Here is a 57671-nt window from a genome sequence, read left to right on the forward strand (position 1 = left end):
CCGTTTGTTGCTGACGTTTAACGCTACATCATTGCTGGTGATTATATTCTGTGTTCAGAAGACTTATACGTTGAGTCACTTTTTTCCCAAGACTGTATATCTAGACGCCATACCAAATATTCTGTCGTATGTAGGCTACTTTCTGGTACCACTAGTATTGACAGGGCTTAGCATAGTCTTAAGTTCATACCTTGGCAGGGATGAGTTTAAACCGGGTGAGGTTAGCAGTATTGAGCATGCAAACAATAGCTTTCTACCTAGCTACCTCGGCTATTTTTTTGTGGCTTTGAGTGTTGGTAATTGGGAAACACTTGGCTTTGTATATGGAGTGTTGTTCATATTTACATTTATGTCTCAGGCCTTGTACTTTAACCCGTTGTTCTTGCTATTTGGGTTTGAATTTTACAATATTACCACAAGGTCTGGGGCATCTATCTTCCTAATAAGTAAGCACAAGTATAAGACCCCTGGTGAAGTTGACGTACCTGTAGCAAATAGAATCAACAACTACACATTTATGGAGCGAGATTGAAATGGATCACGTATTGGCTAAAGTTAAAAGATTGCGTAAGAAGCCACATCGTAAAATCATATCTGACAGTAGGCTTTTTGATAGAATACAGGTAAATGTTGATGCCTGCGTGGCCTATGATCCAGATCACAATCTTGACGAAGATGCATGGTTTAAAGTTGAGCGTTTTAGTCAGCAGGATTTTTGCCCAGACATTTTTAGGCTCCCTTTTGACTCTAAGGACTATGATGACTTAGAGAAAGCACAGTTTGAAGATATAATTTGTGTTATCTCAGTGCAATACGGAGATTTCTACCTTCAGAAAGTCAGTCCATCGCTTTTTATTCACCGTAAGACTATTACATTTGGTGAAGCAGCAGAGATAGAGGAAAGCGGTCATAGGTTGGTCATTAAAGATAAACCAGATGCTGTCTACCTTCGTCAAGAAGATACGTTAATTTTTACCAGCCTTGCCACAATCTCAAGTATATTCAAAGGAATAGACATTTTATACAAAGAAGCGACAGATCAAGAGGTCGAGGACTTCTTGGATAAGGATTTTATTGATTTGTCAGATGACTATAATGTAGATGATGTTTCTAAGCCAAACAGAAAACGTATTGCATTGGCGATGGATACTCTTAATAGAATGGAAGCAGATGAACGCACTCAAATTATTGATTATATTAATAGTTATTGCGATCAAAAGTTACGCTTTGATGAAGATAACGAAAAATTTGAAATAAGAAATGATGAGGAGCTAAAGTACCTGCTTTACGGAATTGAACAACGCTTCTATACCACACCCTTGAGTCGAGAGAGGCGTTTGGCCAACTCAGTGCAATCTATGGACTAGATCACTTTAAGTTGTTTTGTGCCTGTCCTGAGAGTCTACCTGCATCTCGTTCCCACTCTCCGGCGTGGTAATGCATATGGAGTGTGAGTCATGGGGAGAAGCCGCTATAAAATCACCGAGCCTCACTTACCGCACTTCGTCACCTTGACCGTGCTGCACTGGATCCCGATATTCACGCGCCCGGACACCGTCAATATCTTGCTCGACTCGTTGCGTTTTTTAAACAAGGATGGCTTAAAGGTTTACGCTTGGGTGGTACTAGAAAACCACTGTCATTTAGTGTTGCAAAGTAAGGCATTGGATCATGATATTGCTAGACTTAAATCATGGACGGCGAGAAATCGGATTCAATACCTTGCTGAGCGCAACGTTAAACAAATTCTGGATCAATTGGCGTTTTATAAAAAAGCCCACAAAGGTGACCGCGCTTATCAGTTTTGGCAGGAGGGTGTGCATCCTGAACTGATACAAAGCGACGCCATGATGTGGCAGAAAATCGACTACATTCATCAAAACCCGGTGAAGCGGGGCTATGTCGATGAAGCAGCTCACTGGCGTTATTCGAGTGCCAGAGGTGACATGGGCACGTCGGGGTTGCTTGAGGTTTGTCGTGAGTGGTAGCAAGGTATGCATTCCCACGCGGGAGCGTGGGAACGAGAGAAAGAGGCTATGTCGATGACGCGGCTCACTGGCGTTATTCGAGTGCCAGAGATTACGAGGGCGCGTCGGGGCTGCTGGCGGTTTGTCGTGAGTGGTAGCTCGATATGCATTCCCACGCAGGAGCGTGGGAACGAGTTAAATTCTCTGAAAAAATTAATGCAGAGATTACGAGTGAGAACGCGAAATATGATGTTGTTACGAGTTACTCGAAATGGCAGGAAGTTGTAAGCTAATCGAGAGCGCATTCTGAATAAAGCGCCCTATGTTTGGGTTTGAGCGCTGTTCGCTCGTTCCCACGCTCCGGTGTGGGAGTGTATACGGAGTGTGAATAATGGGTAGAAGTCGTACCTCGTTCCCACGCTCCGGCGTGGTAATGCATATGGAGTGTGAATCATGGGGAGAAGCCGCTACAAAATCACCGAGCCTCACTTACCGCACTTCGTCACCTTGACCGTGCTGCACTGGATCCCGGTATTCACGCGCCCGGACACCGTCAATATCTTGCTCGACTTAAATCATGGACGGCGAGAAATCTGATTCAATACCTTGCTGAGCGCAACGTTAAACAAATTCTGGATCAATTGGCGTTTTATAAAAAAGCCCACAAAGGTGACCGCGCTTATCAGTTTTGGCAGGAGGGTGTGCATCCTGAATTGATACAAAGCGACGCCATGATGTGGCAGAAAATCGACTACATTCATCAAAACCCGGTGAAGCGGGGCTATGTCGATGAAGTAGCTCACTGGCGTTATTCGAGTGCCAGAGATTACGAGGGCGCGTCGGGGCTGCTGGCGGTTTGTCGCGAATGGTAGCAAGGTAGGCATTCCCACGCAGGAGCGTGGGAACGAGAGAAAACACCTCGGAAAAAACAGCGTATTGATCACTCGTTCCTACTCTCTGGCGTGACAATGCATAAGGAGTTTGAATCATGGCAGCGAGTCATCACCTCAGTCTATGGACAATGATTTTTCGATATCACAGATGCGTGCCATGAGTACTAAAGGGTCAAACGTTGACTCTTTGAAGCCAAATTTTTTGTAGAACGTTTGCGCACTGGTATCAATGGCATGAACTAAAATGCCCGCGCCACCAACAGCGTTCATTGCTTGTATTGAGCGAATGATACAATCTTTTAAAAGACCGGCTGCAATGCCTTGACCTTGATAGGCGTTATCCACCCCAAGCCTTGCTAAAATCACCATAGGAATCGGGTCAGGGCTATTTCTCCGTAGTGAGCTAAATGCGTGCTCTCTCGATACTGAACCCATGGCAATGGCATAGTACCCAATCACTTGGTGGGCTGCTGTGTCATTGGCAACATACACTCTCGCGGTTCCGCGCTTTTGGCTCTTTAACGCCTGTTTTCTTAACCATGTATCGAGTGCTTCAATACCACATTGAAAGGCATTAATCTGGTGCTCATCAGTCAGTAGTGTGGGGGCACTTATTCCCAAGGCGCTTTCCTATTGAACAGATCCTTCACGCCTTCAAGCGCTCGCGGCTCTGCACGAAGTTCGTTGTCGAAAGCTTCAAACGCCTTTGCTTCAAGGACAAAATCCCGTTGTTCGGCCAGTATGCTATGCGCTTCATTAAGCGCTGCTTGCTGAATGAATACGGTTCTATCGACTTTTTTCAAACTTGCCGCAGCATCGATAATGTCTCTTACCGATGGCTGTACCCGCATGTTGATTGGCGCTGTTTTTGTAGCCATAACACCATCCTGTGTATCTATTTAATATACACTCTAAATGGTTTTTGTATATAGTCAATAGATATACGTTGTCATTTACGGATAAGCCGCAATATTCTCCGAGCTCCTTTACTGCTAGGCTAGATCTTTTCCGCCAAACTCGGTACATTACACGCAAATAGAAACTATTCTCACTTTTGTTTGGGGCGAAAGCCCTGTCATTAAGCATGTTTGCAGATATCACCATGATAAAATCGTCTTCTTTTCGCCTTGCTTGGGGAGTGGCCGCTTGTTTGGCCCTGACGCCCGTTGCCAGTGCGGATCAGCTCGAACAGGCGCAAGCCATCGAGGGTAACACCACCCAAGAAGCGGCTCAGTCGCAATCTCGTATTAACCGCCGCGCGGACAGCAGTTTAGCCATGCGCCAAGAAATTGAACAAATCCAGGCGCAAATCAGTAACCTCGAAATCTACCGCGATCACTTACAAAACTTAGTCAGCAACCAACAGGCAGAAGCACAAAGCCTGCGCGATCAAATCACCGAGATCAAAGAGACGCGTCAAGGCATTGTGCCGTTGATGTATCGCATGCTCGGCGGGCTTGAGCAGTGGCTTGCTAACGACATTCCGCTCAAAGCCGATCAACGCCAAGCACGTGTTGAAAAACTGAAGGCGATGATGGGCCGCGCCGATGTGGCGGACTCAGAAAAATTCCGTCGTATTCTTGAGGCATATCAGATAGAGCGTGATTACGGCAGCAAACTCGATGCCTACCAAGATACCATTGCGCTTAACGGTCGCGATCATCAAGTGGATGTCTTGCACCTGGGCCGTGTGTCGCTGGTGGCGCGTCGCCTCGATGGTCAGCAGCATTGGGTGTGGAGCACCCGTGATGAAACCTGGGTCGAGCTAGATGCTAGCGCCGGTGAAGCGGTGGATAAGGCCTTTGCGGTGGCACAAAAACAAGTGGCCCCGTCGTTGTTATCTTTGCCATTAAGTGCCAACCAAGGGGTGAAATCATGAGCTGGAAAACCCTGATTGCCGCCGCCTGTTTGATCGCGGTTGCCCCTTTGACTCACGCCGATGATTTGGTCGGACAAACCGAGCAAGCTCAGCAGCAGGCACGTGAGCACAACCAAGCGCGTGAAGCACAATTTGCGATGACGGAACGTGAGCTGCGCCAAAAGCGTGATCAGCTCAAGGCAACCCGGAATGCGCTGGAGACGGAAACCGAAAAACTCAGTGATACTTTTAGTGACAACGAGCAGCAATTGGCGTCGTTGGAAGACAAACTTCGCTTAGAGTCGGGCAGTTTAGGTGAGCTATTTGGCGTGGTGCGCCAAGCGAGTAAAACTATTCAAACCGATGGCGTGTCCAGCTATGTGGCGATCACTCAGCCGACATTTAATCAAACCGTCTCGGATATTGTCGCGGCCGATACATTGCCATCACTCAAGCAGCTCAATGCCCTATGGCAAGGGATGCTGACCCAAATGCAAACCAGCGGTGAGCTGCAAACCGTGTCGTTACCGGTGGTAAATGCGCAAGGTGTGGCATCGGAGCAAGCGGTGGTGCGTGTGGGCAACGTCGGCTTAGTGAATGATCAAGGTTACCTAAATTGGCAAACCGATCGCCAAGTCGCCGTGCCGTATCGCGCCCAACCGGACAATACGTTAACCACGTCAACCCTTGAGCAAGCGGTGTCTTCAGTGGGTGAGACGGTACTGATTGATCCGGCCCGTGGCACGTTGCTCGGCCAGCTAGAAAACGCGCCGAGCCTGGGCGATCGCTTCGCACAAGGCGGCTTTGTTGCCAAAGTGATTGCCACCTTGTTGGCCGTCGGCTTGCTCATTGCGCTATACCGCGGGGCAGTGTTGCTGTCGATTCATGCCAAAATGCATCGCCAATTGAAGCACCCAGACACCCCCGAAGATAACCCGCTTGGCCGTGTGCTTAAGGTCTATCACGATGCGCCCCAGCGTGATGTCGAATCGCTCGAGTTACGCTTACTTGAAGCGGTGGTCGATGAGCAGCACGGCTGTGAAAAAGGCCTGTCGATGCTCAAACTCTTGGCGGCGCTTGCCCCTATGCTAGGCCTGTTGGGGACGGTGACAGGGATGATCGAAACCTTCCAGGTGATCACCCAGTTTGGTAATGGTGATCCGAAAGTCATGGCCGATGGGATCTCAATGGCCCTGGTGACCACGGTATTGGGTCTGATTGCGGCGATTCCCTTGCTGTTGGCGCATAATATTCTCAGCGGGCAGGCGGACCATATTCGCGGCATGCTCGAAAAACAAAGCATTAGTTTAGTCGCCGAGCAAGCGGAAACCACAGACAATCAGGCGGCAATCGGACCAACGGCATGATAGACGTCGAGTTATTCTCACAGCTGAATCAGCAAGACTTGGGGAGCACCTTGCGCCACTTTATGGCGGAAGGTGGCCCGGTGTTGTGGTGGCTCGGGGCGGTCGTGTTTGTGTGTTGGTTGCTGGTGATTGAACGGCTGTTGTATTTGTTCTCTCGCTTTCCCGCACAGCGTGATGCATGGGTGCGTGCTTGGCAGGCGCGTGCCGATCAGCGCTCTTGGTATGCCCGAGCCATTCGTCAAGGGGTCTTGTTTCAAGCCCAGCAAGAGTTGGGGCGCTATTTAGGATTTATTAAAGCCTTGGTGGCGATTTGCCCGATGCTCGGATTGCTTGGCACGGTGACCGGTATGATCTCTGTGTTTGATGTGATGGCAAGTCAAGGCACTAGCGACCCACGTTTGATGGCATCAGGGATCTCCATGGCAACCTTACCCACCATGGCGGGAATGGTTGCGGCCTTAGCTGGGATGTTTGCCCATGCTCGTTTAGTTAAAGCCTGTCAGCGCCGCGAAATTGCGCTCGAGCAGGCGCTTCGGAGTCAGTAATGCGATTGATTCGAGCCCAAAAACAGCGCGAAGAAGCGCAAGTTGATTTAACCTCCATGTTGGACATTGTGTTCATCATGTTGATCTTTTTTATTGTCACCAGCTCATTTGTGCGCGAGTCAGGCGTTGAAGTGAACCGTCCAGAAGCGAGTCACGCCACCAGCCAGAAAGAGGCCGGTATATTTATTGCGGTGACGGCCTCTAACGAGATCTATATCGATAAACGTCTCGTGGATGTTGAGCGTGTTGAAGCCACGCTAGAGCACTTATTGCTGGATAAACCGGATGCGTCTTTGGTGATTCAGGCTGATGAACTGGCGTATAATGGCACGGTCGTCAAGGTGATGGATGCGGCAAAAGGGGCGGGTATTGGCAGTATTGCGTTGGCAACGGAGTCACCGCAATGAAGCGATGGTTGATTTCAATGCCGGTGGCGTTGGTGTTTACCTTAGGGCTTTTTATGTTGATGGCATTGATGGTAGGTCATAGCAGTCAACGTCCGCAGGAAACATCGTCGTCAACGCGCATCGATATTTTTATGCAAGAGCCGGATACCGAGGTGCAGCGTCGCCAGCGGACTGTGCCAGAGCGGCCTAAACCGCCCGAAATGCCTGACACGCCCACGCCGGTGACGCAGACGCAATCGCAGTCTACCTCATCACCACAGCCTGATATGCCTAATTTGGATCTGCAAAGTGGGATCCAAGGGGTGATGGTACAAGCGCCTTCATTGGGTGAGCTAAATCTGAATACCGGCCCCAATAACCAACAAGCGATGCCATTGTTCCGGGTGGAGCCTAATTACCCGCCGCGTGCGATGCGCCGAAACTTAGAAGGCTATGTGGTGGTGCGTTTTACCATTGGTCCATCGGGTCGCCCGCAAGATTTAACAGTGGTCGATGCCAATCCACCGCGTGTGTTTGAACGTGAGGCATTACGTGCCCTACGGAAGTGGAAATACGAGCCGAAAGTGGTCGACGGTAATGCGGTGGCGCAACCCGGGCAACAGGTCAAATTGGAGTTTAATTTACGCTGATGTGGAAAAGACTATTTATTGGCGCGTTGCTATTGATGTCGGTGCCTGCTGCCGCGCAGCTTTCGCCATCGGTGGCACGCGCGATTGAAAAAGCACAAACCCTTGAGCAAGATGCAAAACTGGGTGAAGCCATTGCGCTGCTCGATAATTTGAGTGTCAGTCGGGCGTATGACAAAGCGTTTGTGGATCGCTCATTAGGGGTGTTTTATTGGCAATATGGCAATAATGACCAAGCCATTGTGCATATTCAGCGTGCGGTGGACAGTGAGCAGCTGCAAGATGCACAAGCGTGGCAAACCAAGCGCATGTTAGCCGATTTATTGCTGATCGATGGCCAGTATGCGTCGGCGCTGCAATATTACTACCCGTTGGCTCGCGCGATCCCCAAAGAAAAGGCGGATCAAAGTGAAGATGTGTGGCTGCGCATTATGCAGGCACATTATCAGCGTGAACAGTGGAGCCAGGTATTAAAGGCGTATCCCGATTATCAAGATGTGGTCACAAGCACTGCCAGTGTATCGGCCTTATCACTTAAATTAGGGGCTCAGCTTCAGCTTGAGCAATGGCGTGGTGCCACACCGACGCTGAAAGCGTTGATTAAGCGTGAGCCTGACAATAAGCAGTGGTGGCGGCAACTGGCCGGAAACTATGTGCGATTGCAACAGCCAAAAGAGGCAATTAGCACTTACTTACTGGCGCAGCGCCAAGGTATTACCCTTGAGCCAAGCGAGCAGCGTACGGTTGCCCAGCTCTATGCCAATGAGGGCGTACCAGAGCGTGCGGCGCAATGGCTAAAACGTTTACCCGCCTCAGAGCAAGATGCGCAAACGCTGGCGCAACAGGCAAGCCTTTGGCAGCAGGCTCGGGAATGGCCACAAGCGATCGGGGCATGGAAACAGGCGGTGAAAAAAGACAGCCAATACCACTGGCAACTCGCGTTAATGCAGATCCAGCAAGGTGAGTATCAGCAAGCGCTTACTTCGCTTGAGCATGCTGATAAAGGCGCTTCGGACAAAGATATTGCGTTGGCAAAAGTCCAAGCTCACTACAAGCTGAAGCAGTATGAGCAGGCACTGAAACAAGCGCGTCTTGCCAAACAGATTGCGCCGGATGATGCAGTAGAAAGCTGGCTGACCTTTTTGAAAAAGCGTCAACAAATGCAGAAGAGCTAAAAATGCAGCAAAGCTAAGCGGCCAAGCGTTCACGGGTGAAGCGATAATGATGCGAGGCGATTATAATACCAAGTGAAAAAACAACGCTAACTAACAAAAAGCCCCAGCCAGGCAGTATGCCAAATGGCTGGGGCTTTTTGGTTTTGTGTCGATATACGGGCTATTCCCGAATCATAGACACAAAAAAAGGACGCCTAGGCGCCCTTTATCAATCAGACTCGGTTTCTTATGCTACAGAAACGTCAGACGCCTGTGGGCCTTTTTGGCCTTGCTCAACGGTGAAGTTCACACGTTGGCCTTCAGTTAGGGTTTTGAAACCGTCACCAACGATAGCACGGAAGTGTACAAACACGTCCTTTTCACCGTTGTCACGAGTAATGAAACCGAAACCTTTCTCTTCGTTAAACCACTTTACGATACCAGTTGCTTGATTAGACATAATCATTCTCTCTTAAATTACTAAAAATAGGATAGCTTTGAACGGAGTCGATGACATGTCTAGAAGCGAAAGTAGGTAACGTTAGAAACTCTATAATATTGATAATAGCGCAGCTTATGTTGACTTTTACTTGATGAATCATTGACGCTCCGTGTTCCAGAGCTGACACCACAATACAGCAATCCACCCACATGTAAAGCCTTTATGATATTTAATTTTCAGGTGCTCTATGTTTGCGGGGAAAACAAAGCGATTTTTGCTTGTGATTCGGTAGGATAGCCAAATTGAGATGAAAAAAAAGGACGCCTAAGCGCCCCTTATCAATCAGGTCTGATTTCTTATGCGACAGAAACATCAGAAGCCTGTGGGCCTTTTTGGCCTTGTTCAACGGTAAAGTTAACCTGTTGACCTTCAGTCAGGGTCTTAAAGCCTTCACCAACGATAGCGCGGAAGTGAACAAACACGTCCTTTTCGCCATTTTCGCGGGTAATAAAGCCAAAGCCTTTTTCTTCGTTAAACCATTTGACGATACCAGTTGCTTGATTAGACATAATCATTCTCTCTTAAATTACAAAAATTAGGATAGCTTTGAACGGAGTCGATGACATGTCTAGAAGCGAAAGCGGGTAACGTTAGAAACTCTATAATACAGATAATAGTGCAGCTTATGTTGCCTTTTACTTGATGAATCATTGACGCTCCGTGTTCCAGAGCTGTGACCACCGTACAGCAATCTGTTCACTTGTAAAGCGATGATGTTCATTTGGACAAAAAAAGGCCAGTCATCGCTGACTGGCCTTAGTAACGTGTAATGCAGGATTAACGTGTCATCGATGCGCTGTTAAGACAGCAGCTCTTCTGCAGTGTTAACCACGTTTTCAACCGTGAAGCCGAACATTTTGAACAGCTCGTCAGCGGGCGCGGATTCACCGAAGGTGGTCATCCCGACGACGCGACCGTCTAGGCCAACGTACTTGTACCAGTAGTCAGCAATACCCGCTTCAATGGCAATACGGGCGGTGACGTCTGATGGTAATACCGACTCGCGATAAGCGGCGTCTTGCTTATCAAACAAGTCAGTGCTTGGCATAGAGACCACACGGACTTGTTTGCCTGCTTCGCTTAGCTGAGCAGCTGATTCAACAGCCAGCTCTACTTCAGAGCCAGTCGCAATAAAGATCAGGTCAGGTTTGCCTGCACAGTCTTTGAGGATATAACCGCCTTTGGCAACGTTCGCCAATTGGGTCTCGTCGCGCTCTTGCTGAGCCAGGCCTTGACGCGAGAAGATCAGCGCACTTGGGCCATCTTTACGCTCTACCGCGGCTTTCCACGCTACTGCCGATTCGACTTGGTCACAAGGGCGCCAGGTGCTCATGTTCGGTGTTTGGCGCAGGTTAGCCATTTGCTCGACCGGCTGGTGAGTTGGGCCATCTTCACCCAAGCCAATTGAGTCGTGGGTGTAAACCTGAATGTTCTGCGTTTTCATCAGTGCCGCCATGCGCATGGCATTACGTGCATACTCCATGAAAATCAGGAAGGTCGCCCCGTAAGGAACAAACCCGCCGTGCAGGGCAATACCGTTGATGATGGCGGTCATCCCGAACTCGCGCACACCATAGTGCAGGTAGTTGCCGCTCGCGTCGTCTGCGGTGATCGCTTTCGAGCCTGACCACATGGTCAAGTTAGACGGTGCCAAGTCGGCTGAGCCACCGAGCAGTTCTGGTAGCAGTTTGCCGAACGCTTCTAAGACGTTTTGCGACGCTTTACGTGATGCGATCTTAGCTGGATTGGCTTGCAGATCCGCAATCAGTTTTTGAGTTTCGCTGTCCCAGTTGCTTGGCAGTTCACCGTTCATACGACGGGTAAACTCGGCGGCAAGCTCAGGGTATTGTGCTTGATATGCGGCAAACTGCTCGTTCCAAGCTGCTTCTTTAGCTGCGCCGGCTTCTTTGGCGTCCCACTGTGCATAGATGTCTTGTGGGATCTCGAAAGGCGCGTGTTCCCAACCTAGGAATTCACGTGCGGCTTGTACTTCGTCATCACCCAGCGGCGCGCCGTGACAATCGTGGCTGCCTGATTTATTTGGCGAGCCATAACCGATGGTGGTTTTGGTGCAGATCAGCGTCGGTTTGCCGGTTTCGGCTTTCGCAGCGCTCAATGCAGCTTGAATCGCATCCGCATCGTGGCCATCGACAGCGGGGATCACATGCCAACCGTAAGATTCAAAACGCTTAGCGGTGTCGTCAGAGAACCAACCCTCAACGTGACCGTCGATTGAGATGCCGTTGTCATCCCAGAATGCGATCAATTTACCGAGACCTAGCGTGCCCGCCAGTGAGCACGATTCGTGAGAGATGCCTTCCATCAAGCAGCCATCACCCAAGAATGCGTAGGTGTGGTGATCGACGATGTTGTGACCGTCACGGTTAAATTGTGCTGCCAGTGCTTTTTCAGCAACGGCCATACCGACGGCGTTGGTAATCCCTTGGCCGAGTGGGCCAGTGGTGGTTTCAATACCCGGTGCATAGCCATATTCAGGGTGGCCTGGGGTATTCGAGTGCAATTGACGGAACTGCTTCAGATCGTCGATAGCAAGATCGTAGCCAGTCAGGTGCAACAATGAATAGATCAGCATTGAGCCGTGGCCGTTTGAGAGCACAAAGCGATCACGGTTAGCCCAATCTGGGTTTTGCGGGTTGTGATTCATGTGGTCACGCCACAATACTTCGGCGATATCGGCCATGCCCATTGGGGCGCCTGGGTGACCAGATTTGGCTTTTTGAACACCGTCCATCGCAAGGGCGCGGATGGCGTTGGCTAACATTTTGCGTTCCATGTGTTTACCTACAGGTTGAACAGGTGAAATAAGAGAAAACGATATCATAAAAGCGGCCTAAACCGCTTTTATTGTGTTAAATCACGCTTTGGGTTGGATCACAGTTGTTCGCGAATCATGTCTTCAAGTTTACCTTGATCGACCGCGAAGTTTCGGATGCCTTCAGCAAGTTTTTCGATGGCCATCGGATCTTGGTTGTGTTCCCACAAGAATTCCGCATGGGTCATTGCTGCTGGGCGTTGCTCGGTGGCGCCTGTGTCTTTTAGCTTCACAGGAATATCGCCTTCAGCATCGCTTAGCTCTTGCAACAATTGTGGGCTGATCGTGAGGCGGTCACAGCCGGCTAATTCTAGGATCTCACCGGCGTTGCGGAAGCTTGCGCCCATCACAACGGTGTCGTAGCCGTGTGCTTTGTAGTAGTTGTAAATGGTGGTAACGGACTTCACGCCTGGGTCTTCTGCAGGCTCAAAATCACGGCCTTCTTTGGCTTTGTACCAATCCATAATACGGCCAACAAACGGTGAAATCAGGTAAGCGCCGGCTTCTGCGCAGGCACGCGCTTGTGCGAACGAAAATAATAGCGTCAGGTTACAATTGATCCCTTCTTTTTCCAGGATTTCAGCGGCACGAATGCCTTCCCAGGTTGAAGCCAGTTTGATCAGGATACGATCGTTGCTGATCCCTGCTTCGTTGTACATGCTGATCAGCTTACGTGCTTTAGCAACGCTTGCGTCGGTGTCATAGGATAAACGGGCATCGACTTCTGTGGAGATGCGACCAGGAATGACATTAAGAATCTCTTTACCAATGTTCACTGCGAGGCGGTCACAGGTATCGGCGACTTGTTGGTCGGCATCACTGCTGTGTGATTTCGCATACGCAATCGCTTCATCAATCAATGGCGCATACTCTTTGATTTGCGCGGCTTTCAGGATCAGCGAAGGGTTGGTGGTTGCGTCTTGCGGTTGGTACTTTTTAATCGCTTCGATATCGCCTGTGTCTGCGACAACGGTGGTTAGGGCTCGGAGTTGGTCCAGTTTGTTGCTCATCTTCACTCACCTTCTTTACGTGGTAGGCCCAGACGCCGAGTTACGTGCTAACGCTTGATCTGAATATGAACAGATGCAACGCGTCTGAGCAAATGATGTGACGATCTTTGAGTTTTTTACGCCACTTGTCAATTGTATTGCGATATAAAGAGAGTTACGTCTCACTCTTTTGTCACGAATTTACTCATCCTGTTGAAATGTGAACACGCTTTCATCAGGTGCAGGCTCCGACATATTCAGCAGGGCCATTGCGCAGCTTGCACTGGTCGCGAGTACATCGATAACGCCCGTTCTCAGCGCACCGAGTATCGATAAGGCTTTACGACTCTCGCTCGCCATGGCAATAACACTCGGAATACGTGCCAAATCTGGCATCGCCAGTCCAACCACACGACCACGCATCAGGTTATCCGTGGGTTGTCCGTCAAGTCGGAAGAAATCAAAACCGCCGATGTCTCCGACAATACCATGATTCACCCGTGCTTCAACAAACTCGCGTGCGGTAAAGCAACCCAATTTGACCATATGACTATTCTCATCCATATCGCCAATGCCGACCAGTGCAAACTCTGCTTTTCTGGCCTGGTTCAAGGTTTCACTGATATTCGGATGGGACACGAACACCTGTTGAATCGACTCATTATCCACATACGCTGGGGCGTATAGGGTTTCACTGCTCCCCCCAAACTTTTTGGCTAATCGTCGACAGATATGATCGGCATTAAACGCGTCACCGCTGCGGTGTGTGCCGCCTATTGCGCAAACAAACCGGGCTTGACGATGCGAGACAACCCCCGGGTGATCGGCGACCGCTGCGACATTTTGACCTTGGCCCACCGCAACCACCATGCCATCGTTAAGGTTACCGTCAAGATAAGAGGATACCAAGGTCGCGACTTGTGTACGTTGTTCTTCGGCGCTCGGTTGGTCGAGTGAAATTAAGGCGCGTTTAAGGTTAAACCTGGCCATCAATCGCTGTTCGAGCTGGGCACTGTGTACGGGATGGAATTTGACCGTGATTTCCACAATACCTTCTTCACGTGCTTTACGTAAAAGACGGCTTACTTTGGGGCGGCTGATTTTATATTTGCGAGCAATTTCTTCCTGAGTCGCGCTTTGTTGATAGTACAAAATGGCGATTTCAGTTAATAAGTCGGTGTCTTCGTGATAGTGATCAGGGGGCGTTGATATGCTCATGCTCGATGGTCTCGCGACTGAACGGTACCTTAGGTTGCGTTTAAAGGCACGATGAATGCAATGCTTACCAGTATACGCCTGTTATACAAAACGAACAAATGTTCTGTCGCGATACCAATGTTCATAAGCTGTTACGGTGCTCGGTTATCGATTGACGAGAATATCGTTGAAATCGCGAGCAAACGAGAATGCGTGGTGTGCTCTGTTTGAAAAAGTAGCCATTGCTATCTAAGTTTATTAGTGCTCGTTCAAACAAAACTACTAGCGGCTGTGTAGAAGAGACTCGCGGCTACGTAGAAAAATAGCATGATGACGAGCTTGTCTTTGGCTAAGGGAGTGTGGCTTGATGCACGCACTACAATCACGACAACCCCTGATCTGGGGGGCGACATTGCTCGCATTACTCGCCTTGAGTACGTTCGGGGTGTGGATTGCTGATCTCAGTGAGGGTACGACCGAAGAGCAGCCTCTTCTTGACGTAAACTATAGTTACTTTGTTGACGAGACGAACGAGCTATCACTGGATTATGTAATGGCACATGCCCCTTTCACGTCGGTATCAGAGCCAACCCACATTCCATGGAAATTAGCTTACCAAACGTACTGGATCAACATCGGCTTTGACTATACGGGCCTCACTGAGCGGCCGATACATGTGATCACTGATAACCCTTCAATTGATTATCTTGACGCTTATCACGTCCTCGATGGTGAACAGATTCGCTCGCGTGTAAAAGCTGGCGATATTACACCAGAAAGACTGAACCGCTTGCCCTTGCCGTCCTCAGTGCCCGTGACCTTGCTCCCTGAGCATGCTAATCAGCTTTTGATCAAAGTAACGTCACGAGATATGGCAACCATGCCACTATGGGTGATGGATCATGGGCGCTATGACCATTTCGCCAAATCGCTGCATTTGGTATGGGGCGGATTTATGAGTTTTGCCATGCTGATGGCACTCTATAGCGCCGGTGTCTATGTATACAGTCGGCAACGCGTGTACTTAATTTATGTGTTTGCAACTGTGTTGAGTGCGTTAGTGGTGAGTGTGAATCATGGCTTTAGTCGTTACTTTGTCCCTGATTTTGTCCAGATATTTATCAGTAATCACTTGGTGGCACTCACCGTTTGTTTATTAACGGTCGGGTTATGGTTTACCTATTTTTTCTTAGATTTTACGCGTAGTCCTATTCATCAACGCGCGCGATCTCTATTTTTAATCACGACGGGTGGGCTGCTCGGTCTCGCATTACTGAGCTTTATTACGCCGGCTTATATGTCTACCTCTTTTGTTCTCATTGCGCAAATCCCAGTCTACGGAGTGATTATTTATTACTTGTGGCAGCAATGGCAGCCGAGTAAGTACTGGTTGTTTCTATTTATTTTGTGTTGGCTACCCGCAATGGCTGGCGGACTGACATTCTACGCACTGATGCTGAATTACATTGAGTACACTCTGTTGTCAAGTTATGTCTTGATGCTAGCGCTTGCGCTAACCATGATTCTGTTTTCTCTGGCGCTTGCCGAGCGGTTTCGTTTTCAAAGGATGCAGGAAATGCGAGCGCTGACTCACGATACCTTGAGTTGCCTTCCTAATAACAACGTATTGCACATGGTGATCAGCGACCTCATTAGCCGCAACAACAATTTCAATTTGTGCTGTTTATCGATTGATAACTATAACAATTTATTGCCTTATCTAGATGAAAGTGCACGCGATGAATATATCAATGCGATTGCTACACGTATGAATGACACCTTAGCGGTTCAGCCGGTACAAGCGATCAAAACGGACAGTGATATGCCCAGCCACCGCTTGGGCTGCCTAAAAGAAGGGGTGTTTGCTTTTTTAATTGAGGATGTGGATCGCGAGACGTGTGACCAGGTGCTAACTGCTGTGGTTGATAGCTTAAATGGTGATTTATGCGTGGGATCCTTTGTTACGCAAGTCAATGTGCGTATCGGTGTCTGTCACTATCCAACCGATGGTGATCATCCAGGATTACTCATTAGCCGAGCGCTAAATGCCATTGACCAGCACCGTCCTTTTGTTGGCAGCTATGCGCACTTTAATTCTCATGAGCAGCGACACCATCAGTTACATGTCTCGCTCGTCACGGATTTAAGAGATGCGATTGAGAATGATGGGTTGGATCTCTATCACCAACCGCAAATTGATTTACGCACAGGCTCTATCCATGGCTCAGAGGTGCTGGCACGTTGGACGCACCCAGAGTATGGCCAGATATCGCCTGAGGTGTTTGTACGAATGGCCGAGGATGTCGGGATTATTAATAGTCTTACCCTTTGGGTGATTAAACGTGCTTTTCAGCAGCAAGCGCAGCTTATTAACCGTGGCCACTGTCGTCGGCTTTCGGTCAACATTAGTGCGTCTGATATCTATATCCCTGATTTGGCCAATCGTGTGGTTGAACTGGCTCGAGAGTACCATATACCCACGAATTTAATTTCACTCGAACTGACCGAATCGATCATGGTGGAAGATTACAATTGGCTCAAGCAGTTGATTGCAGAGCTATCGGCAAATGGTATTGAAGTGTCTATCGATGATTACGGGACAGGGTATTCGTCTTTGTACTTTCTATCTCAATTGCCTTTCACTGAGCTTAAGATTGACCGCAGCTTTGTGCGAGATCTTCCCAAAAGTAGCCGCCACCAAAGTATTGTTCGTGCAACCACCGATATGGCGCGATCGTTAGGGGTGATGGTGGTTGCCGAAGGGGTTGAGAGTGAAGAGGCCGAGAGCTTGCTTCGGCGTTATGGTGTGGACGTTTCGCAGGGCTACTACTATTCACGCCCCTTACCGTTTAGCCAATACCAAGCGTACGTGGAACGAATGGACAGTGCGCAGCCGAGTACAGTGATACGTGAACGAAATCGGCGCTCTTCATCTGGATAGGTGGATCTCAAAAAGTGTAAACCGTTCGCGAGGCTGTCGTTTACTAGCGCTGTCATTTGCAAGCGCTGTTGTTCGTAAGAGCTGTCGTTCGCAAAGCTATCGTTTGTAAGAGCTATCGTTCGCAAGAGCGACGGATATTATGAGGATCAGCGTTGTGGCGTCATCGCGAGTGCATCGCGTAAATGTCCTTTAGCTTGCTCAAGATGCTTTCTTGCTAAATGCGGATCCTGCCCGGTTAACACCATAAAAATGGCTACCTTAACCTCACCGTCGGCATGGGACAGAGCCTGAACCGCGGTCGCTTCATCACAACCTGTCGCTTCCATCACGATCAGGGATGAGCGTGTCACCAGTTTTTGATTGGTGGCTTTTACATCGACCATTAAGTTTTGATAACACTTACCGATTTTGACCATGGCGGCAGTGGTTAATAGGTTCAGTACTAACTTTTGCGCGGTGCCAGACTTCATACGAGTTGAGCCGGTGAGCGCTTCTGGGCCGACCTCGGGCGTTATCGCGATATCAGCATGCGCATTGATCGTGGCGTTGGGGTTACATGATAAGGCGATGGTGACAGCACCTTGTTGCTTAGCAAATTCAAGCGCGCCAACCACATACGGCGTTCGGCCACTGGCGGCAATACCGACGACAACATCTTTCGAACTGAGGTGTTGGGCGTCTAGATCCGCGACACCTGCCTTTGGATCATCTTCCGCTCCTTCTTGGGCGACAAACATCGCTTTTTCGCCTCCGGCAATAAGGCCAATTACCTGTTCATGTCCGACCCCGAATGTAGGCGGGCACTCAACGGCATCTAATACACCCAGGCGTCCACTGGTGCCCGCACCAATATAGATAAGCCGGCCTCCCGCGTGAAACCCGGCTACGATGTAGTCGACAGCGTCAGCGATAGCGGGAAGTTGTGATTGGACTGCAAGTGCGACGCCTTGGTCTTCGGCATTAATCATGGTCACCAAGCCAAGTGTATCTTGCTGATCGAGTCCGTAAGTGTTGGGATTACGCGTTTCGGATAATAAATGCTTGAGTTGCTCGACGCTGGGGGCTGTCATTGATGTTCCTTAATAGGGTAGATAGATGGCACCTAAGCAACACGCTTGGCTGGCGCCGGTCACGGCAGGGACGTTGCCAGGCTGGTGGTTGAGTGTTTGTTTAGCAAGCCATGCAAAGGCAATGGCTTCCATATCGTCACAACGGATCCCGACTTCATCAGTTTGAGCGATTGCCCAGTTGGGCATGGCTTGTTGCAGCGCGAGCATTAACGTTTGATTATGTGCTCCCCCACCACAAACAAAGATGCGTCCGCGCTTTAGCGGTCGTATGGCTATGGCGATACTCTCAACGGTGAGTGCCAACAGTGTTGCTTGTACCTGATCGGGGGAGAGCGAAAACGCGAGCAACTGACGGTCGAGCCAGTCGAGGTTAAAATATTCTCGACCTGTGCTTTTGGGCGCAGGGCGAGAAAAGTAAGCATCCGACAGTAGCCGTTGGAGCAGGGGCTGATAAGGCGCACAGCTTGCCGCCCATTCACCATCTCGATCATAGGCTTGATGGCGATGTCGTTGTGTCCACGCATCCATTAGCATGTTACCGGGTCCGGTGTCGTAGCCATATAACGGGCGATCAGGGCATATCATTGAGACATTGGCGATGCCGCCAATATTGACCACCGCAGTCGGTTGTTCGCTATCGGAAAAGTAATCGTTATGAAATGCGGGCACCAGTGGTGCACCTTGGCCACCATACGCCATATCTTTGCGACGAAAATCGGCAACAGTGGTAATACCGGTTCGAGCGGCAATCACATTGGCGTCGCCAAGTTGCATGGTAAACGGGTAATCCCCACTTGGCTGGTGATACACCGTTTGTCCATGACAGCCTATCGCGGCGACATGCCTAGGCAATAAGGCGGCGTGTTCGAGCAAGGTATTAATCGCCGCGGCATAACATTCGCCTAAGCGACGATCGAGCTCACCGAGGGTTGTCACTGACACAGGCTGACCTCGGCTTAACGTAATCACCGTGGCTTTGATGTCTTGCGGTATCGGATCACTGTGTCGCGCAATTGACTCGACCTGACCGGCTTGGGTAAACCTGACAGCGACGGCATCGATATTATCTAAACTGGTTCCTGACATGACACCAATATAGATATCGGCTCCAGAGTATGACATGTGGCTGTTCCTTGCATAATGACGACGGTACGATAGCAGTAATGCGCAATGGGTATACACAAACAGCGAGTATAAACAGATTGCGATATCTCGCAAAGTGCTTGATTATTCGTCTGTGATAAACGCAGGATGAAGGAGACATAATGGGACCCGTTTGGCTCGATGTGCACGCAGAGCAAATCGATAATGAAGAGAAAGAAATTCTCGCGCATCCGAGCGTCGGTGGCGTGATTTTGTTTGCCCGCAACTATTACGATTCCGCGCAGCTTCGCGCACTGACACAGGCTATTCGTGCGGCGGCAGGCCGAGATATCTTGATTGGTGTGGATCAAGAAGGTGGACGCGTTCAACGCTTTCGAGAAGCGTTTACGCCGATCCCGGCCGCACAGTCTTATCATGCACTTGGTGCAGCCACAGAGATGGCTGAGCAAGCCGGATGGTTGATGGCCGCCGAGTTAATTGCGCATGGGATTGATTTGAGCTTTGCACCTGTGCTTGATCGCGGCTTTGCGTGTGCCGCCATTAAAGATCGCGCGTTCGGTGAAGAACAACAGGTGGTGACGCAATACGCCAGCGCCTTTTCAATGGGTATGCGCCGTGCCGGCATGGCAACGACCGGGAAGCATTTTCCGGGGCATGGTGCTGTGTTAGAAGACTCTCATTTAGTCACCCCTGAAGATCCGCGTGATATTCTGCAGTCGTCTGATTTCGCTATTTTTAAAGCGTTTATTGAAAAAGGCTTATTGGATGCGGTTATGCCTGCGCATGTGGTCTATCCGCAGCATGATACACAGCCTGCCAGTGGCTCACGCTATTGGCTAACTCATATTTTGCGTCAGCAACTTGGATTTAAAGGGGTTATCTTCTCGGATGACTTAAGCATGGGTGGGGCGCATGTGTTTGGTGATGCCCCTTCTCGTGCTAAGGCAGCACTGGATGCAGGGTGTGATATGACGCTGATCTGCAATGATCGCGCAAGTGCGGTATCGGTTTTAGATGCGTTACCGATTCAATCCGTGCCAATGGCAGATGCACTCCGCGTACGGACGCCGATTGATTGGCAGACACTTAAGCAAAATCCATTGTGGCAAACGACACATGCCGTATTAACGGAGTTCGATACCCATTGGCGAACGATGCAAGCCTAACACCGTCTCGGTGATAAGTGGCAACAAAAAGGCAACGCCGACGCATTGCCTTTTTTAATTTTGACGACAAACGTATCAACGCAGTTAGCGGTCATCACCGAAGTAGCTGTCCTCTTGCTGAGGTCGGTGCGCGCGTTTGCTTTGACGTTTTTTGCCTTTTTTACCGTGTGACATATCGTCATCAAAATCGTCGTGGTGGCGAGATTTAAACTTCTCTTTTTGTTGAGAGCCGTGTTTTAACCATTGATCCCACTGTGCCATGGTGGTGCTTTCCTAACGCTTGTTGATTTTTAAGGCTACGTGTAGCCGGATGATTAGGCAGTATGTTGTTGCCTAACAATTTTAAGATAGCCGAAAAATGCCTCACCGACTAGTGAAATTCGCCGCAAACGACCGTTTTTTTAACCGGCGTAAAGCTGACCGTTTGATTCTATTAACTGACTGATTAAATTGCTTTTATCGTTGTTTGTTAGCCAGATAAGGTGAAGAGGATGGGTAAGTGCTTGTACTTTATCGACTAAATGAAGTCGCTTGCTATCTAGGTACTGTTGAATCGCCAAGGAAGGCAGAAATGCGATGCCGCCATGTGTGAGCAAATAGTTTATCGCCAGGTGGCACGACTGGGTGTGTAACACCGGTGGGCGCTGTAACTGCGCTATTTGGCTTTGTGCACTCGCAAATTGTGTGCCCCAGTCAAGATAGATAAGCGGTAGCTCATCACTCTTATCCAGATGAAGATGAGCGACGTGGCTGACCAACTGTAATTGATAATTGCCAAGGTGATGAGACTGCAGCCCTTCAAGTTTTGGTAATTCTGACGTTAGGCCCGCGTCGATGCGCTTCTCAATTAAATGGCGAGCGAGTAATTGCCTTGGCGTTGACTCAGCACGGAGTAGCCAGTCGGTATGGTCTGCACCTATCTGATTTATCCATGCGCTTACGCCATCAAGCTCCCATAACATCGGTGACGCCCCAAATGTTAATTGGCTACTGGCGGCTTGTATGGCACTGACATCGTGTTGCGCACGTTGCCAAGTTTGCAGCATAGTTTCTGCATAGGGAAATAAACGCTCACCTGCTTCTGTGAGGCGAACATTATTGCGCTGACGAATAAACAGTGCGGTGCCTAACTGGGTTTCAAGTTGGCGAATACGAAAGCTGACTGCGGATTGGGTCAGATAAAGATTATCCGCCGCATGACCGAAATGGCGGGTCTTGCTGACTTCAATAAATGTACGCAGCAGTTGAATATCCAATACTTATATCCTCGAGACTGGCTTTTTAGTATCGAGATACATAACGCGAAACATCGATATCGTCAAGGGAGACGACGCGGGCGTTTCGTTAGGTTGAACTATCGATAACAATCGGGCGGTGAGACGTTAAAGCATGAGATCCGCGAGTGTGAGCGGGCGATCGGTTAATCCAAGACGCTGAGCAGGCGTGATGTGGGCGTGATCTTGCCAACACAAATTGTGCCAGGCACGGTAAATATCAAGTAACGGCAGTAACCCTCCAGGGCGTAATCGGCGTCGTGGCTCATTAACCAACAGTGCAAATTGCTGATGGAAGTGTTGTTGATATTTCTTCATCGCATCACAGCTTGCATGGGTTAACCAATAGGCTTCTCTGCCCTTATTTTGCCCATGATCGCAAATGGCTTTGCTCCCTGCACCGCTACGCGTAAACGCCCAGCGATCGCGCCACCAACTGAGTAACACAATATCAATTTTTTCTGGCTCTGAGCCGGGTTGCCAATAAGGATCTTGCTCGACGTAAACATGGCTTACCCGTTTGTCACGAATATCGGCTTCAAAAACGGATAAACAAGCCGAGCGCAATAAGGGCTCCTGCGGAGAAAACACCACAATGTGTTGCCAATGATCAATAAAAGGCTTGAGGTTTAAATAATGGGCATAGGTGGTGTACTGAGGACGAATCAGGGTACCACGATTAGGGTAAATAAAGTGCAACGGTTGAGTGTAAGGGTCTTCCACATTTGAGCGTGAAAACACCTCTCGGTATTTTGCGTCAACGCGACCCAGTAAGCCGTCAGGGCGTGGTGTTGGCTCCGAGCGCTGGCCTGCATTGGTGGTCGCCATAAAGCGGCAAGCGTCTTGATACGGATCATGATGCTCGGTGAGATGGTCATGATCATACGAATGATAGTTGACATCTTGAAGCAAAATATAGCCGCTATGCGCCTCTCCGGTCGCTAGCCATTGTACGCCATTTTCGCTGTTAGGTTGCAGCGGTGCATGAACACTCGCGAGGTGGCCTGTTGAGGTATCAGATAAAAAGCGTGTGTCGTACGCGGCAAGTTTTTGTCGACAACGCGCAGCTATTTGATTCAGGTGATCATAAAAGGTCTTTGGGTTGAGATAAAGCCGACGACAGATCTCTCGCACGGTATGGCCCGTGAAAAGGAAGGCCAGCAACTTTTGTTGCAGCTCACTCTTTTTGTTAATCCCAGACCAACGGTCGACAAAGGTACTTTGACAGCCTTTACACCGATAACGTTGTCTATCGCCGCTGTAGCCAAAGGCATGGTAACAGTGACGGTAGGTTAAGACTGGCTTACCTAAGTGCTCACAGGCGGGGTTGGTACAGGCACATAGTCCATCTGCATGGAGTTGACGTTGGGCTATCAACTCGGCATGAACTTGCTGGTTGTTGAGCAGAGGAGGAAACGCCCCGCATTCTCGGCATACTAGCGTTGGGCGTGCCGGATTAGAGCGCTGAACCAAATAATCTTGCTCATCCATTGACCCGAAGTTAGGACAGGTCAAGGTTTTACAAAAATTCAGCTGCAATTGACCGGCAGCGGGTGGCAATTTACCGCTTGGCACGTTTCCTCCAACCCACATTTACAGGTTGATCGCGGTCTCGAGCGAGACAGTCATCATTTCATTAAACGACTTTTGACGCTCATCTGAGCTCAGTGCTTCACCACGAATAATGTGGTCAGACACGGTCAGGATGGTGAGAGCGCGCGCGTTTAGCTCTGCAGCGACACCGTAGATACCCGCTGCTTCCATATCAACGGCAAGAATGCCAAGTTTGTCCATTTTGTTGAACAGATCGGCTTCTGGGCTGTAAAAGAGATCCGCAGAGAATACGTTACCAACGCGCACAGAGACGTTTTGTTTACGCGCTTCACCAACGGCAGTTTCCATGAGATGGAAATCACAAATAGCGGCGAAGTCATGATCGGCAAAACGGGTGCGGTTTACTTTTGAGTCGGTGGAAGCGCCTTGTGCAACGATCACGTCCATCAGTTTGACATCATCTTTTACTGCGCCACAGCTGCCGACGCGAATGACGTTTTTAACACCGTAATCTTTGATCAGCTCATGGACGTAGATGGAGCACGATGGGATACCCATACCGTGACCCATTACCGATACTTTTTTGCCTTTGTAAGTGCCGGTGTAACCGAACATATTACGGACATCAGTGACCAGTTCCGCGTTTTCTAGAAAGTTTTCGGCAATGTACTGCGCGCGCAGTGGATCACCTGGCATCAGGACTGTTTCAGCAAATGCGCCGTCTGCAGCGTTAATATGTGGGGTAGCCATAGTGTGCTCCAATTATCTAAAGTTAAGAGAAAAAGCGTTCGATCACGGCTTGATAAGCCATGCCGCCAAGGTAGATACCAACGATGCCCATGATCCCAGAAATCACCGGGGGAGCAGGCAATGGTAACTTGATCGCGCTGAAGAAAAAGCCAACAATGGCGCCAGCGACGACCGCAAGTAAAATTTCGTTCATTATAACCCTCAAACAACTCGTTAGATGCAGTTCAGCTCAATCCGGTACCGAATTTGCGACAGTCTTAGCTGTCTTTAATTATCGTTTCAGTCATACCGCTCGAGATGAGTCTAGTGTATGTAACCAGCGCATATATCCGCGCGATCTTGATCACAACTATGCCCATGTTAACCCGTAAACCGGCCAATGATTACTAAATATGTTTATAGTGTCGGTGCAATCGCTTGCGTTGTAACCAAATAGGTCCGATTCGATGGTTTATTCGCGGATAAAAACGGGAAATAGACACAACACTGGCTGATATCTGTCTTTATTTTGCGCAAGATCAAAACAGTTTTAGTAACTGACGCCCTTATGGTGATGGTGTGTTGATCCCGCTTTATCAATAAAGTTATGAATATGAATAATTCTCACTTCTATTCGTGACTTGGCGTTTTAACTGCGTTAGCATGCTGCCATCAATTTTTGCGAGGAAAGGGCTATGCAAGCTTTTCGTTCATTTTTCCAATTCATTCTTTTAACCGTTTCTTTGGTATTAAGTGGTCACGCTGCTGCAAAAACCATCCACCATGCCATGGGCACCGTTGAGATTGACGGTGTGCCGCAGCGTGTGGTTGTGCTTGGGCAAGGCAGCCTCGATGTGCTTGACCGCCTGGGGGTTGAACCTGTAGGCGTGGTGAAATCATTGATGCCAGATTACTTAGCAAAAACTTACCAAGATGATAAGTATGTAGCGGTAGGGACCGTTAAAGAGCCTGATTATGAGGCAATCTTTACGGCAAAACCGGATTTGATCATCGCAGAGGCGCGTATGGCGTCGCTGATGAGTGAATTAGAAGAAATTGCGCCAACCATTATGTTCCAAGCCGATTATGACCATTATTGGCAGAGTGTTCAGCAAAACTGGCGCATGCTGGGTAATGTCTTCGACAAACAAGAAAAAGTGGAAGCCATTATCGACCAGGTAAATACCAAAATTGCACAAACACATGAAAAAGCGGTGGCAGATAACTTCAACGCGCTTATGGTGATGAGCAACGGCAGTAAAGTGGCGATGTTTGGTGAGAAAAGCCGCTTTGGTCTGGTTTTTGACGAGCTGGGACTAAAACCTGCGAAAAGTGATGACGTAGAAGTGGCTGGCTCTCACGGCAACCTGATTTCTTTTGAATACATTGCCGATGCCAATCCAGATGTGTTGCTGGTGCTTGATCGTGAGCAAGCGATTGGTGAGGGACAGGGAAAAGCTAAAGCGCGTTTCGATAATCCATTGGTGAATAAGACACCGGCGCACCAAAATCAACGTATCAGCTACTTAGATCCAACCGCTTGGTATATCACCATGGCTGGGATGACGGCGATGGATAAAATGATCGACGATGTCAATCGCGTACTTTAATCGTTTTTGATGACGCATCGCTTTCTTTATAGATTGCTTTTTTACAGATAAAAGTTGACCCGGGCTTCTCCCGGGTCTTTGTGGTTTCAGACCCAACGGTAGTCGTGTTGTGAAGTATCTTTCTATTCCTATCCTTATGGTGCTGGCGCTATTGTCGATATCTATCGGTGTCGCCCACGTTTCTTTGGATAGTTTGTGGGCCGGTGATTCAGAAGCCTGGACCATTTTTACCACCAGTCGTATTCCGCGCCTGCTGGCTATCTGTCTTGCCGGGGCTGGGCTGAGTGTGGCCGGCCTGATTATGCAGCAGATTTGTCAAAACCGCTTTGCCTCCCCAGATACCACGGGCACCATTGATTGCGCGCTGCTTGGCTATGTGGTTACGCTCGTGGTTTTTAGTGGTGCAAACCAATGGCTTGACCTGACCGTGATTGTCGGTACGGCGATGGCAGGTACTTGGCTATTTGTCCGTTTCTTACAGCGCCTCAAATTTAAAAATACCGTGCTTGTTCCTTTGATCGGGATTATGTACGGCAACGTGGTCTCGTCTCTTACTCAGTTCCTGGCTTACAAATACGATTTGATTCAAACCTTACAAGCGTGGACGGTGGCCAATTTTTCATCGGTGTTGGCGGGGAACTATGAAATCTTGTTTGTTGCCATGCCTGTATGTGCCGTGGCCTATGCCTATGCGAGCCAATTTAGCGCCGCCAGTATTGGAGAAAGCTTCGCCAAGAATATTGGTTTGGATTATCAAAAAGTGGTGCTGTTTGGTGTCATGGTGGTTGCCTTGTTGTCGTCGGCCGTGGTGATGATCGTCGGTGTGATCCCTTTTCTTGGCCTGATTGTGCCGAATGTTGTCTCATTGTTCATGGGCGATAACATTAAGCGTAATTTACCTTGGACCGCCTTTTGGGGAGTGGTACTGGTCTTAAGTTGCGATATTTTAGGCCGCGTAATTATCTTCCCTTATGAAGTCCCTATTGCCATGATCATTTCGATTTTGGGTGGTGTGGTCTTTATCTACTTAGTGATGAGGGATAAAGCCAATGCGTGATGGACTCAAACTTTCTCTTGTTGCGGTGGGCGTTTTACTGGTCGCCGGTTATTTCTTAGGGCATGGCCTTACCGCGGATAATTATGCTTACTTTCTTTCTAGGCGTACGCCGAAGGTGCTTTCGATTGCGCTGGCAGCGATCGCAATATCGGCCTCTTCATTAGTGTTTCAAACCATCACCAATAATCGAATATTGACGCCCTCAATTCTTGGTTTTGATAGTTTGTACGTCTTATTGCAAACCCTGTTACTGGTGATCTTTGGTTCAACCAGTCTGTTTTTGGTGAATGCCTATTTAAACTTTGCGGTGAGTGTGGCATTGATGACGGTGACGGCGAGCGTGCTATTTACGCTGTATTTTCGTCGGCATCGCGCTAACGTCTATACCTTGCTGTTAATTGGTATCGTACTCGGGAGTGTGTTTGGCAGTGTTAGCCAGTTTTTTACCTTATTAGTTGACCCCAGTGAATTTGCGGTACTTCAAGATGCCATGTTTGCCAGTTTCAACAATGCGAATCGCGATCTGGTGTATATCAGTGTGCCGGTGTTAGGGCTGTGTTTGTTGGCGCTTTACCGCTATGCCAATCAGCTGGATGTTTGCTTACTTGGTGAAGATAATGCCACCAGTTTAGGCGTCGATATGCGCGGACTCACACTGAAGGTGATGGTGATCATCGCCATCATGATTGCGGTATCGACGGCTTTGGTCGGGCCTGTATTGTTCTTTGGTTTGATTGTGGTCAGCCTTGCCCGGCAAATGTTTGTGAGCTATCAGCATCGTTTTTTGATTCTTGCGACCAGTGTGTTGGCAGTTTTTTTGTTGTTAACCGGTCAGTATGTTGTTGAGCAGTGGTTCGGGTTTGAAACCACTGTCAGTGTGATTATTAACTTTGTTGGTGGAAGCTATTTCTTGTACCTGCTAACGAAAAACAAGTTTTAACCATTATGATTGAATTAATTGGATTGTCGAAAGCCTACGGGCAAACCCAGGTGGTAAATCAGGCCAGTGCGTTGTTCCCACCGGGTAAAGTGACCGCGATAATTGGTCCAAATGGTGCGGGGAAAAGTACGCTGCTCTCTATGGCGAGTCGACTCACTGATAGTGATGCAGGTGAAGTCTTGATTGGCGATAAACCGCTCAGTGAATGGAGCAATGAGGCATTAGCAAAAAGGCTGGCGGTGTTGCGGCAGGCGAATAATGTCAATATGCGCTTTCGTGTTCGTGAGCTCGTGGCATTTGGTCGTTTTCCCCACTCTAAAGGGCGACTGACTGCAGATGATGATACGGTGATTGATGAAGCGTTAGCTCAATTAGGATTAACGGAGTTACAAGACCGTTTTATTGATCAATTAAGTGGTGGCCAGCGGCAGATGGCATTCATCGCGATGGTGGTGGCACAAAACACCGATTATATCTTTCTCGATGAACCGCTCAATAATCTCGATATTCGTCACTCGGTGGCGATTATGAAGACGGTCAGAGACCTGGCACATCGATATAACAAGGCCGTGGTGGTCGTGATGCACGATATTAACTTTAGCGCTTGTTATGCGGACAATATGGTCGCGATGAAAGATGGTGAAGTGGTATCGAGCGGTCCCGTTGATGAGGTGGTGACCAAGCCAGTGATGGAGCGTATTTACGAGATTGAGTTTGAAGTTGAACAAATCAATGGTCAGCGTATTTGCCTCTATTATGGCGCGGCAACACCGGCGTTAGCTTTGGCACAGTAAACTGTATCCAGCCGCAAGAGCGGCTGGATACATCGTCACTAGTGTGATTTAGCGGTACTCGATGTCTTGAAATTTAAATCGCCTATCTTTTCGGCGTCTCGCAACCCTATTCAGCATCTTTTTGTTTGTTCGATACTTTGTTGGCAAGCAAGGTATCAAGTGGCGTGGGATAGTCGATTAAAAACCCTTGCACATAATGAATGCCGATCTCTTGTACGCGCGCGAGTTTTTCTTCATCAGACACCCACTCCGCGACAGTTTTATACCCCATGGTGTCACAGATACTGACGATAGATTCGAGGATCACTCGGTCAATGTCGTTTTCGTTATCGGTGAGGTTGGCAACGAACTGGCCATCCACTTTCACGACATCAACGTTAAAGAGTTTCAAGTAATGGAAAGAACATAGGCCGGCGCCAAAATCATCTAGTGCGATGTGAGCCCCATAGGCGCGTAACTCATCGATAAATGAAACGGCGGTATTTAAGTGGCTAATTAAGGCTGACTCTGTGATCTCGAAGCACAAGCGCTCAGCGGGAAAGACGGATGAGGCTAACAGGGCTTTCAAATGTGTTTGGAACTTGGGATCGCTGATTGAGTGCGCGGAGAGGTTGAGATTAAATTTAAGGCCAGAGTCGGCCAATTCTTGGGCACGAGTATTGAGCACATAGTTGGCCACCCAGGCATCAATGTCACGAATGTAACCAAAGGCCTCTGCGGCGGGGATAAATTGCCCCGGATTCATGATATTGCCATCCGTGTCAATCATCCGCACTAATAGCTCATACCAGTGTTCAATGGTTGGTCCTTTCGCGGGAGCGACTTGTTGACCATATAGGGTAAATCGATCCTCAGCCAATGCGCGGGTAATTTTTCCGACCATTTGCATATCGTTGTGGCGGCCTTGGGCGAAGCCTGATATATCGTTATAGTCGACGATTTGTCCACGGCCCGCTGACTTCGCTTCATACATGGCAACGTCAGCGCGGCTCATTAAGTCGGACAGAGTTAAGGCGTCATCACCGATATTGACTAAGCCGACACTGGCACTGATGGCGAAAATCCGCTCTTCATAAGAAAAAGAGAGATTCTCGAGGCGACTGATTAAATCGGCAATTGTCTGTTTGGCATCCCGCATATTGCAGTGTGTGAGGAGGACTGCAAATTCGTCGCCGCCGAGTCGTGCAACGGTGTCATCACTGCGAATGTTATCAGCCAATGCTTGAGACACTTGGCAGAGAACATCGTCGCCCGCATGGTGGCCGACAGAATCGTTGATGATTTTGAACAGGTCGAGATCGACAAAGGCAAGTACCGACGGGGTATCGTCATGGTGTTGTGTAAGGTGCCTTTCCATGATGGTTTCAAAGGCCCGGCGGTTCGGTAAATGTGTCAGTGGATCGTGGTTAGCGTTGTAGTCGAGTTGCGCCATTAACGCATGTTCTTCAGACACATCACGTAAAATATACACATAGCCTTGATGACTGGTTAACGGCGATACTGCCACGGAGACATAGACGCGCTCCCCATTGGCTAACACAAGCTGGTAGGCATCTTTTATCTGTGTTTCAAAAAAGGTCGCGGTTTGATTGTTATGTAAACTCGAAAGCAACACGCGCTGTTGTTGACGATACAGTTGGAAAATGTCGTCGATGGTTTGTCCAAGGGGCCGATCCTCACCATTGAGAGTCAGTCGCTGCGCCGTATGGTTGAGATAGGCTAAATGACCTTGGTCGTCGGTGGTGATTACGGCATCGTTGATGGAATTCATCACTACGTTTAATTGTTCGCGCTCCTGGGCAAGGGTTTGGTTGAGTTCATTTATTTCAGTATTGTCCCAGTTGGCGCCAATCAATCGTATGGTATTGCCGCTCTCATCGATTTGTACACTGGCAAGGGCACGCAGGTAACGCGTTCGACCGTGAGTATCGAGAATCCGGAATTGAGTATCGATACGTTGTTGATATTTGAGGGCTTTGCCGAGTATACGCTTGACCCTATCGGCATCATCTGGATGGAGGCGATGTTGCCAAGTGGCCAATGTTTCTTTACCGTCAGAGACGGGTATATCGTAGAGCGCATACATCTGCGCATCCCATTCGAGCGTGTCGTCTGCGACGTTGTACTCCCAAATACCAATGTTAGCCGCTTTGGTCGCGGCTTCAAGGCGGCGGCGTAAGGTATCGGTTTGTTGGTTGGTTAAGTGCTGTTTGGTGACATCGATTACCGTACTTAGCACGGTTTCTGTCTCTTCACCGGTTTGTCGCGCCGACGCTTGCCGTAGATATCGGTAATCTCCCTGATCATTTTGAAAGCGAAATACTTCGATCATACGATCAGTTCGCCCTTCAACCAGCAGGCGCATGGCTTGCTCCCAGCCGTGTAAATCGTCTGGATGGATTCGGGCGATCCAGGCTTGGTAGGTTTGGATGCTTTTTGCACTGATCCCCAATAGTGGCGCCGACCAACCTGAAAACAGAATAACGCCAGTATGAATATTCAATTCAAATACGGCGAGTTTGTTGATATCTAAAGCAAAACGCCAACGTTCTAGCCAGCGTTTTTGCTCTCTCTGTGCCGCTTTCAGTGCATTAATGTCTTCGACTTGACTGATGAGATGCGTCACATGGCCGGCATGTTTGTCACGGACCGCAGTGACAGAGAGCCTTCCCCATACTTGCTCCCCATCCGCGCGCAGGAAGCGCTTCTCCAGCCGTTTATTATCGGTATGACCCATGATCAGTTCATTAAAATAGTCTTTTAATGCCGCTTGATCTTGCTCGCGGGTAAAAATAGAAACATGGGAGCCAAGCAATACACGCGGTTCACAGGCAAAAAACTGGGCAAGGCTCGCGTTAGCGTCTTGAACGATGCCGCGAGGGTCGAGTATGGCCATACCAATAAGGGAGTTATGCATCGCTTGGGTTAATAACGCATGTTGCTCCAGATGATGCTTTTGATGACGTCGATAGCTATATGCGAATTGTGTCATTATCACCCCGACCATCATGGCGGCACCAGCCATCGCCATGCGAGACAGTGAGGCTTTTTGATCCGCTTCTACTTGAAATGTCAGTGCACCGAGGGCGGATAAAATGTCAAAGCTTAGTAATGTTAACGCGATACAGCCTAAGCCAATCAGGCGATTTTGCAGTGTTGCCGCCAACAAAAACAGCGCTGTTAGCGCCAAAAACGGGTGAGGTGAAAGATATAACAACAGGCTGATTGCACTGAGCGCGGCCAAGCACAGGGCTATCAAGGCGATCCAAAACGTGCTCGATTTCGCAAGTCGATCATTAGGTCGTTCGCTGAGGTTCTCTTTGATGACTAACAAGAGAGGAAATAGGGCGACAAAACCGACAAACTCGCTAATAAACCACCGCAGTAGCAAGTAATCGAACGGTTGATGGGTTCCTATTGACTGAACACTGGCACCGAGTGTCGCACCAAATAGAGGGCTGATGATAAGCGTGGGCGCCAAACCTCGAATAAAGGGCCACATACTCTCGAACGGGTTACCGTAACGTTTGCGCATTAATCGGTAAATGGTGCAACCTAATCCGGCGGTTGCAGTGTTGACAGCCGCCATGCTGGCACTGAGTGAAGCAGGAATCCCCATCATGGTATCGGCATAAAAAACGCCGGTGAAAAAGCCTGCGGCTGCAACAAGCCTCACGTAGCCTGAAAAGCAGCTAAACCCGAATGCGCCGGCAGCCGATACGTACCAAATCACGGCGAATTGTTCGCTTTCTGGCAGCACCGCTAATGAGAACCATACCAGCGAAAAGCTCATCGTGACTAAAATAAAAAAGGCCTGAATCGATTGGCGAATTCGTCGATGGGGGATCATGGTTCTCTCATTAATAACAATAATCTAGGGAGAGCTTAGCGCATTTTGCGTGGGATTTAATCACGTTTGTGGTAATTATCATACAAAGACACTCTCGATGTTTATGAGTCGCATTTATTTTTGTATCGCAACTGCGTCGCAACAGTTAATCCCCAAGATGTTAGACATACGGCTTTAGTCTAAATTTGATCGTGTTCACCGCGATGATCCAAAAAATATGGCATCTGTAATGGACCAAGGCTGAAAGTCTCTCGGTATTAGCAGGTGTCTGTAACCGTTAGGTTTTTAGCGTACTGAGTGTGCTAATCCGTTCCAAAGATAAGGATTATAGGTGGAAAATGACAAGGATCGTAGTGGATAACAAAATGGGATTTTGGGTTGCATTTGGCGTCGTTTGTGCGCTGTCTATATTTGGAGGATGGGTTGTAGTATCGGCGCAATTTACATGGGTTGTGTTGATATTGGCCTGTCAAGCTGTGGGCATAGGTCTTGCCGTAAAGCTCTATCTGTTCCCAAGACACGAGCAAGAATCTGCAGTTGAAAACGCTACACTAGACATTCCTACTGAAACCGTTGGACGATTAGCAACGCGTGCCACAATGAACGCGATGACGGCCGCAGAAGTCTCGCATCGCTCTGACATTTTAACGGCTCGTTTGACAGAGCAGTTTTCTGCGGTGGTAGAGATTACCGATAAAGCGCAACATATTGAGCAAACTCTTTCGCGTGCTTGCCAAGTCGAGACTGAATCGGTTGAGCAAGTGACTCGTATGCGGGATCTTAGTCAGCAGGGTGTAAATGAACTGACCGCATCCATTGCTGAGATGCGAGATATTAACCAAAAAACCGCCGAAACGGTTGCGCGAATTGAAGCTCTGGACGCCAACGTCAATAAAGTCAGTGCCGTCGCACAAGTTATTGATGATATCGCCGAACAAACAAACTTGCTGGCATTAAATGCCGCAATAGAAGCCGCTCGAGCTGGTGAGCAGGGGCGTGGTTTTGCGGTGGTGGCTGATGAAGTACGACAGCTTGCGCAGCGGACTTCACAGAGCACAAGTGAAGTCGCGACAATCATAAAACACATTATGGCAGAGTCGAGTAATGTGATGGCACATATTCAAGCCTTGTCATCCGATGTCGAGTCAGGCACTGAAAATGTTGAGCGTGTCGGGCACATTTTAACCGAGCTTTCTTCGGGAGCCGATCAGGTTGAAGAAGCGGTAAAAGAGATAGCCCATGGGTCATCACAGAATAGCGCCAGTTTAGAGCAAATTGCATCCGCGCTGGTACAGGTCCGATCTGGACTTGAAATCAGTGATGAGCAAGTCACGGTCTTGAGTAAAGAAGCCGAGGGATTAATGGATACCGCAGAAAAAACCAATGCGGTTTTTGCTGAGCTCTCCGATGCTAGCCCTCATCAGCGTTTTTTCAAAGCGGCGAGTGTATGTCGAGATCGGATTGAAGCGGCTTTTGAACGGGCCCTTGCGAAGGGCGAGATTAGTCCTTCCGATTTGTTTGACCGCCACTATCAACCCATTGCCAATACGCATCCACAAAAATACACCACCCGTTTCGATACGTTTTGTGATCGATTATTACCGCCGATTCAAGAGCCTATTTTGGACATCGATGACAATATTGTTTACGTGATAGCCAATGACACGAACGGTTATGTTCCCACGCATAATCAACGTTTTTGTCAGCCATTAACCGGTGATTATGCGCAAGATATCACCGGTAACCGGACTAAACGCTTATTTGATGACCGTACAGGTAGGCGTTGTGGGCAACATACTGATACCATGCTGCTGCAAACCTATAAGCGCGATACCGGTGAAGTCATGCATGATCTTTCTGTCCCGCTCTTTGTTGCAGGTAAACATTGGGGCGCAGTGAGAATGGGATACTACCCACCGGTATCAGCAGAATGAGCGAAAAGGAGTAGCAATGAATCCAGTTGCGATTGTAACCGGGGCAAGTGGCGGCATTGGCCGCGAGACGGCGAAGTTATTGGCACAGCGTGGTTATGCCATTTGCATCAACTATTTGAGCAACAGTGAATCTGCTTTTGCGCTTGTTGATGAACTTCAAGCGATTGGAGTAAACGCGATCGCCGTTCAGGCCGATGTGTCGAGTGAAGAAGGTGTCAAGCGGTTGTTCAGTGAAGCGGATAACCGCTTAGGGAATATCACCGCATTGGTGAATAATGCCGGTATCATGTTGCCGCAATCGTCTGTCAGCGGTATGGATGCGGAGCGGATCAACGCGATGTTTCAAGCCAATGTTACCAGTGCCTTTTTGTGCTGCCGAGAGGCGGTGCATCGCATGGCGCAATCTCGTGGTGGTAACGGCGGCGCTATCGTTAATGTTTCCTCCGCAGCGGTTAAAACCGGATCACCCAATGAATACGTTGATTATGCCGCGACCAAAGCCGCATTAGACACACTGACTATGGGGCTAGCGAAAGAAGTGGGCCGTGAAGGGATTCGTGTCAACGCAGTGCGCCCAGGTCCAATTGATACCAATATGCATGCGGCAGGAGGAGAGCCTGATCGTGTCGCGCGTGTGGCTGATAATATCCCGCTTGGTCGTGGGGGGTCGACGCTGGAAGTAGCAGAAATGATTGCTTGGCTGCTGTCAGATAATGCATCTTATTCGACGGGTAGTTTATTTGATGTTGCTGGTGGCATGTAGTCTGCCGTATTTCGATGATATCACCGCGCGTTATGTCGCGCGGTGGTAATCTATATCGTAACGACCGTTGTTTGGCACCCTGCTATGAGCGGTTAAAAGCCGATACTGGTACCGACACTCACGGAGCTCGTTTCGGCATCGCCGCGATCGGCATAGGTGAGCTCAAAGTTCATTTTAGGTCCGACGGTCGGTTGTAACTCAAAGCCAACTGTTCCGCTGGCGCCCCAACCGATGTCTTTATCCGTCCCAAATTCGGTTTGATAGTAGTTTCCCCCACCACGCAGGTAGACACTGCCGATCGTCATAGGGAAGTTAACTTGTACGCCAACGGGAATATAGGTGGACGTCAACGTTGTTTCTGTACCATTGGCGTTATCAAAGTCGGCACTGGTTTCACCATACCCTGAATACAGGCTGGTATAATCGGTCAGCCGCCACGTGCCATTCACTTCCCAGGTGTGACCTGTCTCTGTTTGAGATCCGTATTTAACATCGGTAACACTGGCGCTAGCGCCGACACTGAGTGGCGAGGTTTGGGCCTGTGCTGCTGTGGCGAGTAACATGCCCGCACAAAGCGTAGCAAGCGATAAGCGTTTGGTCATAATAACAATCCTTTTGGCCGAGAATTCGCCTGACGTGTTTTCTCATTATAAAACGGTAACGGCGAGTAGACACCAAGCTTGAGTAATATTTGCGCTGTAGCGCTAGGTCATATTAAAGAATCTGCGCAATTGATTTTAACTCCCCGCCAGCAGTGCTATTGTATTGCCCCTTGTGTACCAGCATGACGCCATGCGTGTTTGTTTCTCAAAGGGCTTTAAACATGAAATTTGCAGTTCTCGATCAAGCGATTTACGACCACCTTTACCGTGATATTGAAGCCTTTCGAATCACGTTTGACTTGCCTTGTAACGATCCAACCTCATTAGACGACAAAGCAGATGATCTTCATACGGCATTGGCGGTTGAGGAGATGACCGAACTGGCTGAGGCTGACTCACTGGTTGAACAAGTTGATGCTATCGTCGACAGTGTTTATGTCCTCATGGGACGTGCCGTACAGATGGGGTCGCGCGGGTATCGTGATCAACTTGAAGTCAGTTATATGATTGATATTTTATTGCAAATTGCTAATCGACTCGGGATCGATTTCATAACCTGTTGGGACGAAGTGCATAGCAGTAATATGAGTAAAGTTTGCCGCGATGCGCAGGCGTTCGCGGACACCCAAGCCTACTATGAGAAAAAAGGCATTGAGGTTGTGGCAAGCCCTAAAGATGACGGGATTATTGCCAAATGCGCAACAGATGTGACGGTTGACGGTAAATTGATTCGTCAAGGTAAGGTCATGAAGTCCGTGTACTATCGCCCAGCAGATCTTGCAAAATGTGTAATGGCCGAATTGGCTTAAATTTACGCGATATACGCTAGCATAACGCCGCTTTTTCTATAAAAAGCGGCGTTTTTTCGTCATGGGCTCAGAGCTCATTTATCACACGCCTACGTAAATTGAGTAAAAGCTCTCCATTGAGCCTATTGTGCAGGCTTGTCATTAAAGTTTTGCAAAAGTGTCTTGTTTTCTTACAAAGATTGCTTCTCATTTCATTTATAATTTTGCCTTTAGTCCTGATTTGGGTCTAAGTTAAAAGCTTGTGAGTCCTCTAAAATAGGCAGCACATTTTTTAGTGTAACTGCTCTATGTGTTGAACGCCTCACGTGGAGCGGCTCACGCTTTCGTTATAAATCTAGGGAGAACATCGTGGAACATCCTTTCTCACTTGAAGGTAAAGTCGGCATTGTGGCGGGCCTGGCGAATGAAAATAGCATTGCCTTTGGCTGCGCCCAAGCGTTACACCAAGCAGGCGCAGACGTACTGGTGACGTATGGGTCACCTAAGGCAGAGCGCTTTGTCACCCCCCTGAAGCCGTCAATGGGGGATCCTGAAATGATGTTGTGTGATGTGCAAGATGACCACCAATTGGATGCGCTATTTGCGCGTGCCAAAGAAAAATGGGGGCGGATTGATTTTGTTGTTCACTCGATCGCGTTTGCGCCGTTAGATGATTTACACGGTCGGGTGGTGGATTGCTCTCGAGAAGGCTTTTCGCTCGCGATGGATATTTCCTGCCATTCGTTCATTCGCATGGCTAAGCGGGCAGAGCCTCTTATGTCAGCTGGGGGCACATTATTTAACATGTCGTACTATGGCGCAGAAAAAGCCGTGGATAATTACAACTTGATGGGACCGGTTAAAGCCGCGCTCGAATCGACCACGCGCTATCTCGCCGCTGAACTTGGGCCGCAAGGTATCCGTGTTCATGCCATTTCTCCAGGCCCAATTCGTACGCGTGCCGCCTCTGGATTAAAAGAATTTGAAGCGTTGGCGGTAGACGGTGAAACGCGATCGCCGCTACGTCGACTGGCAACGGTACAGGATGTGGGGAATGCGGTTGTTTACCTTACCGCTGATGCAGGGCGTGTACTGACAGGGCTAACGCACTACGTCGACGCCGGTCATCATCTTCGTTTTTAAATCAGTGTATTTTTCGACGTTATAGACGATTAAGGAGCTTACTATGACAGGGACACATAACGAGGAGGTCATCGAGAATAAGACGTACGATGAAATTTCAATCGGTGATGAGGCGTTTTTAGAAAAACGTTTAACCATGGAGGACATTAAGCTTTTTGCGATAATGTCCGGTGATGTCAATCCTGCTCATGTGGATGATGACTTTGCCAAAAGCAGCCGTTTCCAAGAGATTATTGCCCATGGCATGTGGGGCGGCGCATTGATATCAACGGTGCTCGGTACCAAGTTACCCGGGCCTGGGACGGTTTATTTAGGCCAAACGTTAGCCTTTAAAGCACCGGTCATGCTTGGCGACGTACTTCGAGTAATCGTACGCGTCGACCAAATGGACGATAAACGCCATCATATTGTGTTTGCCTGTCGCTGCGAAAATCAACGCGGCGATACCGTCATCGAAGGCGAAGCACGCGTATTAGCCCCCACTAAAAAAGTAAGCCGTCAACGGACAGTCATGCCAGAAGTGCGCTTGTCTGAGCGCGGGCAGTTACACGCGATTCTTACCGCAGCGGATCATCCTGATCCCATGCATACGGCGGTTGTCCACCCCGTTGATGACAGTTCTATTCGTGGCGCGGTTGCGTCGGCAAAACAGCAACTAATCATTCCAACGCTGGTGGGGCCAAGAGATAAAATTCTCGCCGCTGCAGACACCGCCGAAGTGGATATTCAGGACTTCGAAATTGTCGATACTCCGCATAGTCACGCGGCTGCAGAGCGCGCCGTGCAAATGGCACGAGCGGGTCAAATTGAAGCATTAATGAAAGGCGCGTTGCATACTGACGAACTGTTGCACGAGGTTGTCAAACGTGAGGGAGGATTGCGTACTGAACGTTGTTTAAGCCATGTAATGGCATTCGATGTTCCGACCTATCCAAGACCGTTATTTATTACCGATGCTGCGATCAATATTTACCCAGGGCTCGCGCAAAAGCGCGATATCATTCAAAACGCGATTGAGCTGGCGCATGCGATCGGGAACGCCCATCCGCGAGTGGCCATATTGTCAGCCGTTGAAACGATTAATCCGAAGTTGAATGCGACGATTGATGCTGCCGCGCTGTGCAAAATGGCTGAACGTGGTCAGATCACGGGTGGGGTCCTTGATGGCCCACTGGCTTTTGATAGTGCCGTTTCTGAGGACTCGCGTGCAACAAAAGGTATTGAGTCGCCAGTGGCAGGGCGTGCTGATATCTTGATGGCTCCCGACCTAGAAGCGGCCAATATGCTGATGAAACAACTCAGCTATCTTGCCGATGCCAAAGGCGCCGGTGTCGTGGTGGGCGCAAGAGTGCCCATTATGTTAACCAGTCGAGCCGATGACGCTTTAACGCGGATAGCGTCAAGCGCGCTAGCGTTATTGCTGGCGGACTATCAACGAAAATCGCTCGATAAGTCGCGTGTCTAGTGGATGATGAAAAATATACTCGTAATCAACAGTGGTTCGTCGAGCCTAAAGTTTGCGTTGTTCGACGCTGGCGCAATGTCTAATTCTGACAACACGGATCAGCAAGTGTGTGTATTTCGGGGGCAGTTCTCTGGACTAGGGACAGAACGAACCGCGGTGATCATGCATGCCGGGAATCATGCCTATGCCACTGCTCCGGCTGAGGCCAACGATCATCAGGCGGCTATTATGTCGTTACTCGATTGGTTAGGGCAGCATAATGTGCTCGAACGCCTCATTGCGGTCGGACATCGTGTGGTTCATGGGGGGATGCACTATGATTGCGCCACCCGCCTGGACCCGGATAAAGTGACGCTACTGGACGCATTGACGTCTTTGGCGCCATTGCATCAACCTTATAGCCTCGCACCCATTCGAGCGCTAGACGAGCGATTGCCAGGTACGCCTCAAATTGCCTGCTTCGATACCGCCTTTCATGCGAAGCAGCCTTTAGAGGCTCGCCAATTTGCGTTGCCTTATGCGATGTACGATCGCGGCTTTCAACGGTACGGTTTTCATGGGCTTTCCTATGATTATATTTGCCGTTGCTTACCTTCCATGATTCCTAATTATGATCCCCAAGCACGTGTGATTGTGGCCCACTTGGGTAACGGTGCCAGCTTATGTGCGATCCAAGCAGGACAGAGTATTGCATCGACCATGGGGTTTACAGCGCTAGAAGGGTTACCCATGGGGACGCGCTGTGGCGCAATTGATGCCGGATTGGTTTTACACCTCATCGGTGAAGAAGGAATGACGGTCGCTGAGGTAAGCAAACTCCTTTACAAGGAGTCTGGCCTGTTAGGCTTGTCTGGGATCAGCAGTGATATGCAAACATTGTTACGTAGTGATAAACCCAGAGCCCAGCAGGCGATCGACCATTATTGTTATCGTATCGCTCGAGAGATCGGGAGTTTGACTGCCGCCTTGGGAGGACTCGATCATTTGGTGTTTACGGCGGGTGTTGGCGAGCATGCAGCACCCGTACGAGACAGTGTCGTGCGCCAATGTGGTTGGCTTGGCATCAGGTTAGATGCATCGGCGAATCAACTGAACCAAATCTGTATCTCAGCCGCTGGCAGTGAGGTGGGCGTTTGGGTGATCCCGACCGATGAAGAACGCGTGATCGCGATGGATTGCGTAGCGATGATCGATATGGAATAACCACGAACAATCGTTAGTCAGTGCGAGTAGCTTTGCGGCTATGGTTATCTATAATCTCTGTTATCTCTCCCGATGCGACCAGTTGTTTCAGCGCATCGGTAAGCTGTTTTTTTAAATGTGAATTTGATGACGTTTTGCTTAGGACAATGTAACTTTCAAGGGCTTCGGAGTAGGTCAAAGGCTGCTTTTCAAGCACATCGTTTTGATCGAACTTCGCCACCATGTAGTCAATTTGATGACTTTCGCCAATCACCACACTTGCACGTTGATTGATTAATTGTTTAATCGCAAAGTCTATTTGACTAACAGGGCGTTTAGTAATATTCGAGTCGTTATCAAAATCGGATGTAAAGCTGGCGCCTCGTTCGAGTGACACTGAGTATGAGTACAAATCAGATTGATGTTTAATCGATATCATACTGCCTTTGTGAGTATAGAAAGCGTATATGAGATTGGTTCGATAAGGCGGCGAAAGATAATAAAGATAGCGCTCTCTAGAGGCTCGCTTCAGTACATTTGTCGCGATATCTGCTTTACCCGTTTCTAACAAACGCAGACATCGTTTCCATGCACATTGAACGGTTTCTACATCAACAGCGATCTTGTTCGCTAGAGCATTAACCACATCAACATCAATGCCTTGGTAGGGATACTCACTGGTATCACTCCATGGTGGCCAATGCGGTATTGCATATATAATGGTTTTATTTTCAGTGGCATAAGTGCATGCACTAAATGCGATGGTGATAAAAAATGCATGAATGAGACAGCGTCGCATAAGGCTCTTCCGAGTGACCACTTTTGAAGAGTTTAGCAGGGGCTACAGAGACTGCGATTCTGATTGTTCGTAAAAAATGTGATATTCCATACAAAGTTATCTCTTTCAGTCCACGACTGGGCGTGAAATGCGTATCCTTAGCACCGACAAAGGATGTAAGGATAACACTATGATGCGCGGGTTTTGGGTGGGGTTATTGATACTCAGCCTAACAGGATGTGCACAAAAGCTGGGACGGCCGTTTGATATAAAAAATCTTGCGAAATCAGATATGGATTTGATTACCGATATTCATATCGCCGAAATTCGTCAGATCACCGAACGACTATTGATCAAGCTCTATAAACGTAATCCCAGAGAGCTAAAAAAAGTGCCCGGAATGACTATCGACCAACGCGTTCACCAGCTAATGGCGGAGCAGCGTCCCCAGAATGGATTCCGTGAGCTGGGTGGAATGGACGGCATTGCATTGTTGCCGCTGGCATTTTCTACTGAGTTCGAGGGTGATCGTGTATTCGCACTGATGGCCGGTGTCACTGGGATGATAAGCGCTAGCTATAATCACCAGACTGAGTTCTTCTTACTCGATGATATTGATCAGCAAAAGCTTTACAACTGTGCACGTAACCTTGAAAAAATTGCGTGGCTGTTAAATAACCGTCGTGATGATCAAGGTCATTTGCTGCTGCTCAGTAACGGCATGAATGCAAATGGTGTCCCCAATTATAGTTATGAGCGCTTACTGAGTCAGATGATCTTGATCCAAGATATGATGGCACTGATGGTGGCGGACAGTACCAATCGTAATATCAATCAAGTGGTACACAGTATGGCCTCTATGACCTTTTTCCCGATTTGAACGCCACCGCTACCGGCCTACCACGCAATGGTGTTGCCTTGATAATCTAAAAAGTGTCCGCTTTGGCTGTCGGTGAGTGTATCGAGAACTTGCTTGAGCCCTTGCGCCGAGATGTCGGCGGTAATCAGCGCATTAGGACCGCCCATTTGGGTTTGTACCCAGCCAGGGTGTAGGGCGACGGTGCGAATCCCTTTTGGTCGTAAATCAATTGATAAGCTTTTGACGACTGCGTTTAGAGCGGCTTTGGAGCTTCTGTAGATATAACCCCCTCCTGATTGATTATCGCTCATACTCCCCACCTTTGATGAGATGAAGGCGAAAATAGGAGTATGTCCGCTATTGTTGGCAAGCGTGAGATGTGGGATAAACGACTCAGCCATGACTAGTGGCGCAATGGTATTGACCGCTAACACCTCTCGCCACGCCTCTGTGTCCGTTTCTCCTAGCTGATAGCCTTTGGGACCATATTGACCGGCATTATTGATCAGTAAGTGAATGGGCGTGTCACTGAGGTTTGATGCAAGTTGTTGCACTGCGGCGTGGTCTGTCACGTCCAACGCCTGTGTTGTCAGTGAGGCATAGTGATTTTTTAGCGTCATTAAATGCGGCGCGGAACCCGGAAAGCGGCAACAAGCAATAACACGCCAGCCATGTTCAAGATACCGCTCGGTAAGGGCTAAGCCGATTCCGCGATTCGCGCCAGTGATAAGAAGTGTCGGGGTCATAAAACGCTCAATGTTGTGGATGGATATCACGTCATTATATGACTAATCCACCATCAACTTTAAGTGTTTGACCTGTGATAAAGCTCGCGTTGTCGCTGGCAAGAAAACTGATCGCATTCGCGATGTCTTGTGCGGTACCCATTCGCCCGAGTGGTGTCTTCCCTTTCATCATGTCGATGACTTTATCTGGTAAGTTGGCGGTCATAGGCGTTTCGATAAATCCAGGTGCGACACAGTTGGCGCGAATTTGTGCGCCATGACGAGCGAGCTCTTTTGACCAGGTTTTTGTCATTGCGATGACACCTCCTTTTGATGCGGCATAGTTGGTTTGGCCAATATTGCCATCGGTACCGACCACTGACGATAAACTGACAATCGCGCCATGCTCTTGAGCGCGCATCAGCGGTGTTATCGCCTGTGTCATGGTAAATACCCCTTTAAGATTCACATCAATGACAGCATCCCAATCCTCTTCGCTCATTTTGGTTAGCAAATTATCACGCGTGATCCCTGCGTTGTTAACGAGCACATCGATGACTGCGTTGTGTTGGTGCAGCGTCTGCACCCAGCTGGCGACAGCGTCTCTGTGGCAGACATCGAGCGCCACGGGTTTTATTACGGCATGGTTTTGCCAGTCTTGCATGTTATCTACAGTCCGGTCTAGCGCGTAAACGGTGTGTGCTCCCTGTTCGACAAATGTCTCGACGATGGAACGGCCAATACCTTGAGCGGCTCCCGTAATGACACAGTGTTTACCGGTCAGCATAGTTTTTCTCCTTGTTGTATTGATCAATAGGTTCTTGGGCGGTTGGTCATCTAAGCCTTTGCTTCTTCTCGCAACGTTGCGCCACTGAAAGATCAACGTGTAACAACTGGGCCAAAGGCAAGCGTCTTAAGCATACATTGTGATATCAATCTGAGGAGAAATAGGCTAAAATTTAATCAAGATGTCACCTTGTTTAAGAGAGGACCTATGCCGACGTCAATCAACTCGCAACCTTTGTCGCAGCAATATATGCAGCGTCAACGTGACCGTCAGGATGATCAGGTCAACGGCGGTCTCAATAACTCGATGAGTGTGCAAGAACGCGCTGAAGTCATCCGTAAAGAGCGGGAGGAGCAAAAAGAGACTGCCGCATCGAGTGAGCAGCGCGAGGATAAACGCGACTATCAAGCTTTAATTGATCGTGTTGCTGAGCAAGAGGCGCAAAAGACAAAAGCGGACGCGTACAATCAGCAGCAACAGGCATTGATGGACCAAGTTCAAAAAACGGTTACCCCCAACGCACAGCAAACCAGCTATAGCTTGAAGGTTTAAAGCTTGAAGGTTTAAAGCTTGAAGATTTAAACCTTGATGGCAGACGATGTTCAACAGGATCCTACCTGTAGACAGCTGGTTTCCCGACATCCTGCTCATCGGAAGCCATTATCAATCGGTCACGCCTCTCTTACCTACTTGGTTGGCCGTCGCTCTTCGTAGCGTCGGTGCGTTTATCTGAAATGCCCCGCCCTTTCTCCTGTTTTTGTTTCTTTAATGTAAACAAAGTGTATAGAGATCATTGAGTCTCTTTACATGCCATTTTGTTTTATCGCATTGATAAAAAACAACTTTTTGAGGCTTCCCCTTTCCTGTTCAGTAAGTATTACAGTATTGGTTAACAGTATTGTAACGACCTGAGCGTGCTGGATCACTAGTGCTTACTTTGGCGTCATGCTATTCCTACTGGCATCAACAAGGAGGAACCATTATGACATCCACACTGCAAAAACCTGTAAAAACCATTAACCCATTAGGGACAGATGGGTTTGAATTTGTGGAATATACCGCCCCCGATCAAGCCGGTATTGATGCGTTGAAAAGTCTATTTTCATTGATGGGTTTTGCTGAAATTGCCAAGCACAAACACAAGCATGTTTGGCTGTATCGCCAAGGCGATACCAACTTTATTGTTAATGGCGAACCCGAGTCTCAGGCACAAAGCTTTGCAGAGCATCATGGCGCGAGCGTGAATGCGATGGCATTCCGTGTGCAAGATGCTGTTCATGCAATTGCTTACGCGGCAAAACAAGGTGCCAAAGTGGTTGAGCCCAATATCGGTCCGATGGAGCTTAGCATCCCGGCGGTATATGGCATTGGCGACTCATTACTCTACTTTGTCGATCGTTACGGTGATCAGAGTATTTACGAGGTTGATTTCGACTTCTATCCTGATTGGCAAGCGCGCCTTAAAGAAGCCGATGCAGGATTGAAGGTTATCGATCACCTGACGCACAATGTCGATATTGGCAACATGGATGTATGGGCTGATTTCTATGATCGTATCGCCAATTTCAAAGAGATCCGCTTTTTCGACATTGAAGGCAAAAAAACAGGGCTAAAATCTCGTGCATTGACTGCTCCGTGCGGAAAAATCCGTATCCCGATTAACGAATCCAGTGATGATAAGTCACAAATTGCCGAGTACCTAAAAGCGTACAATGGTGAGGGTATTCAGCACATTGCAATGACGACAGAGAATATCTATCAAACAGTACGCACGCTGCGAGATCGGGGAATGGCGTTTATGGATACGCCAGAGACCTATTATGAGCAAGTGAATCAGCGTGTTAGCGGTCACGAAGAAAATATTGATGAGCTCCGTGATACTCGTGTTCTGATTGATGGTGACGCGGATACTGGCATTTTGCTACAGATTTTTACCAATACAGTTATTGGTCCTGTTTTCTTTGAAATTATCCAGCGTAAAGGCAATCAAGGCTTTGGTGAGGGTAACTTTAAGGCTCTGTTCGAATCGATTGAGCTTGATCAAATACGTCGCGGCGTGTTGGATTGATCGCTCACAAAATAAAACCCTTCGCGCTCTTTAACCGGAGCGCTTTTTTGTCTACCTTTCCTTGTATCTAGCCGGATATTTTTCGCCCCAACGACGAACGGGCTCTATGCTTATAGGGCAAGCTCTTCTATTAAATAGGTGATTATGAAAGCAGGCAAAGCCATTTTACGCCATTCCTTATCAGTATCGTTGATGACGAAGCTGGCGCTATGCTGGGTAATACTCATCGCCTTATTCGCATCACTATTACTTTTTGCCGATTATCAATCCCATAAATCACAGGTCCAGCGCGTGTTACAAGATGTTGGCAGCCGTGATGTCCGCACCATGACTGATCACCTATGGCGAGTAGAAACACAAGCATTTGAACAACAAATTGAACAACTTATTGCACAACCAGAAATCGATTACATACACGTTTATGATGCTGACAGCACACAAATTGAACGTGGTGTAGAGCCAACTCAACAATCGATCCAGATGAGTTGGCCATTAATTGCCAAAAAAGAAGGCAATGAATATGTACTTGGCCAGCTTGATGTGGCCTCGAACTATACCGCATTACGTGCTTATCTAGGAGAGAGTGCGAAGTGGGCGTTTCTAGGTTGGTTGGGGGTTTCAGGGCTGGGCGTGATAGCGTCAATGTGGATAGTGCAACGGTATCTCACCGCACCATTATCGGCTCTGCACCAACAGGTGAATCAATGGGACAACGGCTTACCAAATCAAATCAGTGTCCCACCAGAATGTCGCGGTTGGTGGGGGTTTGAGGCGCGCTACAATGCTATGGTCACTCAATTTCGCCAAACGCTATCGCGGGTTGAGAACGAGAAGCTGGATGCCGAAAAGGCCAGCCACAAAAAAAGCGAGTTTCTGGCTAACATGAGCCATGAAATCCGTACGCCAATGAACGGCATTATCGGGATGGCATCGCTGCTGAAAAGTACGCGTTTGAATGATGAACAACAAGAGTTCGTCGAAATGCTAGAAACCTCCTCGATGTCGTTACTGGATGTGATTAACGATATCTTGGACTTCTCTAAAATAGAGGCAGGTAAGTTAGAGTTAGAACCATTAGAGCTCAATGTATTTGAGTTGGGTAAAGATCTGGAAAACTTGTTCACGCTGAGAGCTAAAGAGAAACACTTACAGTTTGGCTGTGAGATTGACCCAGAGATATCGCCCTTGCTGGTTGGTGACACACCGCGATTACGCCAAGTGATGATCAACCTAGTCGGGAATGCGATTAAATTCACTGAACAAGGCGACGTCGCCGTTTCGATTACCAAAGTTCTTGATGAGGGAAACGCTTGTGTACTTCGTTTTCAAGTGAAAGATACTGGACCGGGTGTTCCGATTGAAGCGCAAAATCGTATCTTTGGTAAGTTTGAGCAAGGCGACGCTTCAGCAGCAACCGCAGGTGGTACTGGGTTAGGCCTCGCGATTTCTCAGCAAATTGTCAACCTGATGGGGGGGCGAATCACCCTAGAAAGTGAAGTGGATGTGGGTAGCCTATTCTCGTTCTCGGCGCGCTTTGAATGTGCAGATGTGCCGCTTGCGACGCCCGTAGAGGCGTATTTATTCGCGGGCGCGCCAATGCTACTGGTTGATGACAGTCGTCTTAATATGCGGATTACAACCGCGCAATTGAGTAATCTCGGCTGTCAAGTGACCTGTTGTATGCATCCCGATGATGCGTTGCCGCTTATTAAAGAACGGCTTGATAGCCAATCTCCATTTAAAGTCGTTTTGCTTGATAAGATCATGCCCAAAATGGATGGCTTTAGTCTCGCCGAGCAAATTGTCACTGAATTGGGTGAGAGAAGCCCAGCCATTATCATGCTGACGGCTGCGCCTGATGTGATTGATAGACCGCGCATCGAGCGATCAGGCATTGAAGGTTATCTTGGACGCCCTTATCAATTTAATGATTTAAAAGCTAATTTAGTTCGGATCCTTCAACAAAGACAGCCCACGCTGGGTATTGTGCGTTCAACAGGAAAGGGGACATCACTGGCAGGGCTACATGTTCTCGTGGTTGAGGATTCCAAAGTTAATCAACGCGTTACAGAAGCTATGCTGACGCAGTTAGGCATCAATGTGCGATCAGCGGATAACGGCGAGCAAGCGTTAGCTCTTTGGAGCAGTCAGCCTTTTGATGCCATTTTCATGGACTGCCAAATGCCGGTCATGGACGGCTATGAGGCGGCAGCACTGATCAGGCGTAAAGCGTCTCGCACGGACCGAATCCCCATTATTGCATTAACTGCCAACGCAACAGCAGAAGATAAAGAAGCATGCTTAGCGGCTGGCATGGATGATTATATTGCTAAGCCTGTTCGACAACACGAACTAGCGACCATGCTAAGAAAGCATACGTTTACCACAGACACACAACTATTGACCAAAGAGTAAGCGAATAGTCAGCGCTGTTACGCAAGTGTGATCTTAGTTACAAACATATCATAAAATACGAAGGATTCTTGGTGTGGTCTAACCTCTTTTCGTTAGGGTTCTAATCTTTGGGTGGGCTTGGCCCCAAACATAATTAGAAAGCAAAACGCAAAGAGGAAATATGAACAGAAAAAAACTGTTTTCAGGGGTAGCGGCTTTATTGCTAAGTGTCGGCGCTCATGCTGGCGAACTTAACGTGATGGCTTATAACATCATGCAGTTGAGCAACCTACAAGATTGGGATCAAGCAGAACGAGCGGCTCGTTTACCGACTGCGATTGCCGACATGGATACCCAGCCCGACATCATTTTGGTTAGCGAAGCCTTCAACGCTGAAGCAGAGCAAGCAATGAACCAACTTGCCAACCTATATCMTTACCAAACGCCCAATGTGGGGCAAGATTGCAGTGGTGAGGGTTGGGATGCATTAACAGGAGATTGCTCTAACTCTGCTCTCGTCGTGCGGGGTGGCGTCACCATTATTTCCAAGTATCCGATTTTGACCCAGCAAGCGCACATTTATAATAACAGTTTACGGGGCAGCTGGGACTATCAAGCAAATAAGGGGTTTGCGTACGCTAAGATCGATAAAAATGGCGAGATCTTCCATTTGATAGGTACGCACTTACAAGCCACGCATGATGGCATGTCTGATGAAGAACACGAGGTTCGTTTAGGGCAACTTGGCGAGATTAAACAATTTATTAACAACAAAGACATACCGACTGACGAACCCGTGATTGTCGGCGGAGATATGAATGTGGAATGGAGCCGTCAAGATGAAATTAAGGATATGAAAGCGGCACTTAATGGTGCACTGCGCTTCTCTGAGCCTGAAGTGACCTCTTTCTCCGCTGAACATAACTGGTTTACTAAAGCAAACGCGTATCACTTTGAGTATGATCTGAATTACAACACGACATTAGATTATATTTTATGGAGTCGCGATCATGGCAAGCCTGTTAACCAGCCGCAAATGCAGGTTGTGCGCTTAAAAGCGAAGGATAGCTGGTACTGGGATTACTTAGAAGGTGAGTGGCCACAAGAAGCAGGACAAACCTATCATGATGGTTACTACAATGAGCTTTCTGATCACTATCCGGTAATGATTCAGTTTAAATATCAATAGTGTGATTGAGTGATCTCATTCAGTTTTTGCCGGAAAAACGGCAAAAACTCGCTGGAAAAACGGTGAGCCTTAGTTGGTTCACTGTTTATATGCTGCATTTAATATGCCCAGTAGCACCATGGTTGCAAGGCTGACGCAAGTGATAATGGGAAGAGGTGGATAATTAAGTGTTAATGTCGCTAATAGTGACGCGAATCCATATCCGAGTGTATGCGCCATAGCGATATAACCACTGACTTTCCCCGGTTCATTGTCGAGCCTTTGCATCGCTTGGCTAGTATAGGCAGGGATCAGCAACGCACAGGCCCCTGATATTACGAGCATAGCAACGATTAATGCGCCCAGGGTAGGGAGTAAAAGTAAGCTATAACCTGCAACTAAGCTGATTGCGCCGACGCCCAGCATGTGGTCGATGCTTAGACGCTGTTTTTTTACCACCAACACTTGTACGGTGAGCGTTGCAATGCCGCTTAAGGTAAGCAAATAGCTCATCATCTGGCTAACTTTACTGGCAGACCATTCGGTGATGGTATGGAGTATCGGCGTGAGGTTGTATTGCAATAGGGCAATTGCTGCACACACGGCGAGTCCATATCCCATATAGGGCCAAATAGATTTTGGCGCCAGCCACTGACTGACAGGCGAACTTGATGTATCTTTCTGGCCCTCACGGTGAGGCATGAGGCTGATAACCAATGTGGCGATTAATGGCAGTAATAACATCAGCACAAGTGAGGCATACGGGCTGACGATCAAAACCGCCGAGGCGATTAATGGGCCGGCCAAGCGACCGAGACTTAAACCAATACTGATTGAGGTGATCGCCTGCATGCGGCGTGCCTCGCCAGCGAGTAACACGGCCCAATGCTGATTGGCGGGAACCATGCCCGCTACGGTTAAGCCATACACGACTCTTGCCATCAGCGCTAATGCTAACCAAGGCCATTGGTTGAGGCTGTTTTGCGCGCCCAGCGTGGCGATCAGTAACAGGACAAAGCTAATAGCCATGCCGATTAAGGCTTGAAGAACCACAAATTTGGGGCCGTACTGATCGCTTATACGTCCCCAAAAAGGCGCAGCAGGGAGAAAGAGTACACTACCCACCGCTATGATCACCGCCCAGGTTGACAATGAAAATCCGCCTTGTGCCACTAACAGTGGCAGCGAGACCAACAGCCCGTTTTGTCCAATGCCCATCAGAGCAGCAATAGACGTTAAGGTGATAGGCTGCCATTTAGCGGTCTGTGTCGCGGGCTTTGTTTGTGTGTACGCCATTACCAGCCTGCTACCTTTTGCATCTGAGCTGACTGTGTGGAGGACTCAGTCAGCGTCCAGTCGAGTAAGCCGTGATGATGCGTAATGTCGTATAGGGGCGTGTCGCTAATCGCATTAATAATGGTTGCTGCTCGCCAGGCCGCGAGACTCAATTGTGGCTCAATAATACCGTGACAATGGGTGCCGACATTCATCATATATAAAGCGAGTGAACTGCCTTCACGCATTTTTACTCGGTAGTGAGCATTCACATTCGGTCGTCCCTCGTCATCAAGGTCGAGGTGGTCGCTTAAAGTATCGAGGCACTGAGGGAGTGCGCGAGAAAAACCAGTACACAAGATCACCACCTCTGCATCGAGTGCTGTGGTTACTCCGGTCAAGGTAGCTGTGGTCGCTAACTGGTAACCTGCTTGGTGTGATTGCATCCCAGTAAGCGTTTGTCCTGGAAGCAGTCGCCACCATTGCGGTGACCGGCGCACATATTTATCGTGATACAGGCGTTGATACAGTCCTTGCAAGCAGTCGTCGGTAATCCCATCACTGGCAAGCTTTTGTTGCGCAAGCTGAGTGTGTTTGATCTTGGGGTCGAGGCTATGAAACTGCTCTGCGTAATCAGGGATAAAATACTGATCAGTAAAAGGGTTCTCATCTAATCCTTGCAGGTTAGGACGGCGAGAAATCCAATCAATATGCGCTACTTTACCAAATTCACCATCAAAGAGATGCTGGAAGACATCGGCACCGGTTTGACCACCACCAACAATGGCAACTTTTTTACCCCTTAAGTCCGGTTGTCGGAGGGCAAGTTCACTGGCATGAAAGACCCGCTCACCCACAAATGGCGCAGCACAGTCAGGCATAAACGGTTGGGTACCGGTGCCAACGATCAAATGATCGCAGCTCAATTGTCCGTGTGGCGTACTCACCGCGAAGCCTGAGCCGTGAGGCATGATATTCAGTACTGGCGTATCGAATTGGGTGTTGGGAAGCTGATGAGCCACCCAAGCCATATAATCAGAAAACTCTAACCGCGATACCGTCTGTTCGCCCCGCGCGGTAAAGGGATAAAATTTTTTGGTCTTAACCAGGTAATTAATAAAGGTGTAAGGGCTCGTTGGGTCGACGGCCGTCACCATGTCTTTTAGGTATGAGGTTTGCATTTTCGCATCATCCAGCAATAAGCCGGGATGCCACGCAAACCGTGGCTTTTGCTCAACAAACAAATTCGAAATGGACTGACTGTGGGGAGCCAGCAGCGCCGCCGCACTGAGATTAAAGGGGCCAAGCCCTACACCTAAAATAGAATAATGCCTTGTCATAACTGCATCCTTATTGCGCATAACGTGCGAAAAAGTCGTTACGCTCACATTGCATCAGTGCAGCGCGCTTATGGGGAAAATCGAATTCTTTTTGTTTTTTCATGCCCACACCGCGAGCAATTCGGGCTACGCGCCAATTTGTTGCATTAGGCTCACCCATTACGTTTCGGGTACGAGGCTCGGCTAAGAAACAGTAATGGATAATAGATTGCGCCCAGGTATTAAAGTATTGGCGACCCAAAAAGTCGGAATTACCGACTAACATATGCATACCACGATCGAAAGCATCGACATCGTAGTAAGGTCCAAGCCGGTCTTCCGCGACCCAATAAATTTCAAAGTAGCCGAAAGGCTTTCCATCAAACTCGCCAATCACGGGGAGCAAGTGCGCATCGTGATGGGCCTTTTGCAGATATTGGCGATGAAACTCGAGCGAGCCCTCTAACTCCCAAATCGGGGCAATATCCGGATGGTTGTGCCAGGCGTGAAAGCAAGCAAGATCGCGTTTCGTTTCTGCTGGACGTAGCGTTAGTGTGCGCTTGAGGTGATAAAAGTAGCGACGATAGAACACGCCTTGTGGTTTCTCAGGTCGCGTTGGGTGGGTTAAACCGTTCTCTGCGGTTTGGTATACCTCATTGGAGGGTGACTGAGCTTGGTGCCAAATCGGGCAGTGTTGTTTAAACTGCGACAGTGTCAGTGGTGTGCAGGGGGCGACGACGGATTGCAGAGCGTGAGGATAATCACTGGCATACAGTGCTTGGCACTGATGCTGATAAAAGGCGTGCTCAACCGCCGCCCACCAGAGTGATTCATCATTGCAATAGCGCGTGGTTAGCGTCGCAGTGTCATTGTCCGGTTTGTGCAGCACGAAGGTCGCTTTGGCTTGACCATGTTCCATCACGTCGATGAGGTGATAAGACGCGTCGAGCGAGTGGCTGCGAAGCCCCACGGTGCGATCAAGATTGACCGGTTTAAATACGCATGAGCCCAGTGCGTTATCACCATAAAATGGGTTATCGATATCCGTGTAAATTTGGCTGGGATCGGCCAGTGTCGCTTCATTGTGATCGGCGAGGAAAGTGTGGAAGTTCCGTTTCCAGTGCAGGGTCGGCGAGTCGAGAAGATAGTCATACAGGCGGCTATCCACAGGATGGCTCGCTCGCCAAGTTGCGAAAGCTTGACGGCACACCTGCCACAAACGCTGCTCGGTGACACCGGTGGCTTCGCTGATCGCGGAAAGTGTATTGATTAGTGTATTACCAATCAGGTAGTAGCTCAGATACGGATCAACCTTGTCGGCTGGCACGTAACAGCTTGGTAACCCTTCACTGAATACATCGGGGAACAGCGCAGGGGCAGGGTCGGTGACCCAAATACCTTGGCAGTCTCGGTACATCATGGCACAAGGCAAACCGTGCGCGGTACGCAGCAAGATATTTTGCTGGTGGGCCAGTAACAAGATGCCATAATCGCTGCGTGCCAAACACAGGGGATACAGAATATGGTCTAAGAAGGCGGCTAACCAATAGTGTGCAGCGTCGTGTTGTGACCATTGATGATGCTGTGCGGCTTGCGCGATCAGGGCCGCAATTTGACTGCTTTGCTCATGCGATTGATTGATGCTGGCGAGCAGGTGGACATCATGATCGGCTTGATGGGCGAAAATATTGTCGCGCAAGCTCACTACAGGCAGTGATAAAGGCTCACCTTGCGCGGACAAAATGGTGCACCAGACCGGCTCTTCGATAAAAGTCGTCGTGGGGGGTCGCTGCTGCAGCGTTTTTCCGGGGGCTGCGTTGAACATTTTACTCAGTAAGGTACCACGCTTGGCTTCGGTGGCGGTTAATAGCCGTACCGAGTTAGTGAGCTTGACAGGCAGAGAGACTTTTAACATCCACGGATGGTCGGGATGATAGATGGCGCGTGACGATGAGGTGGCCAGCCAGCCGCTACTGGTCAAGGCCAAATCAATCACGCTGTTTTTGAGTGCACGTGCGTCATCACTGTCACGCCATGCTTGCGCTTGTAAAGGATGCATGGGCAAGGGAAGCCAGCCTTGCGGCAAATTGGCCGCATGGGTTAAGCCCACGCTATCGACAAACAAGGATTGCAAGGTATCGAGTACATCATGGTTAACCCCTTCACCTGTCCATTGCCCCGGCGCAACCGCAAACCATTCAATCGCAAATGACTGCGCAAATTCGGGTAGATACGCCTCTTGCTGTTCGGGCGTCAGTGGTTCATTGCTCTTGGGGGCTGGATGCATGCTATGTCCGCCGGTCAGAGACTGCTCCGATTCGATAAAACGCTGAGGCCAGTGGTCGGCGAACCTGTGTTGCCAATGTGCCTCTGCCCGTTGCACATAGGTGTCAGACTGGCTAACACGTGATGCAAATCGATCGAGACGCTCGCCACTGACCTCAGGCACTGATTGCGCAATACGGCAAACCGCATCGGCAAAGGTTGTAGGGACAGTTTCACCGTCGCTACCGCGCCACAGTATGTCACCTTGATAGCGATGACGGCCGGCTGCTGAGGTGTAGGTGAGCGGTAATAATAATTCGCCCTGTTCACTCGGAAAACAGGCGTGGTCAGGCTGACCTTTTATCACCCGCGTGTGTGGGTGCTCGACAAACAACGCATTGAAAAACGCATTCAAACTCAGGGGATGTGTCATGACAACTCCTTACAGACACGGGCTTACTGGGCAATGTTTTGGTGCAACTATGGTTGAAACACATTGGGAGAAAAGGCGCCCAGCGAGGACTGGGCGCGAAAAGGAACATAATTAGAACGTGGCGCTGTAGCTCAAGCTAAAGGTACGGCCAACGCCTTGATAGGTGACTAGATCCGCTGGAATACTTGGGCTGTAGACTTTTTGTGCCTTTTGACTCCAAATAGTTAGGTAATCTTTATCCAGTAGGTTTTGGATACCAAAGTTAATTTGACCGACTGGCAAGGTGTAATAACCATTGAGACCGACAAGTTCATAGCCCTCGAGGCGATCAGCCTCTTTATCTGATAAGTCACCAACATGTTGCAGGTTAAGCTCAGTGCCCCAATCGAAGTTATCGTATCCGATCGCTGCCATCGCAGTTGATGGGCTGGCGGTGTAGATACTCAAGTCTTTCCAAGTGCCTTTATCTTTTTCCTCACTTTCGACAAGATGACCTTGCAAGCGAGAGTACCAATTATCAGAAATATAGTAGTTGACTTGACCTTCTAAGCCATAAATACGCTGTTCATTGTTGTCTAATTCGAGCTGTGTATTAGAGTATTTATAGGTTTTGTCAGAAAGTGAATAATACGCAGATAACTGAGTGTTAAATGACGCATTGCTGAGGCGCCATCCAAGCTCGTAAGAATCTGTTTTTTGACCATCAAGGCCTACATTACTGACACTAACGTAATCATCTAAAGCAGAGCCAGAATATGAACCATAGCCGTAAAACTTACTGGGATCAGGCATGTTAAAGCCTTGGCTAAAGTTTGCCCATACTTGCTGCTTGTCAGTAAGATCATATTTAATACCGGCATTAAAGAGCCAGATATCTTTATCCGCTTTACCGCCAGGGATAGCTTCTGCCTGCGGTTTTCCGTCTAGCAGTGTAGCGAGTTGCTTATATGCACTGACAAAACTATCACCATCGTACTCCGTATTTTGATAGCGAATACCAGCGAACAAGTTGGTTTTATCCGTGATTTCCCAATCAATTTGGCTGAAGAGACCGACATTTTGTGTGGTGAAGTCAGGATAACGATCGATATTTGCTTTGTGTTTAAAGTTTAACCCCTGACTAGCTGCACTAACCGATGGGTCATAGATACGTTGAAATGCACTAAAAGTCTCATGTGAATAGTCCACACCATAGTTCAGTGTTGCCTGAGTAAAGTCTTTTTGTAGCAGCAACTTTCCGCCTAGTACGTCATTGCTCTGCTCTGAGGCACCGAATGCTAGTGTGGGAGCTGATGTATCACCAGAAAGAGCGTAATCAACTTTTTGCTTGAATGACTCGGAAATCATTGGAAAGGGAAAGTTCCCGAATGTCTCTTCGCGGTAATAGACTTGAGCCAAAAGGGAGTGACCAGCGACATTAGCGTGACTATATTGAGTGTTAAGCATCAACCTCTCGGTAAAAGGCTGCTCGCTTAACACTAATCCGTCAGAGCGCTTCAAATAAGATGAGTCTATCAAGCCAGCATATAATTCTACATCGCCATATCCAGCGTAATCCGGATAGATATTGCCTACAGGAACGGATGTTTTAGGCCCGTAATCAATCCCATAATCCGTATCCTGCTGACTGTCATAGTATTGCGCGGTTAGGGAAAAGTGTTGTTCATTATCTGGGCGGTAATCGAGGCTGCCCATCACATCAATGCTGTCATTAAATTGGGTATCGGTTTGGGTCACATCGGGCAGAATAGGATCGCCATTGCCGTCGTAGGCCGCGCCTTTGCCTTCATACGCTACTGACAAGCGCCCTTGCAAGGTATCACTGCCGCCGGATACCGCGACCGCGGCTTTTTTGGTCAGGTCGTCGCTGTTGTTAAACCCAGTGGTGACGCCGGTGTGAACCTCGAGCTGGGCATCGCCCGCTTCACCGCGTTTGGTGATGATATTGATAATACCGCCGGTTGCGCCCGCGCCATAAATGGAGGTCGCGCCTGACAGTACCTCAACACGCGCGACATTAAAGGGGTCGATACTATCCAATTGGCGGCTGATGGTACGTGCAGCATTCAATGCGACGCCATCAATCATGATTTGCGCGCTGCGGCCACGTAAATTCTGTGAGGCGTTGGTACGTGCGTTGGTGCTGCCAAAGTCAAAGCTTGGGATCAGCTTCCCGAGCGCGCCTTTTAATGACTCACCGCCTTGAATTTCACGGGTTAATTCTTCATTGGTGATTACCCAGTTGGTGCTGGCGGAATCGGCAATGGTCGTTTGAATCTTACTACCGGTCACAATGATGGTTTCGGTATTGGCCGCAGAAGGGGCGGCATGGGCGAGATGGGCACTGATTACTAACGCCAGAGGCGAGAGCGAAAAGCCGACTGCTTTTATGGTGTTCATAATTATCCTTATTCGTCACAACACTGCAGGGCATGATGAGGCTGCGTCCCTGCAGTACTTCTTCGTCACTACCTTAATTCCAAAATCAAATGATAATGGATATCATTATGATTATTGATCTTTGTTCCTTATGTCAATACATTGATAACCGAATTGCCACATTTCACTTAAATTGGTGAAAAATAACGCATAAAGGACATAGGAAATGCAGGGGAATTATTGGCAAGCAGCCAATCAGAAGTTGCTCGCAAAAACCATCAGAGAGCTTCATTTTGAAAACGCGATTACCGTCTCTCATACCGAAGGGCGCGACTATCAACTCACTCTCCCTAATGCGAACTGGTCGTTTTCAGCCACCATGAGCCTATGGGGCATGGTGATTGTGGATATCGGCAGTGTGTCACGTGGGGATAATCATCAGCCCGAGCTCATCGCGCTAATAATAGATTTGCAGCCAGAGATTAAGATGACGCCACTCCACCTCGGTGGGCTGATTGAAGAGTTACAAGAAACCCTCAGCGCCGAACAGCAACATCTTGCAATGTTAGATGTTATGCCAGCCGATGAACTGGTCGCGTTATCTGAATCGGCTCGCCAGGCCTATTTGGATGCACACCCTAAGTTTCTTGCCAACAAAGGCCGGTTAGGCTGGGGACAGCAAGAGAGCCAGCAGTATGCACCTGAATACGGTAACGTTTTTGCCTTGCATTATATCGCTGTACATCGAGACTGCGCACAACATGGTTTTTGTGAGGGGCTGGATCAGGCAAGTTTGCTCATCGATACACTATCGCCAGCTGCTTATGACGCGCTTATGTCGCGCTTGCCGGCGGATAAGCATGATTACCTTATCATGATGGTTCATCCTTGGCAGATGCAGCGTTATATCTACAGCC

General features: G+C 48.7%; 51 protein-coding genes (2 of these 51 cut by a window edge). 28 read left to right on the forward strand and 23 right to left on the reverse strand.

Features of this window, described 5'->3' with window-relative positions; translation table 11 throughout:
* The 4 genes from BZG78_RS15580 to BZG78_RS05375 form a co-directional block, all read left to right on the forward strand.
* On the forward strand, positions 1-532 hold the 3' portion of the coding sequence (locus BZG78_RS15580; protein WP_242412985.1) for a hypothetical protein. It extends 14 nt beyond the left edge of the window; only the last 532 of its 546 coding nucleotides appear in the window; its start codon lies beyond the left edge, outside the window; it ends in the stop codon at positions 530-532.
* A gap of 1 nt (position 533) precedes the next feature.
* Positions 534-1367, forward strand: a complete 834-nt coding sequence (locus BZG78_RS05365) for an ATP F0F1 synthase synthase (RefSeq protein WP_077660594.1) — start codon at positions 534-536, stop codon at positions 1365-1367.
* Positions 1368-1457: 90 nt separating this feature from the next.
* Entirely contained in the window at positions 1458-1988 is a 531-nt protein-coding gene (locus BZG78_RS05370) for a transposase (protein ID WP_077660595.1), read from the forward strand.
* A gap of 425 nt (positions 1989-2413) precedes the next feature.
* Positions 2414-2839, forward strand: coding sequence for a hypothetical protein (locus BZG78_RS05375; RefSeq protein WP_199877166.1), 426 nt, complete (start codon positions 2414-2416; stop codon positions 2837-2839).
* Between the two features lie 135 nt (positions 2840-2974).
* Here the strand turns inward: BZG78_RS05375 and BZG78_RS05380 are convergent, their stop codons facing one another.
* Together BZG78_RS05380 and BZG78_RS05385 are read right to left on the reverse strand one after the other, a co-directional pair.
* On the reverse strand, positions 2975-3481 hold the full coding sequence (locus tag BZG78_RS05380) for a GNAT family N-acetyltransferase (RefSeq protein WP_021023795.1): 507 nt from the start codon (positions 3479-3481) through the stop codon (positions 2975-2977).
* A complete protein-coding gene (locus BZG78_RS05385) occupies positions 3472-3738 on the reverse strand; it encodes a DUF1778 domain-containing protein (RefSeq protein ID WP_021023794.1) in 267 nt (88 codons plus the stop codon). The genes BZG78_RS05380 and BZG78_RS05385 overlap by 10 nt, the downstream gene beginning before the upstream one ends.
* A gap of 224 nt (positions 3739-3962) precedes the next feature.
* On the opposite strand from BZG78_RS05385, the gene BZG78_RS05390 reads away from it, so the two are divergent.
* The 6 genes from BZG78_RS05390 (at position 3963) to BZG78_RS05415 (ending at position 8838) form a co-directional block, all read left to right on the forward strand.
* Entirely contained in the window at positions 3963-4739 is a 777-nt protein-coding gene (locus BZG78_RS05390; protein ID WP_102504963.1) for a DUF3450 domain-containing protein, read from the forward strand.
* Positions 4736-6085 carry a MotA/TolQ/ExbB proton channel family protein gene (locus BZG78_RS05395; RefSeq protein WP_077660596.1) on the forward strand — a complete coding sequence of 450 codons (1350 nt, stop codon included), beginning with the start codon at positions 4736-4738 and terminating at the stop codon, positions 6083-6085. The genes BZG78_RS05390 and BZG78_RS05395 overlap by 4 nt, the downstream gene beginning before the upstream one ends.
* 62 nt (positions 6086-6147) lie before the next feature.
* Positions 6148-6630: a MotA/TolQ/ExbB proton channel family protein gene (locus BZG78_RS05400; protein ID WP_241824069.1), complete on the forward strand. Its 483-nt coding sequence runs from the start codon at positions 6148-6150 to the stop codon at positions 6628-6630.
* On the forward strand, positions 6630-7037 hold the full coding sequence (locus BZG78_RS05405; RefSeq protein WP_021023790.1) for a biopolymer transporter ExbD: 408 nt from the start codon (positions 6630-6632) through the stop codon (positions 7035-7037). The genes BZG78_RS05400 and BZG78_RS05405 overlap by 1 nt, the downstream gene beginning before the upstream one ends.
* Entirely contained in the window at positions 7034-7666 is a 633-nt protein-coding gene (locus BZG78_RS05410; RefSeq protein ID WP_077460842.1) for an energy transducer TonB, read from the forward strand. The genes BZG78_RS05405 and BZG78_RS05410 overlap by 4 nt, the downstream gene beginning before the upstream one ends.
* Entirely contained in the window at positions 7666-8838 is a 1173-nt protein-coding gene (locus tag BZG78_RS05415) for a tetratricopeptide repeat protein (protein ID WP_021023788.1), read from the forward strand. Before BZG78_RS05410 ends, BZG78_RS05415 begins: the two co-directional genes overlap by 1 nt.
* A gap of 226 nt (positions 8839-9064) precedes the next feature.
* Here the strand turns inward: BZG78_RS05415 and BZG78_RS05420 are convergent, their stop codons facing one another.
* The 5 genes from BZG78_RS05420 to BZG78_RS05440 form a co-directional block, all read right to left on the reverse strand.
* Positions 9065-9277, reverse strand: a complete 213-nt coding sequence (locus tag BZG78_RS05420; RefSeq protein WP_021023787.1) for a cold-shock protein — start codon at positions 9275-9277, stop codon at positions 9065-9067.
* 338 nt (positions 9278-9615) lie between these two features.
* Complete coding sequence (locus tag BZG78_RS05425; RefSeq protein ID WP_077660597.1) at positions 9616-9828, reverse strand: cold-shock protein; 213 nt, start codon at positions 9826-9828, stop codon at positions 9616-9618.
* Between the two features lie 290 nt (positions 9829-10118).
* Positions 10119-12113, reverse strand: a complete 1995-nt coding sequence (gene tkt / locus BZG78_RS05430) for a transketolase (RefSeq protein WP_077660598.1) — start codon at positions 12111-12113, stop codon at positions 10119-10121.
* 98 nt (positions 12114-12211) lie between these two features.
* Positions 12212-13162, reverse strand: a complete 951-nt coding sequence (tal, locus tag BZG78_RS05435; protein ID WP_077660599.1) for a transaldolase — start codon at positions 13160-13162, stop codon at positions 12212-12214.
* A 180-nt stretch (positions 13163-13342) separates the two neighbouring features.
* On the reverse strand, positions 13343-14359 hold the full coding sequence (locus BZG78_RS05440; protein ID WP_077460847.1) for a sugar-binding transcriptional regulator: 1017 nt from the start codon (positions 14357-14359) through the stop codon (positions 13343-13345).
* A 346-nt stretch (positions 14360-14705) separates the two neighbouring features.
* Between BZG78_RS05440 and BZG78_RS05445 the strand changes: the two genes are divergently transcribed.
* The gene (locus BZG78_RS05445; RefSeq protein ID WP_077660600.1) at positions 14706-17279 is read left to right on the forward strand and encodes an EAL domain-containing protein; all 2574 of its coding nucleotides are present in this window, start codon (positions 14706-14708) and stop codon (positions 17277-17279) included.
* A gap of 146 nt (positions 17280-17425) precedes the next feature.
* Here BZG78_RS05445 and murQ read toward each other — a convergent pair whose 3' ends face one another.
* Positions 17426-18349 (reverse strand): N-acetylmuramic acid 6-phosphate etherase, encoded by a 924-nt coding sequence (gene murQ, locus BZG78_RS05450; RefSeq protein WP_077660601.1) that lies wholly within the window; start codon positions 18347-18349, stop codon positions 17426-17428.
* A 9-nt stretch (positions 18350-18358) separates the two neighbouring features.
* Positions 18359-19471: an anhydro-N-acetylmuramic acid kinase gene (locus BZG78_RS05455; RefSeq protein WP_077660602.1), complete on the reverse strand. Its 1113-nt coding sequence runs from the start codon at positions 19469-19471 to the stop codon at positions 18359-18361.
* A 143-nt stretch (positions 19472-19614) separates the two neighbouring features.
* On the opposite strand from BZG78_RS05455, the gene nagZ reads away from it, so the two are divergent.
* The gene (gene nagZ, locus BZG78_RS05460; protein ID WP_077660603.1) at positions 19615-20619 is read left to right on the forward strand and encodes a beta-N-acetylhexosaminidase; all 1005 of its coding nucleotides are present in this window, start codon (positions 19615-19617) and stop codon (positions 20617-20619) included.
* An 84-nt stretch (positions 20620-20703) separates the two neighbouring features.
* Here nagZ and BZG78_RS15395 read toward each other — a convergent pair whose 3' ends face one another.
* The 5 genes from BZG78_RS15395 to BZG78_RS05480 form a co-directional block, all read right to left on the reverse strand.
* Entirely contained in the window at positions 20704-20880 is a 177-nt protein-coding gene (locus BZG78_RS15395) for a hypothetical protein (protein WP_158009955.1), read from the reverse strand.
* A 140-nt stretch (positions 20881-21020) separates the two neighbouring features.
* Complete coding sequence (gene hdfR, locus BZG78_RS05465; protein ID WP_077660604.1) at positions 21021-21875, reverse strand: HTH-type transcriptional regulator HdfR; 855 nt, start codon at positions 21873-21875, stop codon at positions 21021-21023.
* Between the two features lie 126 nt (positions 21876-22001).
* On the reverse strand, positions 22002-23468 hold the full coding sequence (locus BZG78_RS05470; protein WP_077660623.1) for a lactate dehydrogenase: 1467 nt from the start codon (positions 23466-23468) through the stop codon (positions 22002-22004).
* Positions 23469-23486: 18 nt separating this feature from the next.
* Positions 23487-24197 carry a purine-nucleoside phosphorylase gene (gene deoD, locus BZG78_RS05475; RefSeq protein ID WP_077460852.1) on the reverse strand — a complete coding sequence of 237 codons (711 nt, stop codon included), beginning with the start codon at positions 24195-24197 and terminating at the stop codon, positions 23487-23489.
* A 22-nt stretch (positions 24198-24219) separates the two neighbouring features.
* Positions 24220-24390 carry a XapX domain-containing protein gene (locus BZG78_RS05480; RefSeq protein ID WP_021023774.1) on the reverse strand — a complete coding sequence of 57 codons (171 nt, stop codon included), beginning with the start codon at positions 24388-24390 and terminating at the stop codon, positions 24220-24222.
* Positions 24391-24871: 481 nt separating this feature from the next.
* On the opposite strand from BZG78_RS05480, the gene BZG78_RS05485 reads away from it, so the two are divergent.
* The 4 genes from BZG78_RS05485 (at position 24872) to BZG78_RS05500 (ending at position 28577) form a co-directional block, all read left to right on the forward strand.
* Entirely contained in the window at positions 24872-25786 is a 915-nt protein-coding gene (locus tag BZG78_RS05485) for a siderophore ABC transporter substrate-binding protein (RefSeq protein ID WP_021023773.1), read from the forward strand.
* Between the two features lie 136 nt (positions 25787-25922).
* Positions 25923-26843, forward strand: a complete 921-nt coding sequence (locus tag BZG78_RS05490; protein ID WP_025744503.1) for an iron chelate uptake ABC transporter family permease subunit — start codon at positions 25923-25925, stop codon at positions 26841-26843.
* Positions 26836-27783, forward strand: a complete 948-nt coding sequence (locus BZG78_RS05495; protein WP_021023771.1) for an iron chelate uptake ABC transporter family permease subunit — start codon at positions 26836-26838, stop codon at positions 27781-27783. The genes BZG78_RS05490 and BZG78_RS05495 overlap by 8 nt, the downstream gene beginning before the upstream one ends.
* 5 nt (positions 27784-27788) lie before the next feature.
* Positions 27789-28577 (forward strand): ATP-binding cassette domain-containing protein, encoded by a 789-nt coding sequence (locus tag BZG78_RS05500; RefSeq protein ID WP_077460853.1) that lies wholly within the window; start codon positions 27789-27791, stop codon positions 28575-28577.
* A gap of 106 nt (positions 28578-28683) precedes the next feature.
* On the opposite strand, the gene BZG78_RS05505 is transcribed toward BZG78_RS05500, so the two are convergent.
* A complete protein-coding gene (locus BZG78_RS05505; protein ID WP_077660605.1) occupies positions 28684-32427 on the reverse strand; it encodes an EAL domain-containing protein in 3744 nt (1247 codons plus the stop codon).
* Positions 32428-32765: 338 nt separating this feature from the next.
* On the opposite strand from BZG78_RS05505, the gene BZG78_RS05510 reads away from it, so the two are divergent.
* The gene (locus tag BZG78_RS05510; protein ID WP_077660606.1) at positions 32766-34361 is read left to right on the forward strand and encodes a methyl-accepting chemotaxis protein; all 1596 of its coding nucleotides are present in this window, start codon (positions 32766-32768) and stop codon (positions 34359-34361) included.
* Positions 34362-34377: 16 nt separating this feature from the next.
* On the forward strand, positions 34378-35124 hold the full coding sequence (locus BZG78_RS05515) for an SDR family oxidoreductase (RefSeq protein WP_021023766.1): 747 nt from the start codon (positions 34378-34380) through the stop codon (positions 35122-35124).
* A gap of 92 nt (positions 35125-35216) precedes the next feature.
* Here the strand turns inward: BZG78_RS05515 and BZG78_RS05520 are convergent, their stop codons facing one another.
* Positions 35217-35726 (reverse strand): outer membrane beta-barrel protein, encoded by a 510-nt coding sequence (locus BZG78_RS05520; protein WP_077660607.1) that lies wholly within the window; start codon positions 35724-35726, stop codon positions 35217-35219.
* Between the two features lie 221 nt (positions 35727-35947).
* Here BZG78_RS05520 and BZG78_RS05525 point away from each other — a divergent pair, with 221 nt between their 5' ends.
* The 4 genes from BZG78_RS05525 (at position 35948) to BZG78_RS05540 (ending at position 40325) form a co-directional block, all read left to right on the forward strand.
* Positions 35948-36535, forward strand: coding sequence for a nucleoside triphosphate pyrophosphohydrolase family protein (locus BZG78_RS05525; RefSeq protein WP_077460857.1), 588 nt, complete (start codon positions 35948-35950; stop codon positions 36533-36535).
* 348 nt (positions 36536-36883) lie between these two features.
* Positions 36884-37657, forward strand: a complete 774-nt coding sequence (fabI, locus tag BZG78_RS05530) for an enoyl-ACP reductase FabI (RefSeq protein ID WP_077660608.1) — start codon at positions 36884-36886, stop codon at positions 37655-37657.
* 43 nt (positions 37658-37700) lie between these two features.
* A complete protein-coding gene (locus BZG78_RS05535; protein ID WP_077460859.1) occupies positions 37701-39122 on the forward strand; it encodes a bifunctional enoyl-CoA hydratase/phosphate acetyltransferase in 1422 nt (473 codons plus the stop codon).
* A 6-nt stretch (positions 39123-39128) separates the two neighbouring features.
* Positions 39129-40325, forward strand: a complete 1197-nt coding sequence (locus tag BZG78_RS05540; protein ID WP_242412987.1) for an acetate/propionate family kinase — start codon at positions 39129-39131, stop codon at positions 40323-40325.
* Between the two features lie 13 nt (positions 40326-40338).
* On the opposite strand, the gene BZG78_RS05545 is transcribed toward BZG78_RS05540, so the two are convergent.
* Positions 40339-41103 carry a transporter substrate-binding domain-containing protein gene (locus BZG78_RS05545; RefSeq protein WP_077660610.1) on the reverse strand — a complete coding sequence of 255 codons (765 nt, stop codon included), beginning with the start codon at positions 41101-41103 and terminating at the stop codon, positions 40339-40341.
* Positions 41104-41272: 169 nt separating this feature from the next.
* Here BZG78_RS05545 and BZG78_RS05550 point away from each other — a divergent pair, with 169 nt between their 5' ends.
* Entirely contained in the window at positions 41273-41962 is a 690-nt protein-coding gene (locus BZG78_RS05550; protein ID WP_077660611.1) for a hypothetical protein, read from the forward strand.
* A 17-nt stretch (positions 41963-41979) separates the two neighbouring features.
* Here BZG78_RS05550 and BZG78_RS05555 read toward each other — a convergent pair whose 3' ends face one another.
* Together BZG78_RS05555 and fabG are read right to left on the reverse strand one after the other, a co-directional pair.
* Positions 41980-42687, reverse strand: coding sequence for an SDR family oxidoreductase (locus tag BZG78_RS05555; RefSeq protein ID WP_077660612.1), 708 nt, complete (start codon positions 42685-42687; stop codon positions 41980-41982).
* Between the two features lie 34 nt (positions 42688-42721).
* Positions 42722-43453: a 3-oxoacyl-ACP reductase FabG gene (gene fabG / locus BZG78_RS05560; RefSeq protein ID WP_077660613.1), complete on the reverse strand. Its 732-nt coding sequence runs from the start codon at positions 43451-43453 to the stop codon at positions 42722-42724.
* Positions 43454-43660: 207 nt separating this feature from the next.
* On the opposite strand from fabG, the gene BZG78_RS05565 reads away from it, so the two are divergent.
* The 4 genes from BZG78_RS05565 (at position 43661) to BZG78_RS05580 (ending at position 49104) form a co-directional block, all read left to right on the forward strand.
* A complete protein-coding gene (locus BZG78_RS05565; protein WP_077460863.1) occupies positions 43661-44005 on the forward strand; it encodes a hypothetical protein in 345 nt (114 codons plus the stop codon).
* A gap of 430 nt (positions 44006-44435) precedes the next feature.
* Positions 44436-45521 carry a 4-hydroxyphenylpyruvate dioxygenase gene (hppD, locus tag BZG78_RS05570; RefSeq protein WP_077460864.1) on the forward strand — a complete coding sequence of 362 codons (1086 nt, stop codon included), beginning with the start codon at positions 44436-44438 and terminating at the stop codon, positions 45519-45521.
* A gap of 144 nt (positions 45522-45665) precedes the next feature.
* Positions 45666-47936, forward strand: coding sequence for a response regulator (locus BZG78_RS05575; RefSeq protein WP_077660614.1), 2271 nt, complete (start codon positions 45666-45668; stop codon positions 47934-47936).
* Between the two features lie 160 nt (positions 47937-48096).
* Positions 48097-49104 carry a sphingomyelin phosphodiesterase gene (locus BZG78_RS05580; protein ID WP_077660615.1) on the forward strand — a complete coding sequence of 336 codons (1008 nt, stop codon included), beginning with the start codon at positions 48097-48099 and terminating at the stop codon, positions 49102-49104.
* Between the two features lie 78 nt (positions 49105-49182).
* Here the strand turns inward: BZG78_RS05580 and BZG78_RS05585 are convergent, their stop codons facing one another.
* The 4 genes from BZG78_RS05585 to BZG78_RS05600 form a co-directional block, all read right to left on the reverse strand.
* Positions 49183-50379 carry an MFS transporter gene (locus tag BZG78_RS05585; RefSeq protein ID WP_077660616.1) on the reverse strand — a complete coding sequence of 399 codons (1197 nt, stop codon included), beginning with the start codon at positions 50377-50379 and terminating at the stop codon, positions 49183-49185.
* Positions 50379-51698 (reverse strand): SidA/IucD/PvdA family monooxygenase, encoded by a 1320-nt coding sequence (locus BZG78_RS05590; protein ID WP_236719499.1) that lies wholly within the window; start codon positions 51696-51698, stop codon positions 50379-50381. Before BZG78_RS05590 ends, BZG78_RS05585 begins: the two co-directional genes overlap by 1 nt.
* Before the next feature lie 10 nt (positions 51699-51708).
* On the reverse strand, positions 51709-54375 hold the full coding sequence (locus BZG78_RS05595; RefSeq protein ID WP_077660618.1) for a GNAT family N-acetyltransferase: 2667 nt from the start codon (positions 54373-54375) through the stop codon (positions 51709-51711).
* A 111-nt stretch (positions 54376-54486) separates the two neighbouring features.
* The gene (locus BZG78_RS05600) at positions 54487-56775 is read right to left on the reverse strand and encodes a TonB-dependent receptor (protein WP_077660619.1); all 2289 of its coding nucleotides are present in this window, start codon (positions 56773-56775) and stop codon (positions 54487-54489) included.
* 205 nt (positions 56776-56980) lie between these two features.
* Here BZG78_RS05600 and BZG78_RS05605 point away from each other — a divergent pair, with 205 nt between their 5' ends.
* On the forward strand, positions 56981-57671 hold the 5' end (the start) of the coding sequence (locus tag BZG78_RS05605; RefSeq protein ID WP_077660620.1) for an IucA/IucC family protein. Its footprint extends 1025 nt past the window's final position; 691 of the gene's 1716 nt are visible here — the first part of the coding sequence; it begins with the start codon at positions 56981-56983; its stop codon lies off the right edge, out of view.

Source organism: Salinivibrio sp. MA351, assembly GCF_001996065.1.
Taxonomy (GTDB): Bacteria; Pseudomonadota; Gammaproteobacteria; order Enterobacterales; family Vibrionaceae; genus Salinivibrio; species Salinivibrio costicola.

Bases quoted from the DNA above. Each gene is read 5' to 3' on its own strand.
- BZG78_RS05365 (WP_077660594.1), top strand. From the start codon at position 534: ATGGATCACGTATTGGCTAAAGTTAAAAGATTGCGTAAGAAGCCACAT.
- BZG78_RS05370 (WP_077660595.1), top strand. From the start codon at position 1,458: ATGGGGAGAAGCCGCTATAAAATCACCGAGCCTCACTTACCGCACTTC.
- BZG78_RS05385 (WP_021023794.1), bottom strand. From the start codon at position 3,738: ATGGCTACAAAAACAGCGCCAATCAACATGCGGGTACAGCCATCGGTA.
- BZG78_RS05390 (WP_102504963.1), top strand. From the start codon at position 3,963: ATGATAAAATCGTCTTCTTTTCGCCTTGCTTGGGGAGTGGCCGCTTGT.
- BZG78_RS05395 (WP_077660596.1), top strand. From the start codon at position 4,736: ATGAGCTGGAAAACCCTGATTGCCGCCGCCTGTTTGATCGCGGTTGCC.
- BZG78_RS05400 (WP_241824069.1), top strand. From the start codon at position 6,148: ATGGCGGAAGGTGGCCCGGTGTTGTGGTGGCTCGGGGCGGTCGTGTTT.
- BZG78_RS05405 (WP_021023790.1), top strand. From the start codon at position 6,630: ATGCGATTGATTCGAGCCCAAAAACAGCGCGAAGAAGCGCAAGTTGAT.
- BZG78_RS05410 (WP_077460842.1), top strand. From the start codon at position 7,034: ATGAAGCGATGGTTGATTTCAATGCCGGTGGCGTTGGTGTTTACCTTA.
- BZG78_RS05415 (WP_021023788.1), top strand. From the start codon at position 7,666: ATGTGGAAAAGACTATTTATTGGCGCGTTGCTATTGATGTCGGTGCCT.
- BZG78_RS05420 (WP_021023787.1), bottom strand. From the start codon at position 9,277: ATGTCTAATCAAGCAACTGGTATCGTAAAGTGGTTTAACGAAGAGAAA.
- BZG78_RS05425 (WP_077660597.1), bottom strand. From the start codon at position 9,828: ATGTCTAATCAAGCAACTGGTATCGTCAAATGGTTTAACGAAGAAAAA.
- tkt (WP_077660598.1), bottom strand. From the start codon at position 12,113: ATGGAACGCAAAATGTTAGCCAACGCCATCCGCGCCCTTGCGATGGAC.
- tal (WP_077660599.1), bottom strand. From the start codon at position 13,162: ATGAGCAACAAACTGGACCAACTCCGAGCCCTAACCACCGTTGTCGCA.
- BZG78_RS05440 (WP_077460847.1), bottom strand. From the start codon at position 14,359: ATGAGCATATCAACGCCCCCTGATCACTATCACGAAGACACCGACTTA.
- BZG78_RS05445 (WP_077660600.1), top strand. From the start codon at position 14,706: ATGCACGCACTACAATCACGACAACCCCTGATCTGGGGGGCGACATTG.
- murQ (WP_077660601.1), bottom strand. From the start codon at position 18,349: ATGACAGCCCCCAGCGTCGAGCAACTCAAGCATTTATTATCCGAAACG.
- BZG78_RS05455 (WP_077660602.1), bottom strand. From the start codon at position 19,471: ATGTCATACTCTGGAGCCGATATCTATATTGGTGTCATGTCAGGAACC.
- nagZ (WP_077660603.1), top strand. From the start codon at position 19,615: ATGGGACCCGTTTGGCTCGATGTGCACGCAGAGCAAATCGATAATGAA.
- BZG78_RS15395 (WP_158009955.1), bottom strand. From the start codon at position 20,880: ATGGCACAGTGGGATCAATGGTTAAAACACGGCTCTCAACAAAAAGAG.
- deoD (WP_077460852.1), bottom strand. From the start codon at position 24,197: ATGGCTACCCCACATATTAACGCTGCAGACGGCGCATTTGCTGAAACA.
- BZG78_RS05480 (WP_021023774.1), bottom strand. From the start codon at position 24,390: ATGAACGAAATTTTACTTGCGGTCGTCGCTGGCGCCATTGTTGGCTTT.
- BZG78_RS05485 (WP_021023773.1), top strand. From the start codon at position 24,872: ATGCAAGCTTTTCGTTCATTTTTCCAATTCATTCTTTTAACCGTTTCT.
- BZG78_RS05490 (WP_025744503.1), top strand. From the start codon at position 25,923: ATGGTGCTGGCGCTATTGTCGATATCTATCGGTGTCGCCCACGTTTCT.
- BZG78_RS05495 (WP_021023771.1), top strand. From the start codon at position 26,836: ATGCGTGATGGACTCAAACTTTCTCTTGTTGCGGTGGGCGTTTTACTG.
- BZG78_RS05500 (WP_077460853.1), top strand. From the start codon at position 27,789: ATGATTGAATTAATTGGATTGTCGAAAGCCTACGGGCAAACCCAGGTG.
- BZG78_RS05505 (WP_077660605.1), bottom strand. From the start codon at position 32,427: ATGATCCCCCATCGACGAATTCGCCAATCGATTCAGGCCTTTTTTATT.
- BZG78_RS05510 (WP_077660606.1), top strand. From the start codon at position 32,766: ATGACAAGGATCGTAGTGGATAACAAAATGGGATTTTGGGTTGCATTT.
- BZG78_RS05515 (WP_021023766.1), top strand. From the start codon at position 34,378: ATGAATCCAGTTGCGATTGTAACCGGGGCAAGTGGCGGCATTGGCCGC.
- BZG78_RS05520 (WP_077660607.1), bottom strand. From the start codon at position 35,726: ATGACCAAACGCTTATCGCTTGCTACGCTTTGTGCGGGCATGTTACTC.
- BZG78_RS05525 (WP_077460857.1), top strand. From the start codon at position 35,948: ATGAAATTTGCAGTTCTCGATCAAGCGATTTACGACCACCTTTACCGT.
- BZG78_RS05535 (WP_077460859.1), top strand. From the start codon at position 37,701: ATGACAGGGACACATAACGAGGAGGTCATCGAGAATAAGACGTACGAT.
- BZG78_RS05540 (WP_242412987.1), top strand. From the start codon at position 39,129: ATGAAAAATATACTCGTAATCAACAGTGGTTCGTCGAGCCTAAAGTTT.
- BZG78_RS05545 (WP_077660610.1), bottom strand. From the start codon at position 41,103: ATGCGACGCTGTCTCATTCATGCATTTTTTATCACCATCGCATTTAGT.
- BZG78_RS05550 (WP_077660611.1), top strand. From the start codon at position 41,273: ATGATGCGCGGGTTTTGGGTGGGGTTATTGATACTCAGCCTAACAGGA.
- BZG78_RS05555 (WP_077660612.1), bottom strand. From the start codon at position 42,687: ATGACCCCGACACTTCTTATCACTGGCGCGAATCGCGGAATCGGCTTA.
- fabG (WP_077660613.1), bottom strand. From the start codon at position 43,453: ATGCTGACCGGTAAACACTGTGTCATTACGGGAGCCGCTCAAGGTATT.
- BZG78_RS05565 (WP_077460863.1), top strand. From the start codon at position 43,661: ATGCCGACGTCAATCAACTCGCAACCTTTGTCGCAGCAATATATGCAG.
- hppD (WP_077460864.1), top strand. From the start codon at position 44,436: ATGACATCCACACTGCAAAAACCTGTAAAAACCATTAACCCATTAGGG.
- BZG78_RS05575 (WP_077660614.1), top strand. From the start codon at position 45,666: ATGAAAGCAGGCAAAGCCATTTTACGCCATTCCTTATCAGTATCGTTG.
- BZG78_RS05585 (WP_077660616.1), bottom strand. From the start codon at position 50,379: ATGGCGTACACACAAACAAAGCCCGCGACACAGACCGCTAAATGGCAG.
- BZG78_RS05590 (WP_236719499.1), bottom strand. From the start codon at position 51,698: ATGACAAGGCATTATTCTATTTTAGGTGTAGGGCTTGGCCCCTTTAAT.
- BZG78_RS05595 (WP_077660618.1), bottom strand. From the start codon at position 54,375: ATGACACATCCCCTGAGTTTGAATGCGTTTTTCAATGCGTTGTTTGTC.
- BZG78_RS05600 (WP_077660619.1), bottom strand. From the start codon at position 56,775: ATGAACACCATAAAAGCAGTCGGCTTTTCGCTCTCGCCTCTGGCGTTA.